Below are 45448 nucleotides of genomic sequence, written 5' to 3' on the forward strand. Positions count from 1 at the left end.
TTTTAATCAGGGTGTCGTAGGTTCGAATCCTACATGACTCACCATTTGCCTTATTTACAGCATGCGCGTATGGCGGAATTGGCAGACGCACTAGACTTAGGATCTAGCGGGTGACCGTGGGGGTTCAAGTCCCTCTACGCGCATCAATCATCCCCAAGTCGTAACTTACGGCTTGGGGATCCCTATGCGGAAGTGGCTCAGCGGTAGAGCATCGCCTTGCCAAGGCGAGGGTCGCGGGTTCGATCCCCGTCTTCCGCTCCATTTTTTATTAAGCGCCCTTAGCTCAGCTGGATAGAGTATTTGACTACGAATCAAAAGGTCGGGAGTTCGAATCTCTCAGGGCGCGCCATTTTTTATCAAATCGTATCGGGACGTAGCTCAGCTTGGTAGAGCACCTGCTTTGGGAGCAGGGGGTCGCATGTTCAAATCGTGTCGTCCCGATCAAGTAAGAAAGCATAGATTGTCAGCTTCATGCTGATAGATTCTATGCTTTTTTCGTTTCTTCTCCGTTTGACCTCATTTACTATTTTCTGGGCATCAAGTTTCCGTTGGTGTATAGTAGACAGGGAAGAGGAGGTTACAGCATGGAACTACGCTGGAGAAGGAATCTATTTATTTTATGGATTGGAGCATTCTTTTGCGCGATGGCGTACACACTCTCGATCCCGTTTATCCCTATATTTTTGCAGGAGGACTTGGGTATACATAGCGGTTTGGAGGCTTGGTCGGGAATTACGTTCTCAGTGAGCTTTCTGGCGAGCGCGTTAATCGCACCTTATTGGGGCTCTTTAGCTGACAAATACGGCAGAAAACCGATGCTGCTTCGCTCGGGCTTAAGCTTAAGTGCTGTCTATTTTCTTAACTATTTCGTAAATGATCCCTATACGTTTATTATAGTCCGTGTTCTGCAAGGCCTTATGGCGGGCTACATCCCTGCATCGATGGCTTTGGTCAGCACGAATACACCAGAGAAGCATGTAGGCTATGCCTTGAGTGTCATGTCAACGGCTACGGCAGCTGGAAGCATTCTTGGACCTTTGTTTGGCGGTATGCTCAGCCATTGGGTAGGTACAAGAGAGTGTTTCCTAGCTTCAGGTTTCGTTGTACTGATTTCTGCTGTGATTGCGGTAGTCGGTGTGAAGGAAGTGCATCAGAAGAAGGCTGGCAAACGACCAAGTGTATTGCAGGACATTAAGCAAGCGACAGCTAATAGACGATTATTATCCATTTTTGGATTAACCTTATTGGTGGCAATCTCGGTGATGATTTTAGAACCGCTGCTGACTATTTATGTCGTACAAATCGGTGGAAGCGCCAGGGGGGCATCACTGAGTTCGGGTATTATATTTTCGGCCGTTGGTGTCGCAACTGTCATCATGGGTTCAAGATGGGGCATTATCGGGCAACGTATCGGCTACGACAAAACGCTGCTCATAGGCTTAATCGGTGGCGGCATTGGGAATCTACTGCAATTAACTGCGCATAATTTGATCGCTTTTGGTGTGCTTCGTTTCAGTTATGGGTTGTTTTTTGCCGCGGTCTATCCTGCGCTGAGTGCGCTTATTGTGAAATTTTCAGATGCTGATTTTCGAGGCCGAGCGATGAGCTTAAACCAAACGTCGAATCAATTGGGAATGATGGTTGGTCCTTTGATTGGTGGTTTCCTAGGCGGTTGGGTGGGGATTCATTCCGTATTCCTACTAACGGGGTGCTCGCTGCTCCTAGCAGCTGGTTGGCTGCAAGTTAATCTTAGAAAGCAAATAAAACAGCTGTCAGCAGATTGAGGTTTCAAAGGGAATAGATTGGTTAATACAAGAGAATACAAACTCGAACACAAAAGGAGCAAATCAGAGATGTTGAAGAGAACGCTAGGACGTTTGAACAAGGAAACCTCTGTTGTGATGTTTGGTGCAGCTAGTCTTGGTCAGATAACACAGGAAGAGGCAGATGCCTCAATCGCCTTCGCGTTAGCGCATGGCGTGGATCATTTTGATACAGCGGCGAGCTATGGAGATGCAGAAGTGCGAATGGGCCCGACGATTAGCCGGGTGCGGAATGACATTTTTTTAGCTACCAAAACAGGGCAAAGAACGAAAAAGGAAGCGAAGGATGAGATATACCGCTCCTTAGAACGGATGAAGGTGGATTCGGTCGACCTGCTCCAACTGCATGCGGTAGGTTCGATGGCGGAATTAGATCGCTGCACGGCAAAGGGCGGAGCGTTGGAAGCGGTTTTGGAAGCGCAAAGCGAAGGTATTGTGAAAGAAATTGGCATAACGGGTCATGGGCATGAGGCGCCGGCAGTTCATTTGGAAGCTTTGCGCAGGTTCCCATTCGCGACGATCCTTTTTCCGCTGAATTACTATATGTACGGGTTGCCGGAGTATCGTGAGTCCGTAGATGCCTTGATGGAGGAAGCGAATAAGCAGCAGACTGCGATTCGAGTGATCAAAGCCATTGCGAAGGCACCTTGGATAGAGGGGGCGGAGCGTCCATATGCGACCTGGTATGAGCCTTTCGATCAGCAAGAGATGATCGATGCTTGTGTGCATTTTGTGCTATCGTTCCCAAGCGTGTGTGGATTCGCGAGTGCAGGAGATGTGTATTTATTCCCGAAAATCGTGGATGCCGTAGAACGCTATGGCACGATGAACAAGGATGAAATGGAGCGGATACTGAGCGGGATTAGCGGGTATACGAGCGTTTTTGGAGCGCCGACGTCGATCGCTTAATGTGATAAATAGGAAGAGCCTTCACCCTGTTATGGGTTTGAAGGCTTTTTTGTGTCTTCTTGCACGTATACGACACTTACTGGAGGTGCCATACGAATAGTTATGAGGTACGTTAGGAGGCATGAGATATGATTAAATTAAAGGCAATACCTCGACGCTTTTGGCAAGCTTGTGTTGGCATAGTTCTAGTCGTGAGTGTGGGTATGACGTTAATGAGCTATTTATACATAAAAGGACTTGATGTATCTCTGTTGAATCAGCCCCTTCCAGAGGCATCCATCGTGCTCGATAAGAATGGCCAAATCGCTTCCCAGTTGTCTGCGTCAAAGATCAATGCTGTGCCTTTTAAAGAAATTCCGAAGGTGCTTGTGGATGCCATTGTTGCCGTGGAAGATAGAAGGTTCTATGAGCATAAGGGCGTTGATGTGAAGTCCATCTTCCGCGCTGTTGCCCGCGATGTGCTGAAAGGGAGCTATTCCGAGGGGGCCAGTACCATTACGCAGCAGTTAGCTCGTAATCTGTTTCTTACTGCGGATAAAACGGTAGGTCGTAAATTGCGTGAAGCTGCTTATGCCATCAAAATAGAGACCAATTACAGTAAAGATGACATTCTGGAAATGTATCTGAACAAGATCTATTTCGGGGAAGGCAGTTGGGGTGTGCAGGGGGCTGCGAAAACGTATTTTAATAAAAATGTGACAGACCTCACCTTGGCTGAAGCGGCGGTGTTGGCTGCATTACCTAAGGCGCCTAGCCATTATTCCCCTTTTCAGAATGAGGATCAGGCACTGGAACGAAGAAACACGGTCCTTAAGCTGATGCAGAAGGAAGGCAAAATATCGCAACAGGATTACGAGAAAGCAGCGGCGTCAGCACTAGGAGCTGTGAAGATGGCCAATACGGATGAGACGAAAGGGAGATATCGCGCTTATGTGGATGCCGTAATTGAGGAGGCTGTAACTCTTTACGGATTTACGGAAGAACAATTGTTAACAGGCGGTTTGCGCATAACCACAGAGCTTGATCCTGCGGTTCAAAAAGCAGTCACAGATGTCTATAACGATGACAGTTTATTTCCAAGCAGTAAGCCGGATCAGCTAATTCAAAGCGGGGCTGTTCTTGTCGATCAGAGAACAGGCGGCGTTAGGGCGCTGTCTGGTGGACGAGGTGAGGGCGTATTTCGAGGCTTCAGCCGTGCGACCCAGTTACGAAGACAGCCAGGATCAGCCTTCAAGCCCATCGCTGTCTATGGACCGGCACTGGAGAGAGGCTACAAGCCGTCGTCTATGCTGTTTGATGGCCCGCTCAATATCGGAGGCTATCAGCCGCAAGATTGGGATCACCAGTCTAGGGGGCAGGTATCGATGCAAGAGGCGATTACTTCTTCCTGGAATATACCAGCGGTCTGGCTTTTGCATGAGATTGGCATCGATAATGGCATGCAGTTTGCGAAGTCATTGGGGATAAGTCTACCGGCACAAGACAGGCAGCTGGGGATCGCGCTGGGCGGGCTTTCCGAGGGGGTATCTCCACTGCAGATGGCGCAGGCCTTTAGTGCTTTTGCAGGTAAGGGAATCCTGAACCCTGCACACCTGATTTCTAAGATCGAGACCAACGATGGACATCTTCTTGTTGGGGCGAAAGCAAAGGGACAATCGGTGATGCGCGCTGAAACAGCGAATGCCATGACAGCCATGCTGCAGACGGCAGTTGCGCAGGGGACTGGGAAGAATGCGGCAATGAACCGTCCCGTAGCGGGCAAATCGGGTACGACACAGCTGCCAGCGACGAAGGAATTTGAGGGCATTGGCAGCGGAAGTGCCAAGGATGCTTGGTTCGTCGGCTACACACCGGAGTTGACGGCAGCGGTATGGGTCGGATATGACCGAACGGATGCGACGCATTATTTAACAACCTCAGGCGGGGCAGTGCCTGCCGTATTATTCCGGGAAATATTGAGTCGTGCATTAGCTCAAACGCCTGTTGTTCCTTTTGACATTCCGATGAGTGTGATAGAGACGCCTCAGAAGGATAGATCGGCTGCTCCATCTCATTCCGATGAATCATCTGAGAAGGCTGACAAGGAGCTGCGGAAGCAAGCTGAACACGGTAAAGGACATGGTAAAGACAAGACAAGATAAAGAAAGAAGCCCTCGATATCCGTTAAGGATGACGAGGGCCTTGTTTATTTTCTTGAATTAGTCGCGTCTGTTGTCGTTCCCGTGTTTTTTCTCGTTCTTCTCATTATCTTTGTTTCTATCTTCGTTTTTATCTTTGATTTTTTCTATATTTTTATCTCTGTCTTTATTGATCTCTCTGTTATTATCTTTGTCATTCTCTTTTTGATGTTCTCTTTGATCATCATTTTTTTTATCATCATCATCGTCTTCATGATCTTTTGCATGCATGTTTAGATGAACATTCAACTTAGCTGCATCGAGGTTGTATTGTTTGGCGAGCTGTAGACCAAGCAGCTTCTTTGCATCAGGAGCGCTTAAGTCAAGAGAACCAAGCAGGTTAGCGATCCAAGCCTGAGCTTGAGCGCCTGTTAGATGAATATTGCCGGCATGAGGAGACTGAATTCTTAGATCAAACTGCGATCCCTTGCTTTGCTTGATATGCAGGTTGAAATGCTGTCCATCTACGCTTACATCCATATCCGCCAAGTCAGATTCCATGCCTGATGGAGTCGCTTTTGGTGTACTGTCCGCAGTCTTCGAAGGCGTAGTGCTTGGCCCAGCAGATGGGGTAGGAGCTTCCTTGACAGGAGCAGGCAGCTCACTTGGCACGGGAGTCGGCGATGGTGCTGTTGATGGAGCAACCGCGGTTTCGGAAGTTCCTTTCACATAAGCGGCCTGTTTTTTGTTATTCAGAATGACTTCAATCTCATTGCCAGTCCTTAAATCACTGGGTTGAGCCTTCTGGTCGTTGAGGTACACCCAAACGGATGAAGCTAAAGGAATGGTCTGATCACCAGCATCCGTATGTAAAGAAATCGTATCCGCCGTCAGGGCTGTCAGTTTGCCGTGGATAGTCGTTGACGTTGTTGCGCTGGATGACGTTGAAGCATAAGCTGTCCAACCACAGAGCATCAGGGTAGCTACTACAGTAGCAATAATTGTAACTTTTATTTTTTTGTGCATCCTAAACACCTCCGCTAACAGTTTTCGAGGCGAAGGGAGGTTTTAGGACGGTACACACAAATCTACATCGTAAATGGCTGAGCGGACTAGTCTGTGTCGGACTGCAGACGCTGCATGAATTCTTCAGCTGCACTGTAGCCTTGCTGGCGCAGATACCAGCTGTTGGCGGCGGCTTCAATAAGACCTGCAACATCGCGCCCGGGCTGTAACTGGATTTCAATATGTGGAATCGGAATGTCCATATAGTCCGTGAAAGTAGGTTCCAGCTCCAGATCATTGTTCAGAGCATGCTCCTGCCACTTCGTTAACTCAATATCGAGCACGATGCGTGTTTCGTCTTGAAAAGCCTTGCGGCCATAGAGCCGTGAGACATTAATCAGTCCGACGCTGCGCAGTGCGAGGAATTCCTTCGTTTTGCCATTGTGCGTACCGAGCAATGTCTCAGGGCTAATCTTCTTCAGCACCACAATATCATCAGCGACAAGGCGATGGCCTCTGCGGATCAGTGTGTGGGCTGTTTCACTTTTGCCAACACCGGATTTCCCACGCAGCAGGATGCCGATCCCCGAAACATTGACGCAAACCCCGTGGACGGCGATCTCCTGTGCCAGCGATTTGCTCAAATATAAGTCGACTAAGTCCTGAAATTTACTTGTTGCAGCACTGGTACGGAGAAGGGGGATTTTCTCTTCTTCGCAGTATTTCGTTAAATATTTTAAGCCTTCTTGGTTTCTCGTTACGACGAAACAAGGCGGATGGTATTTGACAATATTACCGATGTGCAAATTTCTTTCATTCTCGCTGAGCTTATGTAAGTAAGTAATTTCTTTGCGACCTAATAGCTGTACATGTGCTTGCGGAAAATATTCAAAATAGCCGACAAATTCCAGCCCTGGGCGGTGTGCTTTGGTTTTGGTAATAGGGCGATGAAGCTCCGTATGGCCAGCGAGAATTTCGAGCGAAAAGCGATCAACTAAGTCTTTCACAGTAACAGGCTTCAAACGGGAGATCCTCCTTCGAGTTGTACATATGTTGAAAATGTAATATTTTATTCTATCCTTACTAGATTCTCTTAAGAGTAGTTACAATCCTTCCATGAAAGCGCTTGAACACAGTGTAAATAGCATTTCATAGCTTTTGATTGCTTTTGCAAGTTAAGTTGGTATGATTAGAGGAAAAGCAGTAGGGAGATTGAATCGATATGGAAGCTACATACAAAAACTGTCAAAGTTGTGGAATGCCTCTCACTCGTGATGAGCAAGGCGGAGGTACCGAGAAATCTGGCATCAAGAGCAAGATGTACTGCAGCCACTGCTATCAGGACGGAGCATTTACGTTACCGGATTTAACGGCTGAGCAGATGAAGGATAAAGTGAAGTCGAAGCTGGTAGAGTTTGGTTTCCCACGGTTTCTAACGGGACTATTCACAAGGAATATTCCGAAACTGAAGAGGTGGTCATCCCGTGAGTAATAAGAATAATGTGCAATCATTTGCAGCTATGAAAGAATGGCTTGCGATTCCGGAGACATTTCGTACGCGTCTGTTATCGAATGTTTATTGTGCAAAATGTAAGGGAGAAACGACGATCATCGACTATTCGGTGAATCTCGAGAAGATAGGTATTGTACTGGATGGCATATGTAAAACCTGTCAGCAGAAGGTTTCACGAGTTATTGAGAGAGAATAAAACACAAATAACGCTCTGTACCGTGATGGTGCAGAGCGTTTTCAAATTATTACTTTACTCATCCGCCTCTCTGTATGTAAAAGCAGCTATCTGTGAAAGCCGCATTTTTTGGCAAGTGTTGGCCATGTTGATAGAAACATGCTTTCCCACCTGTCTTCAGGTAATACGAGGATCCATTTCGCAATTTGATCCAAGCCCATTTCGTAAAGCGTGTGAAGCACTTCTTCTTTTTCAGATCCGGTTTTTAATGCTAACATCTCAAAACCACCTCAATCGAATGTATTCAAACAATTATGTATATGCGAATTTTTGAAAATATGTGACGGTTATTTTCAAAATGCCTTCATAAGGAAAGGAAACAGCATTTTTTTGCACCATTTAGTCAAAATCGGTTTGCATTTTTCATTAGGCTTGTTTAAGAAAACAGGAGGGGAATAATGGTATGGTTCAAATAAGAATGGAGGAAAGTCGGGACCAAGAGGATGTGTTTCAGCTGAATTATTTGGCATTTGGGCACAGAGATGATGAGTCCAAATTGATCGAAAGAATTCGGAGTTCAGCTGGCTTCATACCGGAATTGTCGCTAGTCGCTGAAGAGAATGGGCACATTGTTGGGCATGTTCTATTGAGTAAAGCTGAGGTTGTGGATGGGGAAGACAGACATGAAGTCATTGTGCTTGCGCCTATTGCGGTATTACCAAGCTATCAAAGAAGGGGTATCGGAAGCAAGCTTATTCGGGCGGGGCTGCAGCGTTGTGAGGCATGGGGGTATGCCTATGTATTCTTAATTGGACATCCCTCGTACTATCCTAAATTCGGATTCAAGCCAGCAGGTACACGTGGGTTTGAGTTGAAGCAGTTTCAGGTGCCTGATGATGTGTTTATGGTGTGTGAATTAAAAGAAGAGGATGGAGTTCCAGCGTTGAAAGGTGAGTTGGTGTATCCGGATGCTTTTTTTTAACGTGATTTTTAGGAGAAGGACGAGATGTCGACGAAGTCGACTAACTCGTGAGCAGAAGAGTCCCAGGGGTTGGAGTTAGTCCTATATCTCCGAATTAAAAAGAGGATTACTTGTGAAAAAAGACCATTAGTCCGATTCTGCCGAATTATTTACCCGTTTTCCCTGTGTGGGAGTTGTTTTGGCCGATTTAGTTTGGCAATTTAGGACTAATGACGGTTTAATGAGGGAGTCGATGAGATTAATTTGGCAATTTCGGACTAATACCTGCAGAGGGTCCAGCTAGTCGATCAAATCTGAAGGAAGTCGACTAAGTCGACTAAAAGAAAGGATTTACGTGTAGGTCCGGATCCCAAGAGAACGCCGTAAGGCGTTTTTCTTGTATGAGGAGCCGAAGTGTGAGACCTAGGGCAGAAGCAACTGCTAGAAACGGAACGTGTGTACGCTATTTTTGGGCAAATGGGCCATTTGGAGAAGTTGTGGAACGTAGATCCGCTATTTGCTCGTAAGCAGTCGTATTTTAACCAAAATGCTTGAAATAGCGGACTGACGTTCCGTTTCACTAGAAAAGCAGACGAATTGTGGTAAATAGCGTACTGACGTTCCTCAACCGTCTCATTTTAAATGGCTGCGTATGCTCGGATCAATAGTCTGGAGCACCTGAGCAAGCTGCTCGTCAGAAACGGTCTCTCGTCCGTATCGTACCCGATTATAGGCAGTGGTAAGCGCGTGAACTGAAGCTTCTGAGAGCCGTGTTTGATGCGTGAGCTCCAAGCCTGTCTCGTTGGGTGTAAATGATCTCTTATAGGTGTAACCGCTCTTGCTAGCCTGCCCAATCAATAACCGGTAAAGGTAGCGGATCCGCTCCTGATTGTTCGGTAGTTGTGACCAAGATGGCTCGCGAGCGGACGAAGGCCACAGTGTAGAACTTGCTTTTCGCCACCATAGGTTAGGAAGCTCTCTCCAGTTGAGAAGGGCTTCTTTCTCATCTGTAAAGCCTTCGGTTACATCACCTTGTTCACGTCGTAATGATCGCTTCCAAAAGCGCCGAATGAACGAGAGCAGAGCGGGTGCAAGCTTCATAAGGAGCAAATAGAGGCAGCATAGAACGAGTGCAATCACAAGCACATAGCCTACAATTTGCACAACATACTGCATGAGAATCCCAAACCATCCTGGTTCATGAGGTGAAGCTGGCGGGAGCTCCATAGGAGGCGGCGCCGAAGGGCTGGATTCAGGCACATCAGGCGGTGCTTCGGATGACATCAATCCCAGCAGCCAAGCCACAATTCCATGCAGAAGGCGCATGAGGCCTTGCTTCACTTGCTGAAAGTAAGCGACAGCAGCGATAACGGCAATAAAGACGATTAACCAAATACGACTGTAGCGTTTCACGGTTTGAGACAGCGATGAGGCGGCGGCACGATCATTACCTGCTAAGGTAGCGATAAGGAGCTGAGTGCGATTCATCATAAAGAAGAAGAGGATCAGGGTACCGAATCCGAGCCCGTTTAAGGCTATTTTGTACGGATGCATAAGATCCACACGAGTCATGATTGGAACACCAATGAAGTACATCACCCCAGCAATCACGAAAACCCCAGGTGAATAAAGGGAGATCCACCCATCTTTGGTGTATCGAATACCCCGATAGACGATCAGGGCTCCGATTGCCGCACATAATGCAACACGCACAGGATCCATTTGAAGTAAATAGGATAATCCATAACCTGCGGCAACACAGACAAGGAACTCATAACCTTTTCGAGATAGCCATTTGAACTGTCCGAAATAGGCACCGATCATGAAGCAGAGCAGCAGCTGTATACAAGTTAGTCCAAGCATACTGTCAAACACATAGACTTGAGCTAATGTGATCAGCGGGGCAAAGATTCCAAACTCGACGATACCGAAAAAGAGTGCAAATCCGCATGTGCGTAAGAATGCATAAAGACGATTAGGCTGAGAATTTGTTTGATTAAGCAAGGGTCTGAGCATCAGATGAAGCCACCTCCTTATCGCTAAGATCAAGAAGGGAATGCTGTAAGGGAACAATGAATACGGAGTGTCCTAAAGCTTCTAGTCGTTCGATGCTGCGCGCCATCCCCTCGGAAACGAAGGCCGTCAACAGGATGATGTCTAGAGCCTCCCCTTCCACCTCGATTCCGTAATCGAGAAAGTCCTCACAGGAGCGGGCACAAGAGATCGCGAGCTTCGCCATGGTTTGAAAAAGATGCTCTAACTGCGACCAACCACCAACAGGAGCGCAGTAAACGGGAACCCCCGGCTCATTCAGCAGCCAACCGTTATAACCAAAACCAACAGGAACCCCTCGACTGACCGCATGTTCGGCTAAAGTAGCTGCGTAGGAGAGCGCTTTTTCGACGAGCTCAGGGTCCGTGACGGCATCCCACATCGTTGGTGTCACTTGGCTATTAACGACGATAAGTAATCGGGGATCGGCCGTAAACTCCCGGTTGTAGACCTGAAGCCGTTGGCTGCGGGCCGTTGCTTTCCAATGAATGCTGTTCATCGTATCCCCATAACGGTATTCTCTTGCACCCGAAACGAGGAACGGATCCGGCATAATCCAGCGCTGGACTGTCACGTCGCCTTGCCACCGGCTAGAGAGGAGCGGAATATCATCGCGATTCACCAAACGCGGGTACACTAGCAGCTCGACATGCATGGAATGTGTGGTAGAGGCCGCTTCTAAACCAACGAAATCACCCATGGTAGCCGCAATAGTCTCCAGCTTATACCAACCGCGTTTAGCTGCATGCACACCATGACGCCGTACGATTCGGGTATAGGGCATGAGGCTGAACAGACTGCGATGATTTTGAAAAAGGGAACCGCTGCTCACTTCCAGATTATTCATCTGGGTGAAGTGGAGCCCCGCATGAATCGTGGATTCCAAGCGAAGCCATGGAATCGGTGCGAGCTTGCGGTTCACGATCGTCTCGATCATGAGAATATCATCGCCGACATGGCAATGGGCTGTATTGAAGGTTCGTTCAATTCGAAGTCCGCGAAACCCCCAGCGGACAAAAAACTGAAACTGGAGGAAGAACAGAAGGGCGGCGATGATCACAATCCAACTTATGCTCATCGTTACCCCAGCTTCACTTCCGTAGGAACGGGGGTAGCGGCAAGTACACTAGTCAGCAGCGCAAGCACCTGTTGATCCTGTTGGCGCGAGCGCGTGCGCAGCAAGATGCGATGCGCCCAGACGGGCTTCACCAGCGCCTTGACGTCGTCCGGCAGCACATAATCGCGGCCGCGCAGCGCAGCGTACACCTGCGCCGCCTTCATCAAGGCGCGAACGCCGCGCGGGCTGACGCCGAGCGCGGCATCCGCATGCGTGCGCGTCGCTTCCGCGAGCTGCACGATATAGTGCAGCAGCTCGTCGCTGACGCACACCTGCGTGAACAGCAGCTGCGCTTCGAGCAGCTCCGCGCGGCTCACGACCGGCAGCAGCTGATCCAGTGGATCCTGCTGCTGGTAGCGCTGCAAGATCAAGACCTGCTCGGCTGCCGTGGGATAGCCGAGCGACAGCTTCATCAGGAAGCGGTCGAGCTGCGCTTCCGGCAAGGGAAAGGTCCCCTGATTCTCGACAGGGTTCTGTGTAGCAATGACGAGGAACGGCGCTTCCAGCTTGCGCGTTTCCCCGTCGATGCTGACCTGGCGCTCCTCCATGCTCTCCAGCAAGCTGGACTGCGTGCGCGGCGTCGCGCGGTTAATCTCATCGGCGAGCACGATGTGAGCGAAGAGCGGACCTGGGCGGAATTCGAATTCGCCCAGCTTCTGGTTGAAGAAGTTGATGCCGCTTACATCGGACGGCAGCAGATCGGGCGTGAACTGGATCCGCTTCATCGAGCCGTCGAGGGAGCGGGCTAGCGCTTTGGCAAGCTGGGTTTTTCCGGTGCCGGGCACATCTTCGAGCAGCACATGACCGGAGGCGATCAGCGCAATGACCAAGAGCTCGACGGTGTCGTCCTTGCCTATAATAACGTGACCAACGTTTTCTTTGATGAGGGAAGCGATGCGTCCAATGGGTGCGATATTCAAATGATTAACCTCCTAAATGATGAATGATGCGAATGAATTGACACAGATGAAAAGTAAAGGTGCTAATGAGATTATGTAGAGGCTACAAGATTGCTCAAGGGGAACGTCGTTCCGCTATTTCACTGATTTTGCTACTCTTTAGCCCCGAAAGGGAACGTCGTTCCTCTATTTCACGGGAAAGCGGGGGAAAACCTACATTTTCAGCAAAATAGCGGAACCTCGTTCCCTTTGGGAGCGAAAACGGGCTATTTGGAGAAAATAGCGCACTGAGGTTCCCTTGCATTGTTCGGAGTGGCTGATTTAGGCAGGTGAGCTCACCGGTTATAGACGTGTCAGGATTTACATATGCTTCAACCTAATTTTAACACCCCACAGGGGATTTTTACCAATGTTTCCTCGGACAGCTTATGTTTCCTCAAGTAACGATCAATTCTATTTGTATATTCGATGGGCAGTGAGTACAATGATGGTGATAATGAGAAATGCTGCGAGAGATGCTTCTAAATTGGGGAGCCCTAGGAGGTCAGGCATGTACAAGCTGCTGTTAGTGGATGATGAAGAGGATGTGCGCGAAGGTGTCGTCCGTGAAATAAATTGGGAAGCGATTGGCTTTGAAGTCGTCGATAAGGCGGAGAATGGGAAAGAAGCGCTGGAAATGGTCGAGCGTCTGCAGCCGGATGTGGTTGTGACGGACATTCAGATGCCTTTCATGAATGGGTTGCAGCTGGCTGAAGCAATTAGAGAGCGCTTTCCCACGATTAAGCTTATCATCCTGACAGGGCATGATGAATTTGAGTATGCCCAGCGGGCGATTAAGTTGCATATTGATGAATATGTGCTTAAGCCTTTTTCCGCGCAGGAGCTGGTGAATGCCTTGCTGAAGGTGAAGGCGCAGGTGCAAGAGGAGGTTGCACATCGCGAGGATGTGCAGCTGCTTAAGGAGCATTACCGTAAGAGCATGCCGGTACTCAAGGAGAATTTCTTAGCGACATTAATGAATCGCAAGCTTCCGCGGGACGAGGTGTTTGAGAAGGCAGCGAATTATGGGATTGCGCTTAGCGGAAATAGCTATGTGGTTGCCGTGTTGAGCATCGACGGGATCTTTATTTCGGAAGAGGATTCGGAGAATCGAGAGGAGCTTTCGAAGTCGCTGTCACTGAAATATTCTGAGGATCAGGCGTTAAAATATTTTGCACTCTTAAATATTACCGAGGAAATTGCCAATAAGCGCGGGCTGGGCCTTGTTTTTATGCATAATGATCAGGTAGTGTTGCTAGCGGCGAGAGAGAATAGAGACAAGGAAGCGGCGCTGCAAGAAACGATGCGGGTGTTGGAGGAAATTCGGCAGAGTGTGGAAAAATATTTGAAATTCACCCTGACTGTTGGGGTCGGAAGTGTGATGAAGGATGTCACGAAAATCAGCTATTCGTATGAAGATGCGGTGCTTTCCCTCGACTATCGACTCATTTTGGGCAGCAATCGCATGATTTATATTGATGATGTGGAGAAGCGCAGCGTTGACAAAATTCGATTTGACGATGTGAAGGAACACGCATTGACGCGTTGTATCAAAGTAGGCACGATGCAAGAGATCCGGGAGACGATTGATGAGCTGTTTCAGGGAATCGAAGCCGGCGTGTCGGTTAAGGATTATCAGATTTATTTGCTTGAAATCCTTACGTGCATTCTGAAAGCAGCGAAGGATTCCAACCTGAATGTCGACGAGGTATTTGGTGAGAGTTTTATTCCTTTTACGGAGATTAATAAGTTCACTTCCTTGGAGGAAGCGAAGCATTGGTTGGCCGAGCTGTGCGCGAGCATGATGAATCATATTGCAACGGATCGTCAATATACGTACAAAAACCTCGTGGATCTAGCGAAGGATTACACGAAGAGTCATTATCATGAGGGCGATATCAACATCAATAAGGTGTGCGGACATCTGCATATCAGTGCGGGATATTTCAGCTCTATTTTCAAAAAAGAAACGAAAATGACCTTCGTTAACTATCTGAATCATATTCGGATGGAGGCAGCGAAAGAGTTGTTGCGTTCTACGGACATGAAAGCACTGGAAATAGCCGAGAAGGTGGGCTATGCCGATGCGAATTATTTCAGTTTCTCGTTCCGTAAAAATGTTGGCGTTTCCCCGAAAGAGTATCGCAATAACAGCGCCAAAGGGCTGTAGGAACTGGAAAGGGGGAGAATTGCTTTGAAACGCAGAGTGAGTACGCTGCTGAAGGCTTTATATAACGTTATGCTCGATACGATGCGGGTAAAAAGTATTCAGTTTACGATTACGATGTCATTCATCCTTATTACCGTGACGGTTATGCTCATAGTTTCCTTAGTGCTCTATAATAAATTCGCCAAAACGGCAGAGGAGAGCGCATTTCTGAATACAGCACAGGTCATTGAGCAGGTGCAATTTAACCTAGAGCAGTATATCAAAGGGATGTCGGATACGTTTGAGGTCGTAGATGCCAAAATTGCGAAGAGCCGAGGCATCCCGTCGGACAAGCTACTAGAACAGCTAGATACCATAGCCAGTACACGGGAGGATATTGTATCTATTCATCTTTTTACCGCGGATGGCGGGTTGGTCACCGGTGTGCCAACGACAGAGATGCGCAAAAATACACGGCTGCTCGAGCAGTCGTGGTTTAGGTCTGCCCTCGATAACCCGAACCATCTTACTTTTTCCTTACCGCATATCCAGAACCTATTCAAAGATCCCTACAAGTGGGTGGTTTCCATGAGTAAAGGGGTCACGATTGAGCAGAATGGGAAATTGGTGGATGCGGTTATTTTGGTGGACATTAATTTCAAGACATTGGACGATGTGTTTCGTACGGTTTCGCTAGGGAAGAAGGGCTATGTCTATATCATTGACGATTCTGCTGGCAGCATTGTGTATCATCCGCAGCAGCAGCTTATTTATATTGGTCTCAAGTATGAGAATGTGGAGCAAGCGCTCAAATTTTCGTATGGCCAATATATGGATGTGAGCGAGGGTGAGTCGCGGTTAAACGTAGTGCGGACGGTCAATAATATCGGCTGGAAAATTATTGGGGTCTCCTACTTAGATGAAATGGTGACGACGCGCAAGGAAATCTCAACGTTCATGATTTGGTTGCTAGTGATCGTATTGCTCTTTATTTTGCTGATTTCCTCTTTCATGTCCGCGCGTATTTCGCAACCCATTAAACGACTGAAGAAGTCGATGGAGATGGTGGAGAAAGGGCATTTTGACACCTATATTCATGTGCGTGGAGCAGATGAAGTGGAGCAACTGTCGCGGAGGTTCAATCTGATGGTATCCAGGGTCCGAGAGCTTATGGATCAGAGTATCGAGGAGCAGGAGATTAAGCGGAAGAACGAGCTGGAGGTTCTCCAATCGCAGATTAATCCGCATTTTTTATACAATACACTCAATTCGGTCGTTCGTATGGTTGGCAATGGGAGGAATGAAGAGGTTGTGACGACGATCACGTCCCTGTCGAAGTTTTTCCGGATATCGCTGAGCAAAGGCAAAAATATTATTACCATCGGGGAAGAGATCGAGCATATTCGCAACTATTTGATCATCCAGAAGATGCGCTATAAGGACAAGTTTGAATACGAGATCCGCGCCCCAGAAGAGGTGCTTTCGTACAAAACGCTCAAGCTGATTCTTCAGCCATTTGTGGAAAATGCGCTCTACCACGGCATTGAGTATATGGTGGACGAAGGGCTGATTGAGCTATCTGTTACGATGGAAAAAGGGAAGATTATTTTCGAGATTCGGGATAATGGCGTCGGAATGTCGGAGGAAACGCTCAAGAATATTGTCTCTGGTCAGGTGAAGAGTGACAAAGGTTCGGGTGTCGGATTGCGAAATGTGCATGAGCGGATACAGCTTTATTTTGGCATGGACTACGGGGTCCAAGTTAGCAGTGAGCTTGAGGAAGGAACGGTCGTCACGATTACGATTCCAGCCTTACTAGATGACGAAGGAGGGGGTGAAGGATGAGATTGAAACCAATGATGATCGCTGTCCTCATCGCTTTACTGTCGATGTCCTCCTGTTCAGAGCGTGATGAAACCATGCCTACGGAGCAGAAGAAGCACCTGGAGGTTATTCTCCGAAGTCAGGAAGGCGACTATTGGAAAACAGTAAAGTTGGGCGCAGAGGTCGCGGCGAAGGAGTTTGATGTTGCGCTGGATTTTCGGGCACCTGGTGATGAAGCGGATGTGAAAGGGCAAATTGCCCTTATGGAGCAATCCATCTCGAGCGGTCCAGATGCCATTGTATTGGCAGCCAATGATTATAAAGAGTTGTCATCTGTCGTTGATGAAGCTGATAAAGCACATATTCCCGTCATTACGATCGACTCCGAGGTCGAGACGAAGAACGTACAGAGCTTCATTGGCGCAAATAACTATGAAGCGGGTCAGTTAGCGGGGAGACAGCTGATCAAGTTGATCGGCAAGAGCGGGCAAATTGCGATAGTAAGCTTTAAGCAAGGGGAGCGAAATACGGAGCTGAGGGAGAAAGGCTTGCTGGACGAAATTTCGAAGTATCCCGATGTCCAGGTGATTGAGAAGGTGTACAGTTTGACCGATCGTGAGCTAGCCGCTCAACTCACCCATACAGTTATCGATAAACATCCGCAGTTAGACGGGATCGTGGCAATGAGTGAAATTTCCTCTAGTGGTGTCGCCAGCGCAGTTCAGAGTCGGAAATTGCAGGAGAAGGTGAAAATCATCACCTTTGACAGTACCTCTGAAGAGCTAGAGCTGCTGCAAGAGGGGATTATTCAAGCGACGATTATTCAAAACCCTTTTAGCATCGGCTATTTGGGTGTAAAAAGTGCTGTCGAAGCTGTCGATGGTAAAAACGTTCCAAAGCGCGTGGAAACAGGGATTAAGGCGATTGATCTGAGTAATATGTTCTGGTCGGACAATCAAAAATTGCTATTTCCATTTGTTAAGTGATGAGAATTTCGATAGAAGACATGAGGATATTGCATTTGTTTATGTTCAGTGAACCATTATAGTAAGGAATGTAAACAAACAACATACCTTTTAGGGAGGGTCTTATCTTGAAAAAATTACTTACACTTGCCGTAGCAGGCGCATTGGTTGCAACCGTAGCAGGTTGTGGAAATAAAACAGAAACACCAGCAACAACTACTTCCCCAGCAGCTTCCACAGGTGCAGCAGCAACTACAGCTCCAGCAGCAGGTAAAAAACCAACAATCGGTGTTGCGATCTATAAATTTGATGATACGTTCATGTCTGGTGTTCGTGCAGCGATCTCCGATGCAGCGAAAGATAAAGCGACTGTTGATATCGTAGACAGCCAAAACTCACAACCAACACAAAACGATAAAGTTGACCTTTTCATCACGAAAAAAGTAAATGCACTAGCGATCAACGCGGTTGACCGTACAGCTGCTGGCGTTATCATCGATAAAGCAAAAACAGCCAACGTTCCAGTTGTCTTCTTGAACCGTGAGCCACTTGCTGACGACATGAAGAAATGGGATAAAGTTTACTACGTAGGCGCTAAAGCTGAGCAATCCGGTACAATGGAAGGCCAACTGTTGGTTGACTACTTCAAAGCTCACCCAGAAGCTGACAAAAACAAAGACGGAAAAATCCAATACGTTATGCTTAAAGGCGAGCCAGGACACCAAGATGCTGAGCTTCGTACGAAATTCTCCATCCAAGCGATCACAGATGCTGGTTTGGGCGTAGAAAAAGTAGCAGAAGATACAGCGATGTGGGACCGTGTTAAAGGTCAAGAGAAAATGGCAGCATTCCTAGCTTCCAGCGAAAGCAAAATCGAAGCTGTTCTTGCGAACAACGATGATATGGCGCTTGGTGCGATCGAAGCTTTGAAAGCAAAAGGCTATTTCAAAGATAACAAATTCCTTCCGGTTGTTGGTGTAGATGCAACAGCTCCAGCTCTACAAGCACTTAGCGATGGAACGCTTCTAGGAACAGTTCTAAACGATGCAAAAAACCAAGGTGCAGCAACAACAAGCGTAGCAACAGCTCTTGCTAATGGTCTAGTTCCAAGCAAAGAAACAACTGGCTATGATATTACTGACGGTAAATATGTTTGGATTTCCTACAAAAAAATCACAAAAGCTAACATGAACGAAGCGAAGTAATTGTGAGAACGGGCAAGAGAGGCGATATGTGAATAACAATCGCGCTTTTGCCTTCCTTTTTTGGAAACCCGTGCAAAGATAAAGAGAAATAAGCTTCGAATAAAGGCTTCACTTTGTGGGGATTATCGTGAGCTGTAGGGGGAGTTACCATGACTGTACATGACTATTTATTGGAAATGAATCAAATCTCCAAAGAGTTCCCCGGCGTAAAGGCGCTGGATAACGTCACCCTCAAAGTTCGCCCAGGAAGCGTACATGCGCTGATGGGAGAGAATGGAGCGGGTAAATCGACGCTGATGAAATGCCTATTTGGTATTTATAAGCCCGATGGTGGAGAAATCAAGCTTAACGGAGAAGTAGCTTCGATTACGAACTCCAAGGATGCATTAGCGAACGGCATTTCCATGATTCATCAGGAGCTTCACCCTGTTCCTCATCGCAACGTGATGGAGAACATTTGGTTAGGCAGATTTCCGCTAAAAGGTATCGGACCTTTGAAATTAGTGGATCACAAAAAAATGCGTACAGATACAGAGAGTTTGTTCAAACAACTCCAAATGGATATTAAACCGGATACACTCGTTGGTACCTTGTCGGTATCCAAAGTGCAATCCATTGAAATTGCCAAGGCTGTTTCTTTCAATTCGAAAGTTATTGTTATGGATGAGCCGACTTCATCGCTTACGGGTAATGAAGTTGAGCAGTTGTTTCGCATCATTCGCGACCTGAAGAGCCGCGGTGTTTCGATCATCTATATTTCACATAAAATGGAAGAAATTCTGGAGATTTCGGATGAAGTAACGATTATGCGTGATGGTACCAAGATTGGTACATGGGCATCTTCCGAGCTTACCACAGATATGATCATCTCTAAGATGGTTGGACGTGATTTGAAAGAGCGTTTCCCTGAGCGCAGCAATGTTCCTGAAGGTGTATTGATGAAGGTTGAGGACCTGACTTCGGTCGTTCCGAAATCATTCAAGAATGTGTCTTTTGAGCTGAAAAAGGGTGAGATTCTCGGTGTTGGCGGTCTTGTTGGTGCTCAACGGACAGAATTGATTGAATCGTTGTTCGGGATGAGAGGCATTGCTTCAGGAAGCATATCGATCCACGGTAAGCCAGTGAAGCTGAAGTCGCCGATGGATGCGATTAAGCAGAAGATTGCTTTGCTGACAGAAGAGCGCCGTGTTACTGGGATTTTCCCGGTGTTATCGGTTTTGGAGAACACGGTCATTGCCAACTTGGGAAGATACATGAATCCATTTGGCTTCATTCAAGAAGCGAAACGTAAAGCAGAAGTTAAACAAAGTATCGAAATGCTGCGCGTGAAAACGCCGAATATGCATGCGTTGATTAAGAACTTGTCCGGTGGTAACCAACAAAAGGTTTTGCTGGCCAGATGGCTGTTAACAGAACCTGATGTACTCCTTCTCGATGAACCGACGCGGGGAATTGACGTAGGAGCGAAATTTGAGATTTACTCCATCATTGCTGACCTTGCCAAGCAGGGGAAAAGTATTATCATGATCTCTTCTGAAATGCCCGAGCTTCTTGGGATGTCAGACCGAATTATGGTTATGTGTGAGGGACGTCTTACGGGCATTGTAGAAGGAAATAAAGCAACAGAAGAAGAGATTATGCGCCTTGCTGCACAGCATATGGCATAATGGAGGGGGCCTAGAATCATGACTACCAAAACAGAAACATTGAAATCCAGAGACCTTAGCGGGTTCATTACCAAATACGCAATTTACATCGTGCTAGTTGTTCTAGTCATTGGGATCGCGATCTATGATCCACGCTTTTTATCAGTAAACATTCTACGTGATATCTTATTGCAGTCGTCCACACGTGTTATTATCGCGTTGGGTGCAGCGTTCATTCTTATCACGGGGGGAACGGATTTATCAGCAGGGCGAATTGTTGGTTTATCAGCGGTTATCTCCGCATCCATGTTGCAAACAGAGGAGTATGGCAGAAGATTTTTCCCTGACTTACCGCAATTGCCCATGTTTATTCCGATTGCGATTGCTGTTGTAGCGGGTTTATTAGTTGGGTTAATTAATGGAATTGTTGTCGCTAAGTTCCGAGTCCCGCCATTTATCGCTACGTTAGGTACGATGGTCGCCGTTTATGGTGCCAACTCCTTGTACTTCGATATGAAACCGAACCAATCCCAACCTATCGGTGGTTTGAGACCAGACTTCGGTAATCTCGGCACAGGCTCCATTGGCTCCAGCGCCACATACTCGATTCCTTATATCGTTATTTTCGCGATTGTTGTCTCGGTTATTGTTTGGATCGTATTTAATAAAACAAAGCTTGGCAAATATATGTACGCGATTGGCGGAAACATTCACGCCGCTGTCGTTTCTGGTATTAACGTTAATCGTTACTTGATCTATATCTATGCGATTGCGGGCGCGCTTTATGGACTTGCAGGGGTACTTGAAGCTGCAAGAACGGGTGGTGCTACGAATAACTACGGAAACATGTACGAGCTTGATGCGATCGCTGCTTGCGTAGTCGGCGGCGTATCTACTTCCGGTGGTATCGGAACGGTTCCGGGTGTTCTTGCAGGGGTATTGATTTTCAGCGTTATCAACTACGGGTTGACGTTTATCGGCATTAGCCCGTACTGGCAGTTAATTATCAAAGGTGTGATCATCGTTGCTGCGGTAGCGTTTGATATGCGGAAATATATGAATTCGAAGTAGGTTGTGGAGGCTGTCGACATTATCGGCAGCCTTTTCTAACGAGAGATATTGAAAGCGTTTACGTATATACAGGGGGAATGGACTATGCATACAAACCACAACAGGCCGGGCTGGAAGAAGGGGCTTTTATTTATTTCTTTACAAAGTAAACTGGTGGGGGCTTTTGTTCTCGTCTCTTTGCTCGTTGGGATCACCAGCGGATTGTCTTATATGTATATTAAAAAAGTGGACAACTCTTATACGGAGCTACTCGAAACGAATGTGAGACTGCTTCAGGATGTTGCTGAAATCAAAGAAAAAACACAGATGCAAACGAGTTTATTGTTTGGTTATGTGCTGGATCCGACGAAAGACAGAGAAAAGCGTTTAACGGATATGAATACGACGCTTTCCTCGATCATTACCAAAATGAAAGATAAGGAAGGGAATGAGGAGGAGCAATCCGCAGTCGGGGCAATGCTGGAAGCGAATCAAACCTTTGCTAGGCTGGTTCAAAAGGTGGTTGCTTACGGAGAAAAAGGAGATACCTCCTTAGCAAAGGCCGAAGCGATGCAGTGGGCGATCCCTACTACGGAAGCATTGACGCAAGCAGCGGCTAAAATTGAAGAGCTAGAGGCGGTCATCCAGGCGGATGCTTCTACTCAGAATCATCAGACCGTTTCATCAACGATAAAGACATTGATATGGGTGAGCGGAGCAGCGTTAGTATTCGCACTAGTAATAGGTCTCTTGGTATCGCGAAGCATTGTTACACCAGTGCGGTCGATGGTGAGAGCGGCAGAGCGAATAGCGAATTGTGACCTATCGGTGGGCGATATTGGGGTAAAAAGCCGCGACGAGCTGCGTGATCTGGCAACGGCGTTCAATCAGATGAAAGGCAACCTACAGGGCTTGATTCGTCAGGTTGGCAGCAGCGCGGAGCAGGTCGCTGCGGCTTCGGAAGAGCTTAGCGCAAATTCCAATCAGGTTAGTGAGTTATCGGAGCGAATCACGGGCACGATTCAGATTATCTCGCAAGGCACGAATGCGCAGGTGGGGAGTGTACATCAAGGCGTTTCGATCATGGAAGAAATGTCAGCAGCGGTTACGCAAATTGCGAGTGTGACGCAAACTGCGAATAAACAGTCTTTGTCTGCGCAGCAGGAGGCGGGGGAAGGTACTGCGGCGATTGAAACGGCGATGGTGCAAATGAAGGCCATTCATCAGAAGATGAATGAACTTGCAGAATCCGTACATCGGCTAAGCATCCGTTCGGAGAAAATCGTCAATGCGAATGCGATGATCGCTGGTATTGCGCGGCAGACGAATATGCTGGCGCTCAATGCTTCAATTGAAGCGGCACGCGCAGGCGCTGCAGGCAAGGGGTTCGCCGTGGTTGCGGAGGAAGTCCGCAAGCTATCCATGCAGACAGGCGCAGCGGCGGAAGAAGTGGCATCTCTTGTGACGAGTATTCAAGCGGAAACAAGAGATGTGATGAGCTCCACTGAGGCGGGCAGCCGCGAGGTGGAGACGGGGCTTGAGGTCGTCGGCGAAGCGGGAGCGACGTTCCGCCGCATTCGTTCTGCGATGGACGAGGTCGCTCAGCAGATCGAGGAAGTGGCGGGCTGCTCGGAGGCTATCTCCGAGAAGACGCTCGTTGCCGTTGGCGTGATTCGCGCCATCGACGAAGTCGCGGGGCAGACCGCTGCGGGCGCGAAGAACGTCTCCGCCAACATCGAGGGTCAGTACGCGAGCATGGAGGAGATTGTCTCCTCCGCGACGGTTCTGAGCAGCATGGCTGCGGAGCTGCAGGGGTTGATTGGGCGGTTTCGGGTGTGAAGTTCTACCGACCAGCGCACTTCAACGGGGACTATGGTGATGCGATAGGGAACTACGTTCCGCTATTTCACGATAAACAGGTAATCTGATTAGCTAACGGAACGTGGTTCCGCTAATCTCATAGTTTTAGGGGATTTAGGGCACTAATCGAACTAATAGTGGAACCACGTTCCGCAACTTTTTAATTTTGAGCTTTTTTAGGCAAATAGTGGAACTACGTTCCGTAACTTGGGCATGGTGTGGAAATACTGCGATTATGATCTCATCCCAATAAGGGCTGCCCTCAAGTAGATTTATCTGCTTCCGAGGGACAGCCCTTTTGTCATTTCTGTATGCTTTCATTTCATAATAACCCAGAAGAAGCAGATATGTACTGTGTGTCCTGCATATAATCCCATATCAGCGTTCTTCGTACGATAACAAACTAACAGAGGTTTTCTTGTGAAATAGGGGAGTTGAGATCGAGGAGAGAGGAGTTAATCCCTTTGATTGTAACCGCAAATAAAATAATGAAATTGTTTGTGATTACGGGTGGGGTCGTTGTGTTTGATATTCTTGTGCTTTCTCCAGGTATTCTTGGTATAACGGTCGGTAATAGCGCATTACAAACGGCATTAACCGTATCTATTCTACTAGCAAGTACACTGACCTTACTATTCGGCATCCATAGCATTCTTATGAAGCAAAACGTTCAACTACCCGCAAGGCAGATGAAGAGTCCTGAGGATTTGGAAGGTGCTTTGAAACAATTCAAAAGTGTGAAATCATTAGCGCAGGAAATTGCGCTTGCCTTGCACCAATTGGAGCGAATGCACAAAAAACAAGAGACGTTACGAAGTGTCCTCATTCAGAGGTTTGAACCGAGCGGACTTAGCTTTCAGAAATTTGCTTCTACGACGCAAGAGGTGGAGAAGTTATTTTTTCACAATATACGGAGTATGATAAACCGTCTCCGTGTGTTCGACGAAGACGAGTTTCAAAGTATTGCCAAACAGAACGCGAGCCAGTTGTCACCCGAGCTTTTTCAAGAAAAAAGAAGCGTTTATAAATCACATATTTCGTTTGTTAGAGCCTCTTTACATATGAATGAAGAAATTTTGCTCAAATTGGATAAGTTGCTGTTAGAAATTTCTCGACTTGATAGCTTGGAGATTGGTGATATTGGGCAAATGTCGGGTATGCAAGAGATTGATGCTTTGATAAAGCAAACACAATTCTACAAACAGTAGAGGTGGTGCTCAGAACATGAACAAAACGAAGTTCTTCTTTATATCGCTTCTTATTGTGATTATTGTATTTATCGGTGTCTATGCTGGCGTGTCCTTCACAGCTAATTTTGGCAAATCCCAAGATCAAGTGACAGCGGAGAATGCGGCAAAGCAATTGAACAAGATCTACGATAAGATCTCCGTGGTGAACGGAACGCCAGTCAAAGGTCAGATTGATATTAATCCGGCCGATGTCGCCTCGTCTCTGCCTGATATTTCGAAATTTCCAATTACGGTGAATAATACGACGGACTATTTCGTGGAAATTTTCTCTTCAACTGAGAAGTCCGGTAGTGGCGTGGATGGTTGGTTAACAGATGTAGCGAATGAATTTAATAAAGCACACATTCTGGTGAACGGACTGCCTGCATCGGTGAAGATCCGTAATATTGCTTCTGGGACGGCGACGGACTATATCAAGTCGGGTAAGTATATGCCAGATGCCTTTACTCCTTCGAACGAGCTATGGGGGGAGATGATCAAAGCGGGCGGCACGAAAATACAGCTGGTCACGAATCGTCTTGTTGGCAATGTTCCTGGCATCGTGATTTCTAAGAAAAAGTATGATGCGCTCGTCGCGAAGTACGGATCCATTAATGTAAATACCGTAACGGAAGCTATTTCAAATAACGAATTTGCCATGGGCTATACAGATCCGTTCGCGAGTTCAACAGGCCTCAATTTCCTTGTAACGGCATTAAGTACATTTGATAATAAAAATCCAATCAGTGAGAAAGCTGTTCAACAATTTGAGAAATTCCAAACGAACGTGCCCTTTATCGCATCTACAACGATTCAAATGCGAGATGCTGCGAAGTCAGGGATGCTGGATGGGTTCGTGCTGGAATACCAGACCTTTCAGAATGCGGCGGAGCTTACGAATGACTATGTCTTTACCCCTTTTGGATATAGACACGATAGTCCGCTCTATGCCATCGGTGATCTCCCGATTGTGAAACTGGATTTGATTAAACGATTTGCCGAATTTGTTGCACAGGCGAAATATCAACAAACAGCCAAGGATAAGGGGTTTAATGGTCTCGAAAATTACAAAAGTGAACTTGCAGCCATTGATGGAAACACACTTTCATCTGCACAAAAGGTCTGGAAAGAAAAGAAGAATGGCAGTAAACCTCTTGCAGCTGTTTTTGTCACAGATGTATCTGGCAGCATGGATGGTAAACCCATTACCCGATTGAAAGAATCCCTGCTCAAAGGTCAGAAGTACCTGGGCAAAGAAAATAGAATTGGTCTTGTGTCCTATTCGAGCGGGGTGACGATTAATCTCCCCATTGCCAAGTATGATACGAATCAGCAATCACTGTTTGTCGGTACCGTAGGTAGTCTCCAAGCAGGTGGAGGGACAGCAACTTTTGATGCGGTTGTCGTTGCCATGAAAATGCTGGAAGACTATATGGCTGCAGACCCCAATGTTAAACCGCTTATTTTCGTATTAAGTGATGGCGAAACCAATGCAGGTCATTCCTTGAAAGACATTAGAGGGCTGATTGAGACGTATCAAATACCCATCTACACGATTGGTTACAATGCAGATATTCAAGCGCTTCAGAGTATTTCGAGTATCAACGAGGCAGCGAGCATCAATGCGGACACAGATGATGTCGTTTATAAAATAAGTAACCTGCTTAACGTCCAGATGTAAGGTAAACTTATCGTTCAAAGGGGGAGCCGCTATGTCATTTTCGATGGAAATCGTAGGAGAAGATGAGCTTAAGGCTGTTGTAGAGGAACAAGTAAAGCCAGTTCCAGAGGATGTTGTTAAACTGAGAGCGCAGGCGGAGCAGAATGTGCAAACGATCATGGAGATCGATCTCGATTCGCTGGAGAAACGAAAAAATATTTTGGCGGCGGTAGAAAACTTCGGCATAGAGACGATGCGAGCATCCTCACAGAAAAATGCTTTACTTCAAGTAACGATTGGGAAACTTTCGAAGTCTGGTGATGAGGGAGGGATTGTGGCCAAAGGGCTTGGGGAGCTGCAATTACAAATGAAGGATCTCGATCCAAGTGGGATCGACTTCGCCAAGCGCGGGTTTCTAGGGAAGTTTTTTAATCCGCTCAGGTCCTATTTCCATCAGTTCGATAAAGCGGATATGGTTATTGCCGAGATTATTGAAACGTTGACTAAAGGGAAATTAGGTTTGAAGGATGACAATACGACACTTCTTCTCGAACAGCACGCACTTCGCGATCTTACCAAAAAGCTTCGTAAAGAGATCCAATTAGCTTCTTATATGGATGAAACCATTGAAACGCAAATCGCGCTCGCCAAAGCTCGAAATGATGACCCTGAGAAGATCAAATTCATTACAGAAGAGGTGCTATTTCCACTTCGTCAGAGGACGCTGGATATGCAAGCCATGATGGCGGTCAATCAACAAGGATTCATCACTTTCGAGGTCGTTATCCGAAATAATAAGGAACTTATCCGCGGAGTTGATCGTGCAAGCACAGTTACGGTAGCGGCGTTACGCGTCGCAGTTACGGCTGCCAGTGCATTGGCCAACCAGCGAGTGGTGCTCAACCAGTTGAATGCTTTATACACCACAACGAATACGTTCATTGAACATACGGGGCAGATGCTGAAGCAACAAGGTGTGGACATTCAAAAAGGTGCTATTGAGGCCAGTATTTCAGCAGACTCGCTTAAGAAAGCATTTGCCGACAGCTTTGAAGCCTTGCAAGCGATCAGTACCTATAAGCAAGAAGCTCTCCCGAAAATGCGCGAAACGATTACCCAATTCCGTGAATTAGCGGAAACCGGTGAGAAACAGATTCTGCGGCTTGAAAAAGGCGCGGCAGTTGGTCTATAAGGACACAAAAGGAACCCCGGACTTATCAAAGTCTGAGGTTCCTTTTTTTTGTGGGTGTACTGTGTAATCCCTCGTCGAGGATCTCAACGATCAGCTCAATTTCCACTGGTGTGTGGAAGGACAGATCGCTGGTGTCGATCGCGGAGCGGAGCAACAAGCGAGTAAGTTGTGGAACGTAAGTACGCTATTTTCCCAAAAATAGGCGTTTTTCAGAAGATGCGGAACATGAGTACGCTATTTCTCGAAAAGTCGCTCGTAAACGCGCGTTTCCGTGGAAATAGCGGAACGTCGTTCCGTAACTCCACGAATATAGCTCATTTGTCCGAAAAAGCGGAACGTCGTTCCGCATCTCGGAGTGCAAAACCCAAAAGCAGTCTCCCAAGTAATGCGTTACTTGGGAGACTGCTTTCTCGAGGGCTACGATTTCCCCTTGCGGGTCATCTCCGCAATTGAAACCCACTGCTCATCGGTTACCTCGAGCAGGTCGTTGAACTGCCCGGCGCCTTGCAGCCACTCGCCGCCGTCAATCGTGATCACTTCGCCGTTAATATAGGCGGCGAAGTCCGAAATCAGATATGCGGCGAGGTTCGTCAGCTCATCTTTTTCCCCAACGCGTCCCATCGGGACGCGGTTCAAGAGCTTTTGCGACAGCTCGGGCGTGGGAGCCAGTCGGCTCCACGCGCCATCGGTCGGGAACAGCCCCGGCGCGATAGCGACTTGCCGGATCCCGTACCGCGCCCACTCGACGGCGAGTGAGCGGGTGAGGGCAAGCACGCCGGCCTTCGCGGCGGCGGAAGGTACAACAAAGGCGGATCCGGTGGAGGCGTAGGAGGTAACGATGTTCAGCATCGTACCTCCCACGCCTTGCTCGATCCACCTTTTACCCAGCTCCAACGTGGTGTAGAACGTCCCGTGGAGCACAATGTTCAGCACCGCATCGACCGCTCGCGATGATAAATGCTCAGTCGGGCTGGCAAAGTTGCCCGCCGCATTATTAATCAGCACGTCGATGCGACCGAAGTGCTGCTCCACCGCTGTGATCATGGCAGCGACCTGCTGCGGATCACGTACATCGCAGGGGTGGTAGAACACATCCCCGCCTTCATCAGTGCTCATTTCAGCCGCGGCTTTCGCGAGTACTTCTTCCCGCCGGCTTGTGATGGCCAACTTAGCCCCAAGCGATAGGAACTTCTCACCCATCGCGCGGCCAAGTCCCGTGCCACCGCCTGTGATCAGAACAACTTTATCTTGGAGTAAGGATCCGTCAAACATGTGACTCACGCTCCTTTTTCACTATGGATATTGATATTAAACCAATAAAATCTTTATGCTAATAAAGATGTAAGTAAGCTTTGTAAGCTTTGGTATCTTTTATGATGTAGAGAGGTGTCTATACCATTCACACATAGACAGCGCTTACATTCATGCTGATAACTCATGTTCTCATACCAGCAACCCTACTGTCCAGTAGCAATAGACGCATTGTCACGGTGCACAATCATTGCACTTCAGATTGTGCAGGATCCCAAGAACAGTTGAAACTGACCATTGTAATGTTGTATTCTAATGATTAAAAATTAGCGATAGAGGAGTGACAATCTTGGAAATTAAAGTGGATGATTTATCGGGTCCTGAAGTGGTAGCGCTAATTATGGAACATCTTCTAAATATGCAATCGTTATCCCCGCCAGAGAGTACACATGCCCTAAATTTGGATGGATTGAAAAGACCGGATGTGACATTTTGGAGTGGATGGGAACAAGGGGAATTAGTCGGATGCGGAGCGCTCAAAGAGCTCGATAATCAGCATGGCGAGTTAAAATCAATGCGAACTTCCTCCGCACATCACAGAAAAGGAGTCGCTAAGCGAATTCTTGAACACATTATTAATGAAGCTAAGCGACGCGGCTATACGCGAATAAGCTTGGAAACGGGCTCAATGGAAGCTTTCGAACCAGCAAGAAAGTTATATGAAAATTTTGGATTTACCTATTGTGAGCCGTTCGCGGATTACAGCCTAGACCCGAATAGTTCATTCATGACTTTGGCATTATAGATCCTTTTAACGGAGACCGACAGCATGTTGCTGAGGTCTCTTTTTCATTAGAAGGAACAGCAGGCATTTATTAAAATCCATTGGAATGTATCCGTATATCGGCTGGAAGCAACAATGCACCAATGTTCCTATTGTCTTTCCGCCACAGCATCAAAATCGACATCCAGGTTTTGAATATCCGATGAATCCACGAAAAAAGGAGGTCTCAATCGACCTCCCCTCATCGCATTCCCTCGCTTACTCCGCTAAAACAAACGTCTCCAGCACATGCCTCACGCCATCCTCGTTATTGCTCTTTGTCACGAAGTTCGCCAACGCTTTAAGCTCAGGCAGCGCATTCTCCATCGCAACGCCAAGGCCAGCAACTTCAAGCATTTCCCGATCATTCCACGCATCGCCAAGTGCAATCACTTCATCTAATGAACAACCGATGTGCTCAGCCAGGAACGTAATCGCATGACCCTTCGTGCCTTCCTTGTGCATGAACTCCAAATAGTGTGGCTTGGACTTCGTAATGTGCAGTTGGTCACCCAGCAGGGGAAGGAGTTCCTCGCGGATTTGGTCACAAACCTCCGGTTTATCAACAATCAGCATCTTAGGCTGCGGAATATGAATCCATTGACGCAAATCACCAATGATATAAGGCGTTTTGGACAAGCTCACGTACTTTTTAATCTTATCGTTATCCTCAGCTGCATAAAGCTCGTCCCCATGGTAAAGCTGAAGATGATAGTTGTTCTTCTCGCAGTAATCGAGCAGGAAGCGGGCGCTCTCTACAGGAACAGTGCGCTCATAGAGCACTTCTTCGTCTAGTAAATTTTTAATCAAAGCCCCTTGGTACGTAATAATCGGGACGTTGAGTCCGATGCGATTGGCAATTTTGGCAGCAGAAGGGAAGCTTCTTCCTGTAGCTATGGTGACCGTTACACCTTTGGCAACGGCTTGATGCATGGCATCAACCGTCTCTTGCGAAATCGTCAAATCATCACGCAGCAGCGTATCATCTAAGTCAGCAGCAACTAATTTATACGTCATGTTTCTCACCGATCCTATTCGTCATCTCTATTAAAATTCTGCTAATAGCATACCCGAATTGCTAGAGAATTGCTACAATAAGCGCATAGGAGATAGCTAAAAGGAGGCACTTTCACGATGACATCAGCTTACACGAATGACTTGGAGAAATGGCTTAGAGCCCATGCGAATCCGGAGAATGCCCCTAGTATGGAAGCCTATATGAAGAATCATTTTCTTTTCCTTGGTATTCGGAATCCAGAACGCGTCGCGTTAACCAAGCAATTCACGAAGGAGCATGGCTTTCCGAAAGGGGAGGAGGCAGTTCGCATCGCCCAGGAGCTATGGCAATTGCCCGAGCGAGAGTTTGCTTACACGGCTATTATGATGCTGTTGCAAGTGAGGAAAACAGTAGAGGCTGAGCATATCGAGGTGCTGGAGCATTTCGTCGTAACCCAATCTTGGTGGGACACTGTCGACACCATTGCGGATCACTTGATCGGATTTCATCTGCAACGATTTCCCGAGCTAATTCCCGCTTATGTGGAGAAATGGTTGGCATCGGATAACATGTGGCTGCAGCGTACCGCGATCTTATTTCAGTTGAAGTTTAAAAAGAAGACTGACGTGCCGCTGCTGTTTCACTGCATTACGACAATGGCTCATTCGAAGGAGTTCTTCATCCGCAAAGCGATTGGATGGGCGCTGCGAGAGTATTCCAAGACGGACGCAGCGGCGGTGCAATCCTTTGTTGCTAGCCATGAATTATCACCTCTAAGTGTACGGGAAGCGCTGAAGGTAATTCACAAAGAACAACCAGATACTGGAACGTAGCTGAAAGTTTCCTGAAACCGATTGACATTGATAATCATTTTCATTATCATGTACTGAGAATCAATATCATACATAGATAATCAGGAGGGTTCACCATGCTTCGTTTCAACAAAACCAAAACAACTAAGGTCTCTTTCACTGTCCTTTCAGTGTGTATGGCAGCACTACTTGTAACAGCTTGCGGAAGTAATAAAGATGCAGCAAGCACAGCAACACCAGCAACTTCAACAGCCCCTGCAGCAGCAGCTACAGCAACACCAGCTCCAGCTGTTGATAAAGTTGTTAAAGATAGCATGGGACATGATGTCAAAGTTCCTGCAAGCCCGAAAGCAGTTATCGCCTCCTATTTGGAAGATCCGCTTCTTGCACTTGGCGTTAAACCAGCAGTTCAATGGTCTGTGAAGGATACAACGGTTCAAGATTACCTGCAAACACAACTTGCTGGCGTACCAACGATTGGTTACGATCTACCAGTGGAATCCGTTCTAAAGGCAAATCCAGATTTCATGATCGTTGGCACTGAGTCAGCGGTAGAGAAAGGCCTTTACGAGCAGTACTCCAAAGTCGTGCCAACATTCGTTCTTGGCAGCGAAGTAACAGCTGACTATCGTAAGACGCTTTTGAAAATGGGCGAACTTCTTAACAAGACAGATGCAGCGAACGCAGCGCTGAAAAAATATGATCAAAAAGTTACAGATACAAAAGCTAAGCTTGCTTCAACAGTTGGCGATAAAAAAGTTGCCATCCTTTGGTTAACGAATAAAGCGTTCTATGTTGTTAACGGTAAAGTAGCGAGTGGTGCGGTTGCTTACGGCGATCTTGGTTTGAAAATGCCTAATATTCTAGCTGTCTTACCAGATGCGAAAGCGAACTGGACAGCGATTTCCCTAGAGAAACTTGCGCAATTGGATGCAGACTACCTCTTCTTGGTGAATAGTGATAAAGGTCAAGCTGGCAATCTTGAAGATCCGCTTTGGAAGAACATTCCTGCTGTAAAGTCGGGAAAAGTGTTTGAAATGGACACGAAGAGCAGCTGGTTGTACAACGGAGTAATCGCTGGCGAGCGCGTGATGGACGATATCGTTAAAGTCATTAAGTAAATTGGGGGCTATTGTATGAAGGGGTCAGATAAGCAAGTTCCCCCAGCCAATCCCACATTGAAATCGCGTCCTTTAGCTGCATCAGGTATTATTATAGGTGGATTGGCATTGCTGCTGATTAGCTTGATTGCCTCCATTTCGGTAGGGGCAGCAGATATCTCCTTCGGCGAGGTATGGCAAGCCGTCTTTCATTTTAATTCTGATTCGACTCAGCATTTGATCATTCAACAATTAAGGCTTCCAAGAGCGATCGCGGGTGCATTGGTTGGGGCTGCTTTTGCTGTTGCAGGAGCGATTATGCAAGGTGTAACACGCAATCCATTATCAGACCCGGGTATTCTCGGTATCAACGCAGGTGCGGGCTTTATGCTTGCCCTGTGTTTTGCCTTTTTACCGCAGCTGCCGTTTCACTATGTCATTCTATTTTCCTTTATCGGTGCTGCTATAGGAACGGGTCTCGTATATGGAATTAGCTCGATGGCTAGGGGGGGCGTAACGCCTGTTCGAATCGTACTGGCAGGATCAGCTGTGAGTGCTTTGCTTCTAGCACTAACTGAAGGGGTTGCGATTACTTACCATATCGGTCAGGATCTCGCTTTTTGGCTTGCAGGTGGGGTTGCGGGTACGAAGTGGCTACAAGTTGATATCATGGCACCATGGATTATCGGTGCTTTATTATGCGCTTTTTTCATCTCACCTTGGATTACGCTGTTAAGCATGGGGGAAGATGTTGCAACAGGCCTCGGATTACGGATAGGGCTTGTTAAGCTAGCGGCATTCGTGCTAGTTCTGGTCCTGGCGGGTGCGTCTGTGGCAACGGTAGGCGCTATTGGATTCATTGGTCTTATCATTCCGCACGTTGTTCGCTACCTAGTTGGCGTTGACTATCGTTGGATTATTCCTACCTCAGCAGTGCTTGGCGGGTTGCTGGTCGTGGTGGCTGATATTGGGGCCCGCATGGTGAACCCTCCTTTTGAGACGCCGATTGGTGCCATTATTGCTCTGATTGGTGTGCCCTTCTTCCTCTATCTTGCGCGTAGAAAGGGGAGGGATTAGGCATGACATCCATGCAGCATGGAAGCGTAAAGAAACCGAGATTGACGAAAGCGATCACGGTCATGTCGATATTAGCTGTTCTTATTATCATCGTTTTTATTATAAGTATGAATACAGGTGTGATCCGTTTGAGCCCTCTTGAGGTGCTGCGAACGTTCTTCGGAGGCGGGACAGCGAAGCAGGGGATTATCCTTTTTGATTTTCGGCTTCCGCGTATCGTGATTTCGATCTTGGTTGGAGCGGGGTTAGCGGTTTCTGGAGCCATCCTGCAAGGGATTTCGCGAAATATGTTAGCTGACCCAGGGATACTGGGCATTAATGCAGGAGCGGGGCTTGCGATCATTCTTGTTGTTTCTTTTTATCCTAATAATGCTGGCGGTCCATTGTTCTTCATGCCAATGATCGCTATGCTGGGGGCAGGCTTGGCCGCTTTGCTGATTTATACCCTTTCGTATATAAAAGGTAAAGGAATCTCGTCTTCTCGTCTTCTCCTTGTGGGAATCGCAGTTTCCGCGGGTATTGCTTCTTTGATGATTGTACTCAGCATTCGCTTGGATCCGACTGATTTTCAGTTCGTACAGATCTGGTTAGCGGGTAGCATTTGGGGGACCAATTGGAAGTTTGTGCTCGCCTTATTACCGTGGATCGTCATCCTCATTCCTTACGTCATGTTCAAAGCGAATGTGCTGAATGTGCTGAATCTGGGGGAGATGACGTCCATTGGTTTAGGGATAAGGATGGAGCGGGAACGACTTGGATTGCTGGCTGCGGCCGTTGCGCTTGCAGGCGCATGTGTTGCTGTCGGCGGTGGGATAGGCTTCGTAGGATTGATAGGTCCCCATCTGGCCAGAAGGCTAGTTGGACCCAAGCATCAATATTTGATTCCGGCCTCGGCACTCACTGGCGGGCTGCTGCTTATCGTTGCGGATACGATCGCGCGAGGGATGTTTCAACCAACGGAAGTTCCGACGGGCATCGTGGCCGCCGTAATCGGGGCGCCTTATTTTCTATATTTATTAGTCCGGACGAGAGCTTCGTAATAGGGCAAAATAAAGAAATCCACATTGGGCTTGATAGCCTGTTGTGGATTTTTTTATTTTATATTCAATATTGTAAATGTTAGATAACTTAACGCATATACTAAAAAATAAATTAATTGTTATATATATTGACATAACACTAACATTCGTTTAAAGTAAATAAAATTCTTCTCTAGCGCGCTGGCGCCAAAGAGAGGTAAAAGGAGAGATGGGAGATGGCTCACATGCGAACAACTGATTTGTTAGCGAGATTACCTAAGGTGGATCTTCATTTACACTTGGATGGAAGTGTGAAGCCCGAGACGATTCTGGAGCTCGCTCTCCAGCAAGGCATATCACTTCCTGTTTACGATAAAGATGGGCTGATCCCGCATATGCGAGTAACTGAGAATTGCGGCAGCCTTATTGAATACTTAGGCAAATTCGATTTCACAACACGTTTTCTACAAACAGGGGCAGCATTAGAACGTGTTGCTTATGAAGTAGTAGAACAATCCGTAGAGCATAACTGTCGTTATGTTGAGGTCCGTTTTGCACCCCAGCTGCATCGCAACATGGGGCTAACACTGGAAGAGACGTTCCACTACGTCACCCAGGGGCTGAAGCGCGCTCAACGCGATTTTGGAACGAGGTTCGGTGTTATTGCCATTTGTATGCGAAATCATGCTTGTGCCGAAAACCTGGAAGTCATTGAAGCAGCGGCAAAGTTCGTAGGAAAGGGTGTCGTTGCTGTTGATTTGGCTGGTGATGAGGCGACTTATCCACCTGAATTTTTCCGAGAAGTGTTTGCTAGATCACATAAACTGGGCATTCCTGTTACCATTCATGCAGGTGAAGCAGCAGGCGCGGTTAACGTCTATGAGGCGGTCACACATCTGGGTGCCACACGAATCGGGCATGGGGTGAGGCTGAAGGAGAATGCTGATATTTTGGAAATGGTTAAGGATCGCCGTATTCCACTGGAGATGTGTCCGATCTCCAATATCCAAACGAAGGCTGTAGCTTCGTGGGAGGCATATCCAATCAGGGAGTACTTGGATCAAGGGTTGATCGTAACGATCAACACCGATAATCCAAGCGTATCCGGCACCAACATTACCAATGAGTATCGCGCGCTCGCGGAGCGTTTTGCCTTTACAACACCGGAGTTAGTGAAGTTGATTATGAACGGTGTTGAGGCGGCTTTTATGGAAGAATGCGATAAAATCATGTTCAAACAAGAGATGGAAGCTGAGCTTAGCAGCTTGGGTGTGTATAATTGAGTGAAGGTTGAAGGGAATCTGTTGCGATGCGCAGCAGATTTTTTTGTTCAATAGTTACGCTCGTTAAACAGGATATCCTGCATTACTATATGGTTGATGGGAAGGTTAATCAATTTGAACTCCTTGTCAGAGGGAAAATTGACGTACTAAGAATCACAGTCAAAAAGCGGAAAATGGGAAGTCAATTAAATGAGATTTTGGCTGAATGGAAAGCCGTTAGCTAGGGGGTGTCGTACATAGAATACGCAACTTGCACGGGGTCTCTAACGTCTAAGTTTGAACACATTTACAATGGAGATAGCATGAACAGGAGTGTTGAAATGAAAAAGTTTATTCTAGGCTTGGCATGCGGGATTGGACTGACTGCGGCTACGGGTGTATATGCGTCGGAAATGGTGCAGACGTATCTTTTTCCAGCTAAGTTCGTGATTCATGGTGAGACGAAAAGCGCGGATGGCTATCAAACGTTGAATTATGAGGGACATGTGTATGTTCCTGTACGATTTATTGCGGAGAACATGGGGAATAAAGTAGCCTACGATGAAGCAACGCAAACCATAGTTGTCGATGACGGTTTTACGATTTTGGATATTAATAATCCTGGGATGAGCGCAGGGCACTTATCTGCCCAGAAAGAGGGTACCCATACGGTTATTAAGGGACAACTGTTCATTGGTCATGATGCTTGGGATTATAAGTTTATACAGGCCTATCAGTCGATGAATCCAGGTGTCGGTTTGAGTAAAACGGATGCAGCAGGCAACCTCGTTTTCTGGAACGATGCGGGCGAATTGATTGAGAAAGTACCCTATGTGATTAACCAAATACCGACTCTTAAAGAGCAAATCATCTCGTTCCAAACAACGAGTCAAACCGATATTTCTGGGTATAAAATGGTTACATTAGAAAGCAACACTCCTTCACCCTCTCGTATGCCTGGGTATACAGCGCCAGCTTTCATTCAGGATACTTCTAATAAAGTCACCTTTGGTCTGGTTGATGTGCTGAAAAGCGGGGAATACACAATTGTCAGAGGCTTTTTAGACAGTGCGGTGGAAAAGGAGCTACCTGCGAATACGCCGATTGCTGTTACTTTTTATGATGAAAAGGGCGGTGTTCTGGGAACGGCAACCACAACACTTGGTGTGGATAAGCCTCGGGGGATTATGCCTTTTGCGGTGTTTGTTGGCAAGGGGGATTTCACGAAGTATAATTCGGTTAAGGTTGAGGTAAAGCAGTAGTGAAGGGGGGAATCGATGCAAGTTCAGTGGATAGCGAAGTTTACCCTTTAAAACGAGAAGGTAAGCAATACGCACATGGCATTGGTGCCAAATTGGATGGTCAACATTCGCGCCAATCCATTACCTACAATTTAGCCGGGAACTATAAAACATTTGCATTTAACTATAGGATGAAATAGTAAGAGTTGGCAGCTAACGGAACGTGGTTCCACTATTTCAGCCAAAACAGGCTTTTTGGGGTGGGAACGGAACGTCGGTGCGCTATTTCACCTAAAATCGTGGATTTTAATAGGAATTCGTAGGAATAGAGGAACCACGTTCCGTTCGAATGCTGAAACAGTTAATTTGGTTAAAATAGCGGATCCTCGTTCCCTTTGGCTAGAGAGCGCGAGCACATAGCGATTAAAAAACAATTGAAGAGCAAGGCTATGATATAGTCGGCTAATCTCAAAATGAATGGATGACATACATGGATACTTACATCATTACAGGTGGTTCCAAAGGCCTCGGCGCTGCCATCATCCGGCAGCTGCTAGAGCAAGGAGCTGCGGTCCACTACATTTCCCGCAGCGAGAACGAGACCTTGCGCCAAGTCGTAAGCGTGGAAGGTCAGCTGACCTTCCACGCTTACGACTTGGCGCAAACCGAAGGCCTAGATTCGCTCATGGAGCGAATCCTCTCTAAACAGGATGGCGTGGCCTCCGTCACGCTCATCAACAACGCGGGCATGCTCGAGCCGATGACGTCGATCGGCCGAGCAGCCCCAGAAGACCTGCAGCGCAGTCTGCAGGTCAATCTCGTCGCACCCGCGGCGCTGACGAATAGCTTCATTCGGCTCACGCAGGCGTGGCCAATAATGAAGCGGGTCGTCGGCATCTCCTCGGGCGCGGGGCGCAAGCCCTACCCCGGCTGGGGTGCCTACTGCACCGCCAAAGCCGGGTTGGACATGCTCACGCGCTGTGTCGGCGCCGAGCAAGAGCGTGAGCCACACCCTGTGCTGATCTGTTCCGTGGCACCGGGTGTGGTAGACACAGATATGCAGCGGGAGATTCGCGCTGCCTCAGAAGAGGACTTCCCGCAGGTGGGCCGGTTCGTCCAGCTCAAAGAGCAGGGCGAGCTGCGCTCACCCGAAGACACCGCTAAGCAGCTGTTGTACCTGCTGCAAACAAACGCATTCCAACAAGGCGAGATCGCCGACTTGCGCACCAAAGAGCCCGTGTCGTAATCCGACACGGGCTCTTTCTATCACCAACCTACTGAATGCTGCCGCTAACCTTGCCTCCAGCCGAAAGCTCAGAGGTACAGAACTTACAGCGTGAAGCTTGCGCAGGTATTTCAGACAAGCAATGAGGACAATCTTTGGTTGTGGCCGCTTTTTCCTTCGGTGCTTCCTTCTTGCGGAACTTGCCGATTTGACGAACAACCATGAAGATAACGAATGCCACGATCAAGAAATCCAAGAAGGTCGATAGGAATTGACCGTATCTAAAGACAGCGGTGCTTTTGGCAGCTTCTTCAAATGTATCGTAATGCTTCCCATCCAATGCAACATACAAATTATTGAAATTCACTTTTCCAATGAGCAAACCAACGAGCGGCATGACCATATCATTCACAATCGACGTAATGACTTTACCGAAAGCCCCTCCGATAATAACCCCGACTGCAAGGTCGAGCATATTCCCCTTGAAAGCAAAATCTTTGAATTCTTTTAGCATGATGTACCCCCATGAGACTATGATTGATAGCATTGTACCATAGTTGATAGAGCCCAAACAAATGCGCTCTCACCTAATTAGAGGAAGATTTTTTATAGCAAAGAGGGGTTCATCTGCGCCTTATCTATGCTTTATCTGTGCCTTATCTATCCTTTATCTGTGCCTTATCTATGCCTTATCAATGCTGCATCTGTGTCTTATCTATGCCCTCACGGCAATAATCTCCTTCAAAGCTTGAACAAGCACTGCATTCTCTTCGGAAGTCCCAATCGAAATCCGAACATGATTCGGAAGATTCCAGCCCCCGGCATAGCGAACAATAACCCCGCGACGCATCAAATTGTCATAGATGGTTTTGGCTTGTGGCCCCAGATCGACAAGTACAAAATTACTCATGCTTGGCGTGAAAGGGAGAGATAATGCGCGCAATTCTGTGTAGAGTTCCTCCTTCACTTTTACATTATTAGAACGTGTCGCCTCGAGATGCTGATCATCCTTGATGGCTGCAGCAGCGCCAACCTGTGCAAGCATGTTTACATTGAATGGCTCTTTGACCTGGCGAATCCGCTTCAAAATACCAGCATCTGCGATGCCGTAGCCCACTCGTATGCCTGCCAAGCCATATATTTTGGAAAAGGTTTGCAGCACGACAACAGGATATCCTTCACGGACTAGCGCAAGGCCATCGCAGTAATCATCAGTGGTGACGAAATGGCTATATGCGCCATCGAAGATCACAAGCACGTGCGAGGGAAGACTCTTCACAAGTCGGTGCAAGTCCGTTTTCGTCATATATGTGCCTGTCGGATTGTTAGGAGAACAAATATAGAGCATTTTCGTGCGTTCAGTTACGGCTTCGAGAATAGCTTCTACCTCATAGCGATAATTCTCACCAAGCGGTACGCGAATAATGCTAGCTCCTAGTAAGTTGGCTCCGAATTCGTATTCGCTAAATGTCGGAGAGGGCACAATGACCTCATCACCAGGTTCTAAGTAAGTTTCGGAGAGAAGTGTAATCAGTTCATCTCCTCCATTGGTAATCAGGACTTGATCAGGCGTGAATCCGCGCTTTTCTGCAATAACCTCCCTAAGTTGAACGGTTTCCGCATCCGGATAGCGATGAATGTCAGATACATAAGCTTGAATAGCCTCCAGAGCAAGAGGGGAAGGGCCTAATGGATTTTCATTAGAAGCTAATTTCGTAACCTGTGTGACCCCGAATTCGCGTTGAACCTCCCAGATGGGCTTGCCAGGCGTGTAGGGCTTCATTGATGATAAAATGCTGCGGGTCTTGATATTTTCGATACCTGGACCTTTCATATACACCACTCCTAATCATTAAATAACTTTATTTAGATACTACATTAACTCGGTAAAGTAGTAAAGTAAAAAGTTTACATACCCAGTTAATGGCAGTTTGGTATATGATACAAATTATAGGAGTTCTTCAATAGAGAAGGGATGGCAGCAAGATGAGGAAAATGAGATTCGGTATTCGTGCCAAAATTATGATTGGATATGCATTCATCATTTTCTGTTTAACGCTATCATTTGTACTTGTTAATCATCAGTTGGCCTCCATGCAAAGAGATCGCAACTATGTGATCGAGCACGACTTTGCTGTCAATAGGGAAGCGAATCTTCTTGAGAAATATGTCATGGATATGGAAAATGGGCAAAGAGGCTACTTACTCACAGGGGATGCCAAATATTTAGAACCCTATACCACTGGAGAGGCCAAGTGGAGAGATTCCTATAATCGATTAGATGAATTAACGAATGATAATCCTATGCAAGAGAAGAATCTGGGCACACTCAAACAATCGATCGAAAATTGGCTTGTACAAACGGGTGGGACCATACCTACGATGAGAAATGGTCTTGAAAACGAGAGCCGCTTTAATTCTACATTCTTTATTACCCATCAAAATATTCTCGATATTCGCTCGCAATTAAGTCGATTTCGTAGCCTGGAAATGGGATATGTCAAGGATCGGGCGGCACAGCTTGATGCACAGAATGAGATGCTCACTAACTCGTTATTTGTCATGCTGGGGCTCGTACTCATCTTCTCGTTGATTGCCGCGATAGTTATCTCGCGATCGATCGTTGGGACGATTAAGCAGGTCACCAAAAGCATCATCAAGCTCAGCTCCATGAAGCGGGATCGTTCGAAGCGCATTCATGTCACGATGAATGATGAAGTGAAAGATTTGGCCGACGCCACGAACGTCTTGCTGGAGAGCCAAGAAGAAATAGAGTGGCAGCAGCGGAAGCTGACAGAAGTGGTCCATATGCTGCAAGGTATTTCTGATTTGGAAACGTTAGGAACATCATTTATCCGCAAAGCTGCTGAGTTGTTTGGAGCATCCTTTGGTGTTTTCTACATTCGAAGCGTACACGAAGCTAAGGAAGGTATGATGAGGTTGGCGGCCTATGCGGCGATGGGTGAGAGTGCTGAAGCAGGGAAACCGTATTTCCAGCTCGGAGAGGGCTTAGTTGGTCAGTGCGCGATTGAGAAGCGAATCGTACATCTTACGAATGTTCCTGAAACCTATATCAGCTTGAAATCGGGACTGGGGTCGGCAAGCCCGCAAAGTGTGCTTATTGTTCCGATTATCCATAATCAAGAGGTCATTGCCATTATGGAAATGGCTTCTTTTGAAAAATTTACGTCGCTACAGTTAAGTTTGCTGAATGATATTCTAGAAGTGTTAGGGACTATCGTGCATAGCGTGCAAACACGTGTTGAGTTGGAGCGGCTCCTGAGAGAGTATCAGGTCATGACCCAAGAGCTTCAATGTCAGCAGGAAGAACTACATAAGACCAATGAACAATTGGAGGAAAGAAATCGCTACGCAGATGAAAGGTCGAGGGAGCTGGAGCACATGAAAGCCTCCTTTGAAGAACATGCCATTCAACTGGAGCTGAGCTCGCGATACAAATCGGAGTTTTTGGCTAACATGTCCCATGAGCTGCGCACGCCACTTAACAGTATCTTGATCCTTTCCCAAATGCTCCAGGAGAACAATAATCGCACCTTGACACAGGATGAGCAAGAATATGCCCGTGTTATTCATACTTCAGGGAATGATTTATTGCTTCTGATCAATGATATTTTGGATTTGTCCAAAGTTGAAGCTGGTAAACTGGATATTCATATTAGCGAGCTGCATGTTAGCTTGCTTCCAGAGCTGATACAAAGTCAATTTGAGAAATTAGCCGAACAGCGAAAACTTGCTTTTCAGATTGAAATGGATCCTGAACTCCCGGAAATCTTCTATACAGATGAACAGAGACTCAGTCAAATAATGAAAAACTTGCTCTCCAACGCATTCAAATTCACCCATGACGGCTCTGTGCAAGTGGATATTCGTCTGTGCAGTGTTGATCAAATTGTGGAGCTGCTGCCTTCAGCTCAGCACACGCATGGTATGGCTATTACCGTTAGAGATACCGGTATAGGTATACCGCCCGACAAGCAAGAAGTCATTTTCGAACCGTTCCATCAAGCGGATGGCACAACGAATCGAAAGTATGGAGGGACAGGCTTGGGCTTATCGATTAGCCGAGAGTTGGCCAGGCTTCTTGGAGGCTGCATCCATATGCAAAGTGAGGAAGGCAAAGGGAGTACCTTTACTGTATTTGTGCCGTCTTTACCGCAGCTGTTTGGGGAAACCACCTCCATGCATATGGAAGCCGCCGCCGCGTCCACGGCCACAATCAGTGAATATTTGCTTCGGGACCCAGATCAGGAATCCTCTGATTTTGAGAATAGCAAGCATTTTATAAATCGAAAAGTGCTTGTTGTTGATGACGATGTACGTAACGTATTCGCGCTCTGTAATGCATTTGAGCAAGTTGGCATCATCGTGAGCGTTGCTCAGAACGGGCAAGAGTGCCTAGAGCTGTTGGCAAAGGATCCTAGCATTGAGCTTATCCTCATGGATATCATGATGCCGGTCATGGATGGGTATGAAGCGATGCGTTTGATTAGGAAAACTAATCAATATGCCGATGTCCCGATCATTGCCCTCACCGCCAAAGCTATGAAACAGGACAGGGATATCTGCTTACAGGCTGGTGCCTCCGATTATATCAGCAAGCCGCTTCATTTAAGCCAACTGCTCTCTCTTATGCATGTTTGGTTGAGTAAATAAAACAGAAAGACCTTTGATTAACTTCCCTAAGGAAGTAGTCAAAGGTCTTTTGTGTTACAGCACATTTCGTTCTGTATGAACTTCAAAATGGTAAATGGTGTTGCGCGTCAATACTCGGAAATCCAGTCCATCTTGATCGATCGCTTGCACGCGTGTAGTTTTGAATGGTGTATGTTGCCTAACCCCTGATAATGTCATTGGACATCCAACTTCGGTCGGGTTCACTTCAAGAAATGTTTGCCCTTGAATCTCATCGAAATCGAATCGATCTGACCGATGCTTGGGGGTAATCCCGTCCACCTCATAGATTTGCAGTAGCTTTAACAACCTCATGCTGGAGCCCTCCCGTCTTTTGCTTTCGTATTCATTATACACGGACACCTCATTTTTGGCGAAGTTTACAAACCTAACATAAACCTAAAGAAGTCCTCATACTTTCCTAGTTTCCAAATTATACAATTGATTTATCTGAAATCGGAGGTGCTGCTGGATGCTACACACAAAAGTGTTAATCGGGGAAAAAGAAGTACTCATTTTTTTCGAATCTATGTATCAAGAGTATTCTCATCGTGCTGTTGAAACCATAACGAAACATCTAACGAATGCTCAGGTAAGGATTGTATTTGATAACCTGGGATTAGTTCACACAACGAATACGGAAGTAACCCTCTTCTCGCTGAATGGAGAGATGGAGACACTCATTATGACCTGATCGCCGTCTAGCCCTTTTCATTATTTTTCGCTACAATGAAGAGGGTTAGAACAAGGAGGTAGGTACTTACTTATGGCTGTTATGAAATTAGAGCATGTTGGTGTCATGGTAGCAAACTTAGAGGCATCTATTGCATTTTATGAAAATGTGATCGGACTTAAGCACAAAGGTACGTTGCTTCATACCAATGGCGTAATTAGACTTGGGTTTCTTGGATTTGAAAAGCAAGGTGAAACGGAAGTTGAATTGATTGAGGGGTATAATTCCAACCTGCCGCAGGAAGGCAAAGTGCATCACTTGGCTTTTACTGTAGATGATGTGGAAGCCGAATTCGCAAGAATTCAAGCCCTAGAGGTCAATCAGCTGGATACGGAAATTACAACACTGCCGAACGGTTCTAGGTATTTCTTCTTTAATGGGTTAGATGGCGAGCGAATTGAATTTTTCCAAACGACGCGTGGATAGGTTTAGCATTTGCTAGATTCGGGCATCCTTTTTACTAGAGTGATAGATTCTAGCGAAGAGGTGCTTTTTTCATGCCAAAGCTTTGGACACAAATGTTGATAGGTGTAAGCATCGTTGGCCTTTTCTTCGGGTGGATCCGTCATGTGGATGCACAGGCCGAACAAGATGCGTGGCTATTACTGAGTGTGGCAAAGCCATTTATGCAAACGAATCAACATATTACCTTCAAATATACAGGCTATTTTGGAACGTGTGACGGTGTGGATACCAAGGTTATGGCAGCTGGTGTAAGCTTGTCGCAAGATCTGGGCTTTAGGTCAATGGATAAGGAGCAGAGTCCCTCCCAACACGGCATCTATACAGTAAAATCAGAAGTTGAAGCAGGCGCGGCGATGACACTAACGGTTGCCAGTCCTGTGGGGCAAACAGCTTGTTATGCTGTATTACGATTGGATGCTTTGGGAAATGTGGAACAGGACCACCTTTTGAAATGGCAGGAGCATATGAGCACACAGTTAAAAGAACAGGGTATTCAAGGCATGTGGAATGTGATGATTCAAGGAAATGCTGCTGAGGACATCTCATTGCAAAATAGCCCCAAGGAATTCTTAGCGGAGCTAGTTCATGCTTATAAAGGAAACGTTGTTGAAAGCTACGAAGATGCCACGACCTTTAGTACGTCGCTTGCGTCATCTGAATTCGAAGCTTCTATTCGAAGTGGTAATCAGAACGTGAATGTCCAAATCGCACTTCATCTAGATACGACTTCAGGACTCTGGCGTATGACCGTAGGAACACCGATTATCACAATGGAATATTAAAGTGGGAGAGGGTGCCGTGCAGGCATCCTTTTTTTAATATAAGAATTTATATGTTTCACCTAATAAGTCGGCTATATATCTCCATAAACGCACTCGTCCTAAGATGGACGGCGTAGCCGTTTATTTTGGTTCAATATACTTGTAGGAACAATTCGAAACAATTGCAATAGTGGAACTTTTACAAAGGGGTTGTAATTGATTTATAGGCATGGTACATTAGTCCTCGTTGTTCTGAAGCAAGCAATCACAAGCGATACGAAGTGGACTTGCTTTCCGGCAATGAGGTATGGTAAGATGATTTTCCGACAGACGCCGACAACAATTGACAAGAAAAAAAGTGCTTGCAATTGAGAAACGATCTGTGGTATATTACTTCTCGCTGCTTCGGTAACACGGCAGTGAACGAAAGAAATTGATCTTTGAAAACTGAACAACGAGTGAGTAAGCACAGTCGAGCAATCGACTATAAAAGAGATTGCAAAATCTCGCTAGCTTCAAATGAGCAAGTCATCTTTTCTATTATGGAGAGTTTGATCCTGGCTCAGGACGAACGCTGGCGGCGTGCCTAATACATGCAAG

At 46.8% G+C, this 45448-nt stretch carries 39 protein-coding genes, 4 tRNA genes, 1 rRNA gene and 1 pseudogene; 34 read left to right on the forward strand and 11 right to left on the reverse strand.

Features of this window, described 5'->3' with window-relative positions:
• Nucleotides 1-63 precede the first annotated feature (63 nt).
• The 7 genes from AC58QC_RS29785 (at nt 64) to AC58QC_RS29815 (ending at nt 4873) form a co-directional block, all read left to right on the forward strand.
• A tRNA-Leu gene (locus AC58QC_RS29785) sits at nt 64-143 on the forward strand.
• Nucleotides 144-186: 43 nt separating this feature from the next.
• Nucleotides 187-261 (forward strand) — tRNA-Gly (locus AC58QC_RS29790).
• Between the two features lie 11 nt (nt 262-272).
• Nucleotides 273-349 (forward strand) — tRNA-Arg (locus tag AC58QC_RS29795).
• 18 nt (nt 350-367) lie between these two features.
• Nucleotides 368-441, forward strand: a tRNA-Pro gene (locus tag AC58QC_RS29800).
• A gap of 143 nt (nt 442-584) precedes the next feature.
• The gene (locus AC58QC_RS29805; protein ID WP_497418593.1) at nt 585-1784 is read left to right on the forward strand and encodes an MFS transporter; all 1200 of its coding nucleotides are present in this window, start codon (nt 585-587) and stop codon (nt 1782-1784) included.
• A gap of 69 nt (nt 1785-1853) precedes the next feature.
• On the forward strand, nt 1854-2732 hold the full coding sequence (locus AC58QC_RS29810) for an aldo/keto reductase (RefSeq protein WP_497418594.1): 879 nt from the start codon (nt 1854-1856) through the stop codon (nt 2730-2732).
• A gap of 128 nt (nt 2733-2860) precedes the next feature.
• Nucleotides 2861-4873, forward strand: coding sequence for a transglycosylase domain-containing protein (locus AC58QC_RS29815; protein ID WP_497418595.1), 2013 nt, complete (start codon nt 2861-2863; stop codon nt 4871-4873).
• A gap of 57 nt (nt 4874-4930) precedes the next feature.
• Here AC58QC_RS29815 and AC58QC_RS29820 read toward each other — a convergent pair whose 3' ends face one another.
• Nucleotides 4931-5875 carry a hypothetical protein gene (locus tag AC58QC_RS29820; protein ID WP_497418596.1) on the reverse strand — a complete coding sequence of 315 codons (945 nt, stop codon included), beginning with the start codon at nt 5873-5875 and terminating at the stop codon, nt 4931-4933.
• 86 nt (nt 5876-5961) lie between these two features.
• Nucleotides 5962-6876: an HPr(Ser) kinase/phosphatase gene (gene hprK / locus AC58QC_RS29825; protein WP_497418597.1), complete on the reverse strand. Its 915-nt coding sequence runs from the start codon at nt 6874-6876 to the stop codon at nt 5962-5964.
• Nucleotides 6877-7076: 200 nt separating this feature from the next.
• On the opposite strand from hprK, the gene AC58QC_RS29830 reads away from it, so the two are divergent.
• Nucleotides 7077-7346, forward strand: coding sequence for a zinc ribbon domain-containing protein (locus AC58QC_RS29830; protein WP_497418598.1), 270 nt, complete (start codon nt 7077-7079; stop codon nt 7344-7346).
• Nucleotides 7339-7563, forward strand: a complete 225-nt coding sequence (locus tag AC58QC_RS29835; RefSeq protein ID WP_497418599.1) for a hypothetical protein — start codon at nt 7339-7341, stop codon at nt 7561-7563. Before AC58QC_RS29830 ends, AC58QC_RS29835 begins: the two co-directional genes overlap by 8 nt.
• Nucleotides 7564-7649: 86 nt before the next feature.
• On the opposite strand, the gene AC58QC_RS29840 is transcribed toward AC58QC_RS29835, so the two are convergent.
• Nucleotides 7650-7820 (reverse strand): hypothetical protein, encoded by a 171-nt coding sequence (locus tag AC58QC_RS29840; protein ID WP_497418600.1) that lies wholly within the window; start codon nt 7818-7820, stop codon nt 7650-7652.
• A gap of 185 nt (nt 7821-8005) precedes the next feature.
• Here AC58QC_RS29840 and AC58QC_RS29845 point away from each other — a divergent pair, with 185 nt between their 5' ends.
• Nucleotides 8006-8524 carry a GNAT family N-acetyltransferase gene (locus tag AC58QC_RS29845; protein WP_497418601.1) on the forward strand — a complete coding sequence of 173 codons (519 nt, stop codon included), beginning with the start codon at nt 8006-8008 and terminating at the stop codon, nt 8522-8524.
• A gap of 612 nt (nt 8525-9136) precedes the next feature.
• Here the strand turns inward: AC58QC_RS29845 and AC58QC_RS29850 are convergent.
• Genes AC58QC_RS29850 through AC58QC_RS29860 form a run of 3 tightly spaced genes read right to left on the reverse strand, consistent with a single transcriptional unit; the run spans nt 9137 to nt 12592 of the window.
• Nucleotides 9137-10519 (reverse strand): DUF4129 domain-containing protein, encoded by a 1383-nt coding sequence (locus tag AC58QC_RS29850; RefSeq protein WP_497418602.1) that lies wholly within the window; start codon nt 10517-10519, stop codon nt 9137-9139.
• Nucleotides 10500-11633: a DUF58 domain-containing protein gene (locus AC58QC_RS29855; protein WP_497418603.1), complete on the reverse strand. Its 1134-nt coding sequence runs from the start codon at nt 11631-11633 to the stop codon at nt 10500-10502. The genes AC58QC_RS29850 and AC58QC_RS29855 overlap by 20 nt, the downstream gene beginning before the upstream one ends.
• 2 nt (nt 11634-11635) lie before the next feature.
• Nucleotides 11636-12592 carry an AAA family ATPase gene (locus AC58QC_RS29860; protein ID WP_497418604.1) on the reverse strand — a complete coding sequence of 319 codons (957 nt, stop codon included), beginning with the start codon at nt 12590-12592 and terminating at the stop codon, nt 11636-11638.
• 529 nt (nt 12593-13121) lie between these two features.
• Here AC58QC_RS29860 and AC58QC_RS29865 point away from each other — a divergent pair.
• From AC58QC_RS29865 to AC58QC_RS29910, 10 genes are all read left to right on the forward strand, one after another.
• Nucleotides 13122-14780 (forward strand): response regulator, encoded by a 1659-nt coding sequence (locus tag AC58QC_RS29865; protein ID WP_497418605.1) that lies wholly within the window; start codon nt 13122-13124, stop codon nt 14778-14780.
• 69 nt (nt 14781-14849) lie between these two features.
• Complete coding sequence (locus tag AC58QC_RS29870) at nt 14850-16604, forward strand: sensor histidine kinase family protein (protein WP_497418629.1); 1755 nt, start codon at nt 14850-14852, stop codon at nt 16602-16604.
• On the forward strand, nt 16601-17569 hold the full coding sequence (locus AC58QC_RS29875; RefSeq protein WP_497418606.1) for a substrate-binding domain-containing protein: 969 nt from the start codon (nt 16601-16603) through the stop codon (nt 17567-17569). Before AC58QC_RS29870 ends, AC58QC_RS29875 begins: the two co-directional genes overlap by 4 nt.
• Nucleotides 17570-17676: 107 nt before the next feature.
• The gene (locus tag AC58QC_RS29880; RefSeq protein WP_497418607.1) at nt 17677-18753 is read left to right on the forward strand and encodes a galactose ABC transporter substrate-binding protein; all 1077 of its coding nucleotides are present in this window, start codon (nt 17677-17679) and stop codon (nt 18751-18753) included.
• A gap of 149 nt (nt 18754-18902) precedes the next feature.
• Nucleotides 18903-20420, forward strand: coding sequence for a sugar ABC transporter ATP-binding protein (locus AC58QC_RS29885; RefSeq protein ID WP_497418608.1), 1518 nt, complete (start codon nt 18903-18905; stop codon nt 20418-20420).
• 18 nt (nt 20421-20438) lie between these two features.
• Nucleotides 20439-21470 carry a galactose/methyl galactoside ABC transporter permease MglC gene (gene mglC / locus AC58QC_RS29890; RefSeq protein WP_497418609.1) on the forward strand — a complete coding sequence of 344 codons (1032 nt, stop codon included), beginning with the start codon at nt 20439-20441 and terminating at the stop codon, nt 21468-21470.
• 84 nt (nt 21471-21554) lie between these two features.
• Nucleotides 21555-23288: a methyl-accepting chemotaxis protein gene (locus AC58QC_RS29895; RefSeq protein ID WP_497418610.1), complete on the forward strand. Its 1734-nt coding sequence runs from the start codon at nt 21555-21557 to the stop codon at nt 23286-23288.
• A gap of 485 nt (nt 23289-23773) precedes the next feature.
• Nucleotides 23774-24517 (forward strand): hypothetical protein, encoded by a 744-nt coding sequence (locus AC58QC_RS29900; protein ID WP_497418611.1) that lies wholly within the window; start codon nt 23774-23776, stop codon nt 24515-24517.
• 16 nt (nt 24518-24533) lie between these two features.
• On the forward strand, nt 24534-26219 hold the full coding sequence (locus tag AC58QC_RS29905; protein ID WP_497418612.1) for a vWA domain-containing protein: 1686 nt from the start codon (nt 24534-24536) through the stop codon (nt 26217-26219).
• Between the two features lie 31 nt (nt 26220-26250).
• Nucleotides 26251-27390 (forward strand): toxic anion resistance protein, encoded by a 1140-nt coding sequence (locus AC58QC_RS29910; protein ID WP_497418613.1) that lies wholly within the window; start codon nt 26251-26253, stop codon nt 27388-27390.
• Between the two features lie 417 nt (nt 27391-27807).
• Here the strand turns inward: AC58QC_RS29910 and AC58QC_RS29915 are convergent, their stop codons facing one another.
• Nucleotides 27808-28662: an SDR family oxidoreductase gene (locus AC58QC_RS29915; RefSeq protein ID WP_497418614.1), complete on the reverse strand. Its 855-nt coding sequence runs from the start codon at nt 28660-28662 to the stop codon at nt 27808-27810.
• A 328-nt stretch (nt 28663-28990) separates the two neighbouring features.
• On the opposite strand from AC58QC_RS29915, the gene AC58QC_RS29920 reads away from it, so the two are divergent.
• Nucleotides 28991-29446 carry a GNAT family N-acetyltransferase gene (locus AC58QC_RS29920; protein WP_497418615.1) on the forward strand — a complete coding sequence of 152 codons (456 nt, stop codon included), beginning with the start codon at nt 28991-28993 and terminating at the stop codon, nt 29444-29446.
• A gap of 237 nt (nt 29447-29683) precedes the next feature.
• Here the strand turns inward: AC58QC_RS29920 and AC58QC_RS29925 are convergent, their stop codons facing one another.
• Complete coding sequence (locus AC58QC_RS29925; protein WP_497418616.1) at nt 29684-30481, reverse strand: HAD family hydrolase; 798 nt, start codon at nt 30479-30481, stop codon at nt 29684-29686.
• A 117-nt stretch (nt 30482-30598) separates the two neighbouring features.
• Here AC58QC_RS29925 and AC58QC_RS29930 point away from each other — a divergent pair, with 117 nt between their 5' ends.
• The 8 genes from AC58QC_RS29930 (at nt 30599) to AC58QC_RS29965 (ending at nt 38218) form a co-directional block, all read left to right on the forward strand.
• Nucleotides 30599-31294: a DNA alkylation repair protein gene (locus AC58QC_RS29930; RefSeq protein ID WP_497418617.1), complete on the forward strand. Its 696-nt coding sequence runs from the start codon at nt 30599-30601 to the stop codon at nt 31292-31294.
• 95 nt (nt 31295-31389) lie between these two features.
• Entirely contained in the window at nt 31390-32394 is a 1005-nt protein-coding gene (locus AC58QC_RS29935) for an ABC transporter substrate-binding protein (RefSeq protein ID WP_497418618.1), read from the forward strand.
• Between the two features lie 15 nt (nt 32395-32409).
• Entirely contained in the window at nt 32410-33450 is a 1041-nt protein-coding gene (locus AC58QC_RS29940) for a FecCD family ABC transporter permease (protein ID WP_497418619.1), read from the forward strand.
• A gap of 11 nt (nt 33451-33461) precedes the next feature.
• Nucleotides 33462-34490 carry a FecCD family ABC transporter permease gene (locus tag AC58QC_RS29945; RefSeq protein ID WP_497418630.1) on the forward strand — a complete coding sequence of 343 codons (1029 nt, stop codon included), beginning with the start codon at nt 33462-33464 and terminating at the stop codon, nt 34488-34490.
• A 224-nt stretch (nt 34491-34714) separates the two neighbouring features.
• Entirely contained in the window at nt 34715-35752 is a 1038-nt protein-coding gene (gene add / locus AC58QC_RS29950) for an adenosine deaminase (RefSeq protein WP_497418620.1), read from the forward strand.
• Nucleotides 35753-35778: 26 nt separating this feature from the next.
• On the forward strand, nt 35779-35976 hold the full coding sequence (locus AC58QC_RS29955) for a hypothetical protein (RefSeq protein WP_497418621.1): 198 nt from the start codon (nt 35779-35781) through the stop codon (nt 35974-35976).
• Nucleotides 35977-36072: 96 nt separating this feature from the next.
• Entirely contained in the window at nt 36073-36993 is a 921-nt protein-coding gene (locus tag AC58QC_RS29960; protein WP_497418622.1) for a stalk domain-containing protein, read from the forward strand.
• 469 nt (nt 36994-37462) lie between these two features.
• Nucleotides 37463-38218 carry a (S)-benzoin forming benzil reductase gene (locus AC58QC_RS29965; protein WP_497418623.1) on the forward strand — a complete coding sequence of 252 codons (756 nt, stop codon included), beginning with the start codon at nt 37463-37465 and terminating at the stop codon, nt 38216-38218.
• 28 nt (nt 38219-38246) lie between these two features.
• Here the strand turns inward: AC58QC_RS29965 and mscL are convergent, their stop codons facing one another.
• Together mscL and hisC are read right to left on the reverse strand one after the other, a co-directional pair.
• Nucleotides 38247-38711 (reverse strand): large conductance mechanosensitive channel protein MscL, encoded by a 465-nt coding sequence (mscL, locus tag AC58QC_RS29970; RefSeq protein ID WP_497418624.1) that lies wholly within the window; start codon nt 38709-38711, stop codon nt 38247-38249.
• Between the two features lie 201 nt (nt 38712-38912).
• A complete protein-coding gene (hisC, locus tag AC58QC_RS29975) occupies nt 38913-40031 on the reverse strand; it encodes a histidinol-phosphate transaminase (protein WP_497418625.1) in 1119 nt (372 codons plus the stop codon).
• A gap of 152 nt (nt 40032-40183) precedes the next feature.
• Here hisC and AC58QC_RS29980 point away from each other — a divergent pair.
• Nucleotides 40184-42832 (forward strand): annotated as a pseudogene (locus AC58QC_RS29980) (ATP-binding protein); the annotation flags it as partial.
• 93 nt (nt 42833-42925) lie between these two features.
• Here the strand turns inward: AC58QC_RS29980 and AC58QC_RS29985 are convergent.
• Nucleotides 42926-43204 (reverse strand): hypothetical protein, encoded by a 279-nt coding sequence (locus tag AC58QC_RS29985; RefSeq protein ID WP_497259969.1) that lies wholly within the window; start codon nt 43202-43204, stop codon nt 42926-42928.
• Between the two features lie 157 nt (nt 43205-43361).
• On the opposite strand from AC58QC_RS29985, the gene AC58QC_RS29990 reads away from it, so the two are divergent.
• The 4 genes from AC58QC_RS29990 to AC58QC_RS30005 all read left to right on the forward strand — a co-directional run.
• Nucleotides 43362-43583, forward strand: coding sequence for a hypothetical protein (locus AC58QC_RS29990; RefSeq protein ID WP_497418626.1), 222 nt, complete (start codon nt 43362-43364; stop codon nt 43581-43583).
• 72 nt (nt 43584-43655) lie between these two features.
• Entirely contained in the window at nt 43656-44048 is a 393-nt protein-coding gene (locus AC58QC_RS29995) for a VOC family protein (RefSeq protein WP_497418627.1), read from the forward strand.
• A 71-nt stretch (nt 44049-44119) separates the two neighbouring features.
• The gene (locus AC58QC_RS30000) at nt 44120-44869 is read left to right on the forward strand and encodes a YwmB family TATA-box binding protein (RefSeq protein ID WP_497418628.1); all 750 of its coding nucleotides are present in this window, start codon (nt 44120-44122) and stop codon (nt 44867-44869) included.
• A gap of 518 nt (nt 44870-45387) precedes the next feature.
• Nucleotides 45388-45448 (forward strand): 16S ribosomal RNA (locus AC58QC_RS30005); the annotation flags it as partial.

It is taken from the genome of Paenibacillus sp. J22P51 (genome assembly GCF_059692215.1).

Bases quoted from the DNA above. Each gene is read 5' to 3' on its own strand.
- AC58QC_RS29805 (WP_497418593.1), top strand. From the start codon at position 585: ATGGAACTACGCTGGAGAAGGAATCTATTTATTTTATGGATTGGAGCA.
- AC58QC_RS29810 (WP_497418594.1), top strand. From the start codon at position 1,854: ATGTTGAAGAGAACGCTAGGACGTTTGAACAAGGAAACCTCTGTTGTG.
- AC58QC_RS29815 (WP_497418595.1), top strand. From the start codon at position 2,861: ATGATTAAATTAAAGGCAATACCTCGACGCTTTTGGCAAGCTTGTGTT.
- AC58QC_RS29820 (WP_497418596.1), bottom strand. From the start codon at position 5,875: ATGCACAAAAAAATAAAAGTTACAATTATTGCTACTGTAGTAGCTACC.
- AC58QC_RS29830 (WP_497418598.1), top strand. From the start codon at position 7,077: ATGGAAGCTACATACAAAAACTGTCAAAGTTGTGGAATGCCTCTCACT.
- AC58QC_RS29840 (WP_497418600.1), bottom strand. From the start codon at position 7,820: ATGTTAGCATTAAAAACCGGATCTGAAAAAGAAGAAGTGCTTCACACG.
- AC58QC_RS29845 (WP_497418601.1), top strand. From the start codon at position 8,006: ATGGTTCAAATAAGAATGGAGGAAAGTCGGGACCAAGAGGATGTGTTT.
- AC58QC_RS29850 (WP_497418602.1), bottom strand. From the start codon at position 10,519: ATGCTCAGACCCTTGCTTAATCAAACAAATTCTCAGCCTAATCGTCTT.
- AC58QC_RS29855 (WP_497418603.1), bottom strand. From the start codon at position 11,633: ATGAGCATAAGTTGGATTGTGATCATCGCCGCCCTTCTGTTCTTCCTC.
- AC58QC_RS29865 (WP_497418605.1), top strand. From the start codon at position 13,122: ATGTACAAGCTGCTGTTAGTGGATGATGAAGAGGATGTGCGCGAAGGT.
- AC58QC_RS29870 (WP_497418629.1), top strand. From the start codon at position 14,850: ATGCTCGATACGATGCGGGTAAAAAGTATTCAGTTTACGATTACGATG.
- AC58QC_RS29875 (WP_497418606.1), top strand. From the start codon at position 16,601: ATGAGATTGAAACCAATGATGATCGCTGTCCTCATCGCTTTACTGTCG.
- AC58QC_RS29885 (WP_497418608.1), top strand. From the start codon at position 18,903: ATGACTGTACATGACTATTTATTGGAAATGAATCAAATCTCCAAAGAG.
- mglC (WP_497418609.1), top strand. From the start codon at position 20,439: ATGACTACCAAAACAGAAACATTGAAATCCAGAGACCTTAGCGGGTTC.
- AC58QC_RS29895 (WP_497418610.1), top strand. From the start codon at position 21,555: ATGCATACAAACCACAACAGGCCGGGCTGGAAGAAGGGGCTTTTATTT.
- AC58QC_RS29905 (WP_497418612.1), top strand. From the start codon at position 24,534: ATGAACAAAACGAAGTTCTTCTTTATATCGCTTCTTATTGTGATTATT.
- AC58QC_RS29910 (WP_497418613.1), top strand. From the start codon at position 26,251: ATGTCATTTTCGATGGAAATCGTAGGAGAAGATGAGCTTAAGGCTGTT.
- AC58QC_RS29915 (WP_497418614.1), bottom strand. From the start codon at position 28,662: ATGTTTGACGGATCCTTACTCCAAGATAAAGTTGTTCTGATCACAGGC.
- AC58QC_RS29925 (WP_497418616.1), bottom strand. From the start codon at position 30,481: ATGACGTATAAATTAGTTGCTGCTGACTTAGATGATACGCTGCTGCGT.
- AC58QC_RS29930 (WP_497418617.1), top strand. From the start codon at position 30,599: ATGACATCAGCTTACACGAATGACTTGGAGAAATGGCTTAGAGCCCAT.
- AC58QC_RS29935 (WP_497418618.1), top strand. From the start codon at position 31,390: ATGCTTCGTTTCAACAAAACCAAAACAACTAAGGTCTCTTTCACTGTC.
- AC58QC_RS29940 (WP_497418619.1), top strand. From the start codon at position 32,410: ATGAAGGGGTCAGATAAGCAAGTTCCCCCAGCCAATCCCACATTGAAA.
- AC58QC_RS29945 (WP_497418630.1), top strand. From the start codon at position 33,462: ATGCAGCATGGAAGCGTAAAGAAACCGAGATTGACGAAAGCGATCACG.
- add (WP_497418620.1), top strand. From the start codon at position 34,715: ATGCGAACAACTGATTTGTTAGCGAGATTACCTAAGGTGGATCTTCAT.
- AC58QC_RS29955 (WP_497418621.1), top strand. From the start codon at position 35,779: ATGCGCAGCAGATTTTTTTGTTCAATAGTTACGCTCGTTAAACAGGAT.
- AC58QC_RS29960 (WP_497418622.1), top strand. From the start codon at position 36,073: ATGAAAAAGTTTATTCTAGGCTTGGCATGCGGGATTGGACTGACTGCG.
- AC58QC_RS29965 (WP_497418623.1), top strand. From the start codon at position 37,463: ATGGATACTTACATCATTACAGGTGGTTCCAAAGGCCTCGGCGCTGCC.
- mscL (WP_497418624.1), bottom strand. From the start codon at position 38,711: ATGCTAAAAGAATTCAAAGATTTTGCTTTCAAGGGGAATATGCTCGAC.
- hisC (WP_497418625.1), bottom strand. From the start codon at position 40,031: ATGAAAGGTCCAGGTATCGAAAATATCAAGACCCGCAGCATTTTATCA.
- AC58QC_RS29985 (WP_497259969.1), bottom strand. From the start codon at position 43,204: ATGAGGTTGTTAAAGCTACTGCAAATCTATGAGGTGGACGGGATTACC.
- AC58QC_RS29990 (WP_497418626.1), top strand. From the start codon at position 43,362: ATGCTACACACAAAAGTGTTAATCGGGGAAAAAGAAGTACTCATTTTT.
- AC58QC_RS29995 (WP_497418627.1), top strand. From the start codon at position 43,656: ATGGCTGTTATGAAATTAGAGCATGTTGGTGTCATGGTAGCAAACTTA.
- AC58QC_RS30000 (WP_497418628.1), top strand. From the start codon at position 44,120: ATGCCAAAGCTTTGGACACAAATGTTGATAGGTGTAAGCATCGTTGGC.